We start from the raw sequence: 57,671 nt of genomic DNA, 5'->3' as shown, positions 1-57,671 counted from the left end.
ATTGGCGATCGCCTTGAACTTGTCGGTCCAGTCGAGCCCCTTGCGCGTGCACAGTACTGCTTCGCCATCCTCGACCCGCAACTGCACGCGGTAACCGTCAAACTTGATCTCGTGGCCCCAGCCCTCGCCACCCGGCGGCCGCTCGACCAGCGTGCAGAGCTGCGGCGCAACGAAATCCGGCATCGAAGCGATCTTCTTCGGCTTTGCCGCCGGCGCCGGTTTGTGGGTCCTCGTCTCAGGGGCGGCGCGCAACGCCGCGGTCTTCCTGTTCGCGCGCGCCTCGGCGGCATCGCCCCGGTTCGACTGCCAGACCGCGTCCGCCCTGGTCTTCGTTGCCAGCATGAACGGCTTTGGCGTCTTGCCCTTGCCTTGCGCGATCTGGTCCATCGTCCGCCCCGAGGCGACGGAACGATCTTCCTCCAGAACGTCGTTGGCCCCGCCCTCCTTCGCGAATTCGTCGCGGTGCTTGATCAGGAGCCAGTTGGTGCGCTTGCCGCCGTAGCGGTCGCCGCGCATCCGAACCAGCACCCAGCTTCCATGCAGCTTGTCGCCATGCAGCGTGAATTTCAGGTCGCCCTTCTTGAAGCCGCGCTCGGGGTCGTCGGCCTCCCAGTAGCCGCGGTCCCACAGCATCACGGTGCCGCCGCCATACTGGCTTTCGGGAATGGTGCCTTCGAAATCGCCGTAATCGAGCGGATGATCCTCGACCTCGACCGCGAGCCGCTTGTCATGCGGATCGAGCGAAGGGCCCCTGGTGACCGCCCACGATTTGAAGACGCCGTCGAATTCGAGCCGGAGATCATAGTGCAGGCGCGTGGCGTCATGCTTCTGGATCACGAAACGGCGCCGCGAAGCGGGGGCGACCTTGACGTCGCCAGAGGGTTCGGCCGTCTTGCCGAAGTTGCGCTTCTTCCGATAGGTGCTGAGCTTCTTCAACGCCACGGCAAACCTCGAGCCTTGCGGCCGCCCGCGGGCGGCATTCGGAAAGAAAACCCATACTAGCCGTTGAGGTTCCCGAACCCAACCCGTACCGGAGATCGTCAATGGCCCTCGCGCCTTCGCGTGTGTGAAGCGATGGATCGCTTCGCGGAACCTGTCATCGGCGGCGCTTCGCGCCGACCGGGTGGCTCGCAATGGCGAGGTTGCGGCCGCAGCGCCTTCCGAGCCATTCATCTTTCGACTGCATCCCGTCCCGCTTGCATTACCCGAAGTCCGAAGGCATTTTCCCCGGAAACCTGACGCCACCGACAATAACGGCGCCGGACCGGGGAGGATTTGATGGCATTGACGAAGTCGCACGTCGTGGGACCGAGCACGCCTGCGGTGCGGGAAATGACGTTCGGCGATCTCCTGCGCAAGGCGGCCGAAGCTGCGCCCGATCGTCTGGCCCTGATTGCCGGTGTCCCCGATCCGAAGCTGCGGCGGCAATGGACCTACGCGGAGTTCTACCGCGAAGCGGAGCGTACCGCACGCGCGCTGCTGTCGCGCTTCAAGCCCGGCGAACGCATCGCGGTGTGGGCGCAGAACATCCCGGAATGGATGATGCTGGAATTCGGCGCCGGCATGGCCGGCATGGTCCTGGTCACCGTCAACCCGGCGTTTCGCGCCCGCGAAGTTGAATATGTGCTGAAGCAGTCGCGCTCGGCCGGGGTCTTCGTCGTCAACGGATTTCGCGGCAACCCGATGCTGGAAACGGTCCGGGAGGTGAAGCCGAACTGCCCGGAGTTGCGCGAGATCATCTGCTTCGACGATTGGGATGCCTTCATCGCCGCGGGCGACGACGAGAAAATCAGGCTGCCGTCCGTCAGCCCCGACGATCCCGTCATGATCCAGTACACCTCCGGCACCACCGGCTTTCCCAAGGGCGCCCTGCTCCGTCATCGCGGGCTGCTCAACAACGGCGCCGATACCGCTGACCGCATGGGCGTCGGCCCCGGCGACGTCTTCGTCACCACGATGCCGCTGTTTCATACCGGCGGCTGCGTCTGCTGCGTGATCGGCGCAGTGTCGAAGGCGGCGACCACCGTGCTGATCGAAGCATTCGAGCCGGGCCTCGTGCTGGAAATGCTCGGGACCTATCGCGGCAACGCCATGCTCGGCGTTCCCACCATGCTGGTCGCAATGCTGGAGCACCCGGCATTCCCAACCACCGACCTGTCGTCGGTCAAGGCGATCTGTTCCGGCGGCTCGACAGTGCCGGCGGCGCTGGTGCGGCTGTTGGAAGAGAAGCTCGGCGCGCCCTTCACCATCGTGTTCGGCCAGACCGAATGCTCTCCCGTGGCGGCGCAGACCAGCACCACCGACAGCGTCGAGGACAAGGCCGACACGATCGGCCTGCCGCTGCCCAACATGGAAACCAGGATCATCGACCCCAACACCGGCGAGACGGTGCCGATCGGCGCGATCGGCGAGTTCTGCACCCGCGGCTACCATGTCATGATCGGCTACTTCGAAATGCCCGACGCAACCAGGGCCGCGATCGATGCCGATGGCTGGCTGCATACCGGCGATCTCTGCGCCATGGATGAGCGCGGCTATTGCACGGTGGAAGGCCGCCTCAAGGACATGATCATCCGCGGCGGCGAGAACATCTATCCGCGCGAGTTGGAGGAACTGCTGTTCAAGCATCCCAAGGTCGGCGAAATCGCTGTCATCGGCGTTCCCCACGAGAAGTGGGGCGAAGAGGTCGCGGCCTTCATCAGGCCCGCGCCGGGCGCCGTGATCGACAAGGAAGAACTGATCGCCTACATGCGCGCCTCGCTCGCCCCGCACAAGACGCCGAAACACTGGTACGTGGTGGACACATTCCCGCTGACCGGATCGGGCAAGATCCAGAAATTCAAGCTGCGGGAAGCCTGGACCAAGGGCGAAATGACGGCGATCCAGTGACTTGGCGTTTGCCGCTTACCCCTTGAAGGTCGGCTGCCGCGGGTGAATGCAATCCTTGAAGTCCGCAAACCCCTTCCACGACGGCTCCGGCACATCCTGGCCGGCGACGGGCACATAGATCGACGGCTCGATCGCACCCATCGTTGGGATATAGCGCGGGCAGTTCGGAAAGATCGCGCGCGCGGTGACGCGAACGATGAGCTGCGCGCCGACCGTTTCCGCGAGCAGCGGATCGTTCTCGCTCACCGTCGCGTGGCCATTGACCCGCAAGCGTTTCGGCTTGCCGTGCATGGCGATGAAGAGCAAGCCGACATCGGCATTGACGACAATGTTGCCCAGGCTCTTGAACATGCCGTTGCCGTCATAGTCGGGAAAAGCCAGTTCGGAAGGTCCGGTGACGCGGACAAAGCCCGGCGCTCCGCCCTTGAAGGAGCAATCCGGGCGCCCCTCGGCATCGGCGGTCGCGAGGAAAAAGTACGGCAGGCTTTCGATGTACTGTTTGTCGTCAGCCGTGAACTCCTTGCGCGTCAGCTTCTCTTCCAGCCGATCCGAAATCCGACGGCTGTCGAAGCGGTCCTGCAATTGCCTGTTGCCGTCGTGGTACATCACGCTCTCAGCCATGGCCGGACGTCCTCCTGTTCTGTTTCCCCCGGCTACGGAGCCCGGGTCAGATCCCAAGGCAAGAATAGCACTTTATGGGGGGACTGCATGCGGCGGGCTGCCCCGCCTTCGGATCGCGATAGCGATCGCTATCGCGAGCTATCGGAGCCAGTTCAAAGCCGGTAGATTACCCCGCCGCCATCCTGCCGGGAGCCCACCGATGCTGCAGCTTTATGGAAACCCAAGATCGCGAGCGATACGGTGCCTGTGGATGCTTGAGGAAGTCGGCAGACCATATCAGTTGGTGGAAAGAAGCACGCGCGCAGACGATCTGCAGACTGCAGAATATCTGCGACTGAACCCAAATGCCCGGATTCCGACGCTGGTCGACGGCGATGTCGTGCTCTGGGAGTCGATGGCGATCAATCTGTACCTCGCGCAGAAATATGACGGGCCGATGCACTGCACCAACCCGGAGGTACTCGGCCTCGCTGCGCAGTGGAGCTTCTGGGCGATGCTGGAGATCGAACATCTGCTGCTCCATCTTCTGGAGCACCGGGCGCTGCTGGCGGAGTTTGCCCGCGATCCATCGGCGATAGAGCGCAACGAATTGCTGCTGAAGAAGCCGCTCGGCGTGCTGAACGATGCGCTGGCCGGCCGCGACTACCTGGCCGGCACCAGCTTTACCGTCGCCGACCTCAACGTCGCGAGCATCCTGGTGTGGGCAAAAATGGCTCGGCTGGACTTGTCCGCCTACCCGGACCTGACGCGATGGCTGAACGGCTGCCTGGCTCGACCTGCCTATGCGCGCGTACGTGACCAAGCTCGCCGCAAATAGACGTCAGATCTGATCAATCCGGCGAGCGCAAGCGGCAGGCAAGTGACGTCCGCAACCGAAAATTCCTGCGAGAAGCGACCGCGCTCACTCTTTCACTTCGCCGTACAGCTTTGCCTTGGTACCATCGGTATTTTCAAAGGCAATTTCGACCTTGTTGCCATCGAAAGCGAGGATCCAGAGCTGCGTTTCGCTATGTCCGAGTATTCGGCGCTCCAATGCAAATCTACGTTCGTCCAGCCAACGTCCCTTGGATGCATTGATCCCGTAATTGACCGGTGGGCTTCTTCGAAAACTCCCGTCGAGGCCCAGAAGTCCTGAAAAGCGTCCCTCGGGCTGGTCCACCCGTCCGGCATTGGTCGTGATTTCCCAGAACGGGTCCGGACCGACGAGGTGCAGCGCGAATGTCTTTATTCTCAGCGTATTGCCGCTGACCTGATAGGTTTTTCCCGATATTTGTTGCGCCAGTTCGGGGGTCTTGCCGAGCGGCGACCGTCGCTCCGTGGCGGCGTCGCGAACCGATGCAGTGAGCAGGGATTGCGCGACGGCATCGGGCGGCAGCGGCTGGTCCGACTTGACCGCGTTGGCGATATCATCGATCAGCCTGATCGTTGGATAGAACTGGTCATCGCGCAGAATGCCGGTCATGACCGCAACGATATCCAGCTTCGGAAGAACGAGGATCAGTTGCGAATGGCGACCTCGCGCCATGTAGGCGCCCTTCTCGGGCAGCGACCACCACAGATTTGCGTAGCGAAATCCGAAAGTCGCCTGAACCTTTCCTTCCCTCGCCTGATCGACCCATGACGATGGGATGATCTGCGTTCCGTCCCACATCCCATTGCGAAGGTAGAGATAGCCAATTCGAGCCATGTCGTGCGGCGCGAGCGACAATCCCGCTTCGCCATCAATGACACCCTGGGCGTCGGGCCGGCCCCAGCGAGCGCTGGTAATGCCAAGCGGCCCGAACAGCTCTTTCTTCGCGAAATCCAGCGCGTTCTCACCGGTCTTCCTGTTGATTAGCGCGGACAGCACGTACGGATTGCCGCTGTTGTAATAGAATTTGGCGCCCGGAGCGTCCGACATCGGCTGGCTGAGCACGAAGGCGGTCCGATCGGGCGCCTGATACATCCGCATGATGGTCTCATCGGGCGTATAGGATTTTTCCTGCCACTCGAAGCCCGAGGTCATGTCCAGCAGATGCTGAACGGTAATCGCCTTCTTGGCTTCGTCGATATTGGGAATTTGCTTGTCCGCGAACAAATCCATCACCGGATGATCAACGCTGTCGAGCAGGCCTTGCTTGATTTCGATGGCCGTCAATGTGCTGACAATACTTTTCGTAACCGATCTCAAGTCGTGGGTAATGTTGGGCTGATAGGGAGCATAGTAGGCATCGAGCACGATCTTCCCGTGCCTGACGATCAGCAGGCTGTCCTGCTTGTAGCCCCCCACAGTCTCCACGAGCCGGGCCAGCGTACCGGATTGCATCCCCTGCTCTTCGGGGGTTGAGACCGGCCAGGCCTTCGTGGGCCATACGGCTTCCTGAACCTGATCATCCGCCGTACCGGCAATCAAGCCGGAGGCGGCGAGACACTGAAGCCCGGTGAAGAGCACCACGGCTGTCGCATGACGCAGACGCAGCATCGGCGATTCCCCTCATGATCCCTGTTATGCTTTCGAGCAGAAAAACCTTCCTCAGTAGAACGTTTCTTTTTACGCTACGCAAGATTGTTCCATGTAGAGATGGCATGATTCACTAATCCGGCGCCCTGAACCGATATCCGATGCCGGTTTCGGTCAGCACGAACTGCGGACGCTCGGGATCGGCCTCGATCTTCTGGCGGAGCTGGCGGACATAGACGCGCAGATATTGCGCATCCGTCAGTTCGTCCCACAGCTCCTTCAGCAGGAAGCGATGGGTCAGCACCTTGCCGGCATGCTGCACCAGCACGCGCAGCAATTCATACTCCTTCGGCGACAACTTCACCTCGCGCTCGCCGACCTTGACGATGCGGCGGACCAGGTCGACCGAGAGGTCGCCGGCGCGAAACACCGGCCGCTCGCCCTGCACCTGCAATTGATGGCGCAGCGCCGCGCGCATCCGCGCCAGCAGTTCGTCCATGCCGAACGGCTTGGTCAGATAATCGTCGGCGCCGAGGTCGAGCGCCTGCACCTTGCCGGCCTCGTCACCGCGGCTTGACAGCACCACGATCGGAACGCTCTCGTTACGGCCGCGGATCATGCGCAGGAGATCATGGCCCTGGATGTCGGGCAGCCCGAGATCGAGGATGATCAGCGCCGGGTTCTCGGCGAGCTTTTCCAGCGCCAGCTTGCCGTTCGAGGCTTCAAGGACGTCATAGCCCCGCGTGCTCAGCCCCATCCGGAGCAATTTGCGGATCGGCGGCTCGTCATCGATGACCAGGACCTTGATCGAGGCGGCGCTCATGCGGCGGTATCCAGCGTATCCGACGCCGCCGGGACCGACAGGCGGATGGTGATGACAGCGCCGGAACGATCGGCACGGTTGGCGGCCGAGATCGTGCCGTGCATCGCCTCGACGAAACCGCGGGAAATCGCCAGCCCAAGGCCGGTGCCGGGACGGACGTGATCGCCCTTCTGGGCGCGATAGAACTTGTCGAACACGTTTTCCAGCTCCGCCGGCGGGATGCCCCCACCCTCGTCGATGATCTGCAGCAGGACCTTCGCCTGATCGCGTATCCCCTTGATCGAGATCGTCGTGCCGGCGGGAGCATACTTCGCGGCATTGTCGAGCAGGTTGAACAGCACCTGCTCGAACAGGACGGCATCGATCTCCAGCATCGGCAGGTTGGGGTTAATCTCCAGCGACACCTTGTGATGGCTGAGAATCTTTCCGGCGCGCCGCAGCGCGCTGCCGACGATCTCGCCGATATCATGCGGCGTGGCATTCGGCATGACGGCGCCGGATTCCAGCCTGGTCATGTCGAGCAGGTTGGCGATGAAGCGGTTGAGCCGCTCGGATTCGTCGATCATGGTGCCGAGCAGTTCGTTCTTCTGGGCATCCGTCAGCCCGGCGCCGAGATCGCGCAAGGTCGAGGCCGCGCCGAGCACGGACGCCAGCGGCGTCTTCAGATCGTGCGAGATCGAGGTCAGGAGCGCGCCGCGCAACCGGTCGGATTCCACCGTGCGCTTGACGCGGTCCATGTCCTCGACCAGCAGCACACGCTCGATCGCAAGCGCGCCCTGGTCGACCAGCGCGTCGAGGAGACGGCGCTGATCCGGCGTCAGCAGCGGCCCGGTGCGGTCGTCGTCGATGCCGATGACGCCGATCGCGCCGCGGCCGGTGCGGGTTGGCAGGAACAGCCGCCTGGCGCCGGGCAGCGTATCCGAGCCGCGTCCGGCCGGACGATCATTGCTCCAGGCCCAGTTGGCGGCCGCGAGATCCGCCTGGTCGAGCTGGTCCTCCGGCGGATAGCCCGACTTCACGGTCAGCACGCCGTCCTCCGGCAACAGCAGCACCACGCGCACTTTCAGCATCAGTGCAATCTGGTAGGCCGTCGCCCACAGCACGTCATCCAGCGTCGCGGTGCCCGCGAGCTTCCGGCTGAACGCATAAAGCGATTCAGTGGTGCGCACCCGCCCGATCGCGGTATCGGCCTGCGACCGCACCCGCGCCGCGACATTCGAGACGAGCAGCGCGATCAGCATGAAGAAGAAGAACGCCGTCACATTGGTCGGATCGGTGATGGTGAAAGTAAAGACCGGCGGCAGGAAGAAGAAATTGTAGCAAAGCGACGCCGCAACGCTCGCCAGCAGCGACGGCCACAGCCCAAAGCGCGCCGCAACGCCAACGACAGCAGTGAGGAACACCAAATCGACGTTCTCGATGCCGCCAAACATCTGCCGGATCAACTGGGCTGCGGCGAGGCCCATTCCGACGAACAACAGCGCCATCAAATAAGGCCGCGGATTGAACGGCTCCTGTCGCGCCGCGGTCTGCACGGCCGCTTTCACCACGCCCTGATCATCGCCGGCAATGACGTGCACGCTGATATTGCCGGCGCGTCGCACTAGGTCGTGCACGACGGAACCCCGCGTCAGCTCGAACCACCAGGAGCGCGACGACTTGCCGATGATGATCTGGGTGACGTTGTTGGCATGCGCGAAATGGATGACGTCGTCGGCGATGCGGCGGCCGACGCCGGGAATGGTCAAGGCCTCGCCGCCAAGCGCTTCGGCAAGCCGCATGGTATCGGCAAGGCGATCGCGCTGCTCGTCGGTAAGGTGCAGGCTGCGCCGCGTCTCGATGCTGACGGCCGTCCAGGGCGCATGCAGCCGGTCCGCCAGCCGCTTGGTATAGCGCACGAGGCCTGCCGCGCGCGGATCTTCGCTGACGCAGACCAGGATGCGCTCGCCGGCGGCCCAGGGACCCGCGATGGCATTGGCCTGCATATGGTTGAGCAACTGCTCGTCGACGCGCTCGGCGGTGCGCCGCAGCGCCAGTTCGCGCAGCGCGGTCAGGTTGCCCGGCGAGAAATAGTGCTCCAGCGCCCGCTCGGCCTGCCTGGGAACGTAAACCTTGCCCTCCTTCAACCGCTGGATCAGGTCGTCGGGCGTGAGGTCGATCAGTTCGATCGCATCGGCGCGATCGAAGATGCTGTCAGGCACGGTCTCGCGCACCCGCACATGCGTGATCTGCGCGACCACGTCGTTCAGGCTCTCGATGTGCTGGATGTTGACCGCCGTATAGACGTCGATGCCGTGCGACAGCAGCTCCTCGACGTCGAGATAGCGCTTGGGATGGCGGCTGCCCGGCACGTTGGTATGGGCGAGTTCGTCGACAAGGGCAATCTGCGGCCGCCGGGCGATCAGCGCATCGAGATCCATCTCCTCGAGCGTCTGCTCCTTGTAGGCAAGCCGCCGGCGCGGCAGCACTTCGAGGCCGCTGAGCAGCGCTTCGGTCTCGGGCCGCCCGTGGGTTTCGACGATGCCGATGACGACGTCGGCGCCGGCCTTCTTCCGGGCGTGGGCGCTCTGCAGCATCTCATAGGTCTTGCCGACGCCGGGCGCGGCGCCGACGAATATCTTGAGTCGGCCCGCATGTCTCTCCTCGCGCCGGGCCGCTTCCAGGAGGGCTTCCGGCGAAGGACGCTGTTCGGGGTCACGGCGATTTTGGACCATGCGGCAATATAGTCCTCACGCGCCGATGGGCCTAGCCGCTCTCATTTGGAAGCCTCGTCCAATGCCAGATTCAGCGCCAGGACGTTAACTCTGGGCTCGCCCAGCAATCCCGCCATGCGGCCCTGGACGTGCTCGGCAACCAGTTCTCGGACGCGCGCCTCCGGCCGATTGCGCGCCTTGGCCACGCGCGGCACCTGAAACAACGCGCCCTCCGGCGAAATATCGGGATCGAGCCCGCTGCCTGACGTCGTGACGAGATCGACCGGCACGGCGGCGGAAGGATTTTCGGCCTTCAACATCTCGACATCTTGCTTGATCCGGCCTGCCAGCGCCCTGCTGGTCGGACCGAGGTTGGAGCCGCCGGAATTCGCCGCGTTGTAGGGCGCGGATACCGTTTTGGTGGAATCGTCCGGGTCCGGCGCCGAGGTCGCGGACGGCCGGCCGTGGAAATATTTGTCGTCCTTGAACTCCTGCCCGATCAGCGCCGAGCCGATCACCTTGCCATCTTTCTCGATCAGGCTGCCCTGCGCCTGTTTCGGAAAGATCACGCCGGCGATGGCGGTCATCGCGAGCGGATAGGCAAGTCCGGTGATCGCGGTGAGCAATAGCAGGATGAGGACAGCGGGGCGGATTTCTCTGAGCATTTTTGATCTCCGTTAGTTTCTCCATCATTGCGAGCGCAGCGAGGCAATCCATGGTGCCACGAGCGGATAGATGGATTGCTTCGTCGCTTCGCTCCTCGCAATGACGGTGAAGTTCAAGCCAATCCCAGGGCCGCGACGGCGAGGTCGATCGCCTTGATGCCGACGAAGGGAACGATGATGCCGCCGAGCCCGTAGATCAAAAGATTACGGCGGAGCAGCGCCCCTGCCCCGACGGCCCGATAAGCGACGCCTTTCAGCGCCAACGGAATCAACGCGATGATGATCAACGCATTGAAGATGATCGCGGACAGGATGGCGCTCTGCGGGCTTGCCAAATGCATGACGTTGAGCACTTCGAGCTGCGGATAGAACGCCAGGAACATCGCCGGAATGATCGCGAAATATTTGGCGACGTCGTTGGCGATCGAGAACGTCGTCAGAGCGCCGCGGGTCATCAATAGCTGCTTGCCGATCTCGACCACCTCGATCAGCTTGGTCGGGTTGGAATCGAGGTCGACCATATTGCCCGCCTCGCGGGCGGCCTGCGTACCAGTGTTCATGGCGACGCCGACATCGGCCTGCGCCAGCGCGGGCGCGTCATTGGTGCCATCGCCGCACATTGCCACCAGCTTGCCCCTGGCCTGCTCGTCGCGGATCAGCTTCAGCTTGTCCTCCGGCGTTGCCTGGGCGAGGAAATCGTCGACGCCAGCTTCGGCGGCGATGGCCGCGGCCGTCATCGGGTTGTCGCCGGTGATCATCACGGTGCGGATACCCATGCGGCGCAGCTCGGCAAAGCGCTCACGGATGCCGCCTTTGATGATGTCCTTCAGGTGCACGACGCCGAGCAGCTTGCCGTCGCGCGCGACCGCCAGCGGCGTGCCCCCGGCCCTGGCAATCTCATCGGAGATGACCTGCACCTCGCGGCCGGCTTCGCTCAAGGGAGGCTGCAGCGCGCGGACTATATTGCCGGTAGCCACCGTCTGCACACCGCCACCGACATGGCTGAGGATGGCGTCGACCGCGCCCTTGCGGACCGAGAGCGAGCCGGCGTCGATGCCGCTCATGCGCGTCTGCGCGGTGAAGGGAACGAAGGTGGCGTTGAGCTCCTTCATGTCCCGGCCACGGATGCCGTAATTCTCCTTCGCCAGCACGACGATCGAACGGCCCTCCGGCGTCTCGTCTGCGAGCGATGCGAGTTGCGCCGCGTCAGCCAGTTCCTGCTCGGTGACGCCGCGCACGGGACGGAACGCCGTCGCCTGGCGGTTTCCGAGCGTAATAGTGCCGGTCTTGTCGAGCAGCAGCGTATCGACATCGCCGGCGGCCTCGACCGCACGGCCGGACATCGCGAGCACGTTGAAGCGCACCAGACGGTCCATGCCGGCGATGCCAATCGCCGACAACAGCGCGCCAATGGTGGTCGGAATCAACGTGACGAACAGCGCGACCAGCACCACGACCGAGATCGAGCCGCCGGCATAGGCGGCATAGCTCGGGATCGTCACCGTGGCGAACACGAAGATGATGGTGAGGCCTGCGAGCAGGATGTTGAGCGCGATCTCGTTCGGCGTCTTCTGACGCTCGGCGCCCTCGACCAGCTTGATCATGCGATCGATGAAGGTCGAGCCCTGGGCGGCCGTGATGCGAACGCGGATCCAGTCGGACAGCACCTGCGTGCCGCCGGTCACCGCCGAACGGTCACCGCCGGATTCGCGGATCACGGGCGCGGATTCGCCGGTGATGGCCGCCTCGTTCACGGAAGCAACACCCTCGATCACCTCACCGTCGGACGGGATGTTGTCGCCGGCTTCGACCAGGACGATGTCGCCGACCTTGAGCGCGGTACCGGCGACGAGCCGATAGTCGCGGGTGGAACCCTCGAGCAATTTCGCCTGGCTCTCGGTGCGGGTCTTTTTCAGCGATTCCGCCTGCGCCTTGCCGCGGCCTTCCGCCACCGCCTCGGCAAAATTGGCGAACAGGACGGTGAACCACAGCCACAGGATGATCTGGAAGGTGAAGGCAAGACTTTCGCCGCCCGTCACCAGGTTGCGCAGGAAGATCACGGTCGTGAGGGTGGCTACGATCTCGACCACGAACATCACGGGGTTCTTGATCATCAGCCGCGGGTCGAGTTTCGCAAAGGCCGCCCTGATCGCGGGCACGACGATCTTCGGATCGAGCATTGCCGACTCCGTCGTCTTCTTCTGCAGTTTCATGGATTCCATGGCCGTAACTCCGAAAACGCCGCTCAGAACAGGGTGTTCGCGTTCATGGCGAGATGCTCGACGATCGGCCCGAGCGCCAGCGCCGGAAAGAAGGTGAGACCGCCGATGATCACGATCACGCCGACGACGAGACCGACGAACAGGCCGCCGGTGGTCGGCAGCGTGCCGGCCGAGGGCGGGATCGACTTCTTGGCGGCGAGCGAGCCCGCCATCGCCATTGCCGGCACGATCATGAAGAAGCGGCCGACGAACATCGAACTGGCGAGCGTCAGATTGTAGAATAAGGTGTTGCCGGTCAGCCCGCCGAAGGCCGAGCCGTTGTTGCCCGTGGCGGACGTGAAGGCATAGAGCACCTCGGTAAAGCCGTGCGGGCCGGCGTTGGCCATCGATGCCACCGCCGACGGCAGCACCACGGCGACAGCGGTCCAGCCGAGATACATCAGGGGCAGCACCAGGATCGCCAGCATCGCCATCTTGACTTCGCGCGCCTCGATCTTCTTGCCGACATATTCCGGCGTACGGCCGACCATCAGGCCGGCAACGAAGATCGCCAGCACGACGAACAGCAGCATACCGTATAGACCGGCTCCGACGCCGCCGACGATGATTTCACCAAGCTGCATGTTGATCAGCGGGATCATGCCGCCAAGCGCGGTGAAGCTATCGTGCATCGCGTTGACCGCACCGCACGAGGCCGCCGTGGTGATGACGGCGAAGAGCGAGGACGCGACGATGCCGAAGCGAACTTCCTTGCCTTCCATGTTGCCGCCAGTCAACCCGAACGAGGCAAGCGTCGAGGTGCCGCTGGCTTCGGCCCAATAGGTGACCGCAACACTCGACAGAAACAACACGCCCATCACCGCAAGGATCGCCCAGCCCTGCCGCTCGTCGCCGATCATGCGGCCGAACACGTTGGTCAGCGCCGCGCCGAGCGCGAAGATCGAGACCATCTGCACGAAATTCGACAACGCCGTTGGGTTCTCGAACGGGTGCGCCGCATTGGCGTTGAAGAACCCGCCGCCATTGGTGCCGAGCATCTTGATCGCGACCTGCGAGGCCACGGGGCCGACCGCGATGGTCTGCTTCGCGCCCTCCAGCGTCGTCGCCTCGACATAGGCGCCGACCGTCTGCGGCATGCCCTGCCAAACCAGGAACAACGCGTAGACGATGCAGATCGGCAACAGCACATAGAGTGTGCAGCGCGTCACGTCGACCCAGAAATTGCCGATCGTGCGCATCGAGGAGCGCGAAAAGCCGCGGATCAGCGCCACCGCCAGCGCAATGCCTGTTGCCGCCGACAGGAAGTTCTGATGCGTCAGCCCCACCATCTGGGTCAGATAGGACAGCGTGCTTTCGCCGCCGTAGTTCTGCCAGTTGGTGTTGGTGATGAAGGAAATCGCGGTGTTGAACGACAAGTCCGGCGCGACAGCGGATTGTTCAGCCGGATTGAGCGGCAACAGCGCCTGCAGGCGCATCAGGCCGTAGATGATCAGGAAGCCGCCAAGATGGAACAGCAGCATGGCGACTGCATAGGTCAGCCAATGCTGCTCGCGCTTCTCGTCGACACCGCCAATCCAGTATAGTCCCTTTTCAACCGGCTGCAGGATCGGCGAAAGGAACGTACGCTCACCGTTGAAGATACGCGTCATATACCAGCCGAGTGGTTTGACGAGCGCGACGATGATCGCGCAGTAGAGGACGATCTGCATCCAGCCGATGAGTGTCATGGCAAACCTTTCAGGATTTCGGTGCGGCCAGCAGCAGCTTGACGAGCACGACGAGCGGCGCCGCGGTCGCAACGAAGGCCAGCACGATGGCGGCGAGCGTGGTCATGACGGCTTCAGAACCGCTCCGGCCGCAGCAGCGCGCAGGTCAGGTACAACAGCAGGCCGAGCGAGACGAGACCGGCGAGCGAATAATCGAAGATCATGACGCCTCCCTACAGCCGCTCGCAGGCATAGGCGTAACCGACGCCCGCCACGAAGAAGCCGAGGGCGAGCGCCAGCATCAGAACGTCCAGCATGGTGAATGCTCCCGTGCGCGGTATCCGCGATGCCGGATGGCCCGTCACCGCAGTTGACGGGGCTGAGGTGCCATCAGGCGCATAGGTTTTCGAGACGGGAGGGATGCTGACGTTATAGGAATCTCATAAGGAGGCGGCTCTCCCCTTGCCCAGAAGGGCCGCCAGGCGCGGCGAATCAGTGCGCTCGGGGGGCCGGACAGGCGATGGCGCCGCACGAGGCCCCCGCGCCGCGGAAGCAGATCTGCAGCGGGGATTTCGTGCAAAGACTCGCGTTTTCCCGGTGCAAATCAGGTACCCTCCCTGCTTGAGACCGTATAAAGTACCGACCGGCCAGCGATCCGGCAGGCGGAGTGACTTTCATGACTGCCATATCGATTAACCGACTAATCCTTCCCCTGCTGGCGGCAGCTGTGACCGGCAGTGTCGGCTTCGCCATTCAATACGGTCTGCAGGAGCAGCCGGCCAGAAACATGGCTGTAACGACCGCGCCGGGGGGCTCAAGGCCTGGTTTTGATGCGCGGGAACAGAATGCGGCCTCGCTTGCGAAGGCAAAGTCGGAAGCAAGCGCCTTCGTGGATTCGCTGATCGGATCGCCCCCACCGCCTGAAAACAGCGACGGCGTTCCGACGTTCGACGTCGCCCGCATCGAGCCGTCGGGCGAGGCGGTCGTCGCCGGCCGGGCAACGCCGGGCGCGACGGTGGAACTGCTGCGCGATGGCGAAGTGCATGATCGGGTGGTCGCGGATGCATCCGGACAATTCGTCATGGTGCCGCCCAGGCTGCCTTCCGGCACCTACGACCTGACACTGCGCGCGAAACAGGCGGACGGCAAGCAGGCAACATCCAAGCAGCGCGTGACCGCAGTGCTGGAGCCGAAATCGACCGAACAGCCGGTCGTCGCACTGGTCACGCCCGACAAGCCTATCGTCGTGCTGTCGCAACCGGCGGCGCCGAAAGCCGTGACCGGCGCGGTGGTCGTCGAAACCGTCGAGATCGAGCGAGGCGGCAAGTTTCATGTGAGCGGCAAGGCAAACCCCGGCGCGACCTTGCGGCTTTATCTCAACGACAGTTTTGTCACATCGGTCACGGCCGGTGCGGAGGGGCGTTTCGCGGTTACCATCAATGAAGGGGTCGCACCGGGCAACTATCGCGTCAGGCTCGACGAGACGTCGGGTTCCGGCGCCGTCCGCGCCCGCGCCGAGGTGCCGTTCACTGCGCCCGACACAACGGCGTCGGTATCAGCACAGGCCGCGACGTCCAGCCGCCCGGGTACAGCCTCGCAACAGCCGCAGCTTGCAGCCGCAGATGGGACCGTCCTGCCGGGCAGCAGTTCGTCGCCTTCCACCGTGGTTGTTCCCAAGATCACGACCACCACGGTCTCGCGCGGCGACAGCCTCTGGCGCCTGAGCCAAAACTCATACGGCGCAGGAACGCGCTATGCGGTCATCTACAAGGCAAACAAGGAACAGATCCGCAATCCCAACCTGATCTACCCCGGCCAGGTGCTTGTGGTTCCCGCGCAGTGATGACGGAGGATCGCGGAAGCGCGCTACTCCGCCGCTGACTGAATCGCCACCTTTTCGGCCCGAACCGCGCAGAACTTGAATTCGGGAATCTTGCCGAACGGATCGAGCGCCGGGTTGGTCAGAAGATTAGCCGCCGCCTCCGCGTAGCAGAACGGCATGAACACCATGTTCTCGGGCACGTCGCGGTCGGAGCGCACCTTGACCTCGACCGCGCCACGGCGGGTCTGCAAGCGGATGAAATCGCCGGGCCAGACGTTGAGCTTGCGCATGTCCTTCGGCGACATGAACGCCACCGCCTCCGGCTCGATCTGGTCGAGCACGCTGGCGCGGCGGGTCATCGATCCCGTGTGCCAATGCTCGAGCACTCGGCCCGTGGACAGCACCATCGGATATTCGTCGTCAGGCACCTCGTCCGGCGCAATCACCTTGGCCGGCACGATCTTGCCGCGGCCGCTTTCGGTCGGGAATCCCGTGGTGAAGATGATCTCGTTGCCGGGCTTGTTCGGATCGTCGACCGGATAGGTCACCGCGCCCTCGCGCACCAGCCGCTCCCAGGTGATGTTCTTCAGCGACGGCATCACCTGCGTCATCTCGGTGAACACATCGGCCGGGCCGTTGTAATGCCACGGCAGGCCCATGCGCTTGCCGATCTCCTGGATGATCCAGAGATCCTGCCGCGCATCGCCCGGCGGCCGGATCACCTCGCGCGCGAGCTGCACGCGGCGGTCGGTGTTGGTGAAGGTGCCGCTCTTCTCCGCAAAGGCCGAGGCCGGCAGGATGACGTCGGCGTGGAAGGCGGTCTCGGTGACGAAAAGATCCTGCACCACCAGATGATCGAGCATGGCGAGCGCTCCGCGCGCGTGCTGCAGGTCAGGGTCCGACATCGCGGGGTTTTCGCCCTCGATGTACATGCCGTGGATCTGGCCGGCGTGGATCGCGTTCATGATCTCGACCACCGTCAGGCCGCGCACGGGATCGATATCCTGATCCCAGAGCTTCTCGAAGGGCTCGCGCAGATCGGTGCGGCCGACCGGCTGGTAGTCCGGCAGGAACATCGGAATCAGGCCGGCGTCGGAAGCGCCCTGCACGTTGTTCTGGCCGCGCAGCGGATGCAGGCCGGTGCCGGGACGTCCGACCTGGCCGGTGGTCAGCGCCAGCGCGATCAGGCAGCGCGCATTGTCGGTGCCGTGGATGTGCTGGCTGACGCCCATGCCCCAGAAGATGATCGAGGCGCGCGAACGCGCATAGGCCCGCGCCACTTCCTTCAGCGTGTCGGCCGGAATGCCGCAGATCGCTTCCATCTTCTCCGGCGGGAATTCCTTGATGCGCTCGGCGAGTTCGTCAAAGCCTTCGGTGTAGCCCGCGATGTACTGCTGGTCGGTCAGCCCTTCGGTGATGATGGTGTGCAGCATCGCGTTCAGCATCGCGACGTCGCTGCCGGGCTTGAAGGCGAGATGCTTGTACGCATGGCGCGACAGCGTCTGCTGGCGCGGGTCCATCACGATCAGCTTGGCGCCGCGCTTGGCCGCGTTCTTGATGTAGGTCGCCGCGACCGGATGGTTCACGGTCGGATTGGCGCCGATCACGATGATGACCTCGGCGTCCATCGCCGCGGCAAACGGCGCCGACACCGCACCGGAGTTCAGCCCCTCCATCAGCGCCGCCACCGATGAAGCGTGGCACAGCCGCGTGCAGTGATCGACATTGTTGGAGCCGAAGCCGGTGCGCACCAGCTTCTGGAACAGATAGGCCTCCTCGTTCGAGCCCTTGGCCGAGCCGAAGCCGGCGAGCGCCTTGACGCCCTTCTCGTCGCGAATCTGCACGAGGCCCCTGGCCGCGAGATCAAGCGCCTCTTCCCATGAGGCCTCGCGGAAATGCGTGAAGGGGTTGGCCGGATCGACCTGGTCGTTGGCGTCCTTCTTCGCGTTCGGCAGCCGCACCAGCGGCCTGGTCAGGCGATGCGGATGATGGATATAGTCGAAGCCGAAGCGGCCCTTGACGCAGAGACGGTTGTGGTTGGCGGGACCGTCGCGGCCCTCGGCGTAGATGACCTTGTCGTCCTTGACCTGATAGGTGACCTGACAGCCGACGCCGCAGAACGGGCACAGCGAGTCGACCTTCTTGTCGGCGTAAGTGACGCGGGTCTGCTTCTCGTCCAGCATCACCGACGGCATCAGCGCGCCGGTTGGGCAGGCCTGCACGCATTCGCCGCAGGCCACGCAGGTGGATTCACCCATGGGATCGTCGAAGTCGAACACGATCTTGGCGTCGGCATTGCGGTAGGCCATGCCGATGACGTCGTTGACCTGCACCTCGCGGCAGGCACGCACGCAGAGGCCGCACTGGATGCAGGCGTCGAGATTGACGCTCATCGCGGGATGGCTGGTGTCGCTCTGCCAGCGTTCAGCCGCCGGGAAGCGGCTCTCGGTGACCTCGACCTTCTCGGCCCAGTGCCAGAACTTCGAATCCGGATCGTGCGAGGTTTCGCGCGGAGGCTGGTCGGCGACCAGCAGTTCCATCACCATCTTCTGCGCGGCGACCGCGCGGGCGCTCTCGGTCTTCACCTTCATGCCGACGCTCGGCGTGCGCTTGCACGAGGCCGCCAGAACGCGCTCGCCTTCGATCTCGACCATGCAGGCGCGGCAGTTTCCGTCGGGCCGATAGTCGGGCGCCGGCGAATAGCAGAGATGCGGAATTTCCCTCTGGTGGCGCTTGGCGACCTGCCAGATGGTCTCGCCGGCATTGGCCTCGACCTGCTTTCCGTCGAGTTCGAACTGGATCCTGGTCATTCCGCGGCCTCTTTCGGCACGAATTCTTCCGGAAAATATTTGATGACTGATGTCAGCGGATTCGAGGCGGCCTGCCCAAGACCGCATATCGAGGCATCGCGCATCGCCTGGCTCAACTGGTCGAGCAGTTCGCGGTTCCAGACCGGCCGCTGCATCAACAGCGCCGCCTTCTGGGTGCCGACCCGGCACGGCGTGCACTGGCCGCAGCTTTCATCCTCGAAGAACTTCATCAGGTTCAGCGCCGCATCCTTCACACTGTCCTGCTCGGACATGATGACCACGGCCGCGGAACCGATGAAGCAGCCGTATTTCTCCAGCGTGCCGAAATCGAGCGGGATGTCGTCCATCGACGCCGGCAGGATGCCACCCGACGCGCCACCGGGAAGATAGGCATGGAAGGTGTGGCCGTCAGCCATGCCGCCGCAGAACTCGTCGATCAGTTCGCGCACCGTGAGGCCGGCCGGCGCGAGCTTCACGCCCGGATTCCTGACGCGGCCCGACACCGAATAGCTGCGCAGGCCGTGGCGACCATTGCGGCCATGCGAATTCCACCAGGACGGCCCCTTCTCGACGATATCGCGCACCCAGAACAGCGTCTCGATATTGTTGATCAGCGTCGGCAGTCCGAACAATCCGACCTGGAAGGGATAAGGCGGCTTGTGGCGTGGCAGGCCGCGCTTGCCCTCGATGCTCTCGAGCAGCGAGGATTCCTCGCCGCAGATGTAGGCTCCGGCGCCACGACGGATGTGGATCGTCGGGCCGCCGGGCGGCAGCTTGGCGAGTTCGAGAGGAAGCAGCTTGAGCGCCGCCGGGTATTCGTCGCGAAGATAGATATAGACGTCGGTCGCATCGACGATATGCGCGCCGATCAGCGTACCCTCGAGAAACCGATGCACGTCGCGCAGCAGATAGAAGCGATCCTTGAAGGTGCCGGGCTCGCCCTCGTCGCCATTGACCGCCATCAGACGCGGGCCGGGCTCGCCGAGCACCGCGCGCCATTTGCGTCCCGTCGGGAAGCCGGCGCCGCCCAGTCCGCGCAGGCTGGAATCGTCGAGCGCCTTCAGGATGTCTTCCTTGCTGACGCGGCCGGCGCGCAGGTCGCTCAACAGCTTGTAGCCGCCGTCCTTCACATAGGCATCGTAGTCGACGTATTTCGGAATGATCGGATGGGTGTCGCCGCGTTCCGCCGTCGCCAGCACTTCTGATGTCGTCGCACTGAAAACGTAGTGGTGACCGACCTCCGCCACCGGCGCCACGTCGCAGAGTCCGACGCACGGCGCGCGCACCACGCGAATGCCGGGGCCGGCCTTGTCCTGCAATTCATGCAGCAGCTTTTCCGCGCCCATCATCGCACAGGTCAGCGAGTCGCAGACGCGGATGGTCAGCGGCGGAATGTCCGCCTCGCCTTCCTTCACGATGTCGAAATGCGCGTAGAACGTCGCGGTCTCGAATACTTCCGCAAACGAGAGCTTCATCTCGTCGGCCAGCGCCGCGAGATGCGCCGCCGAGATCTGATGATATTTGTCCTGGATCAGGTGCAGGTGCTCGATCAGGAGATCGCGGCGCCGCGGCCGGTCACCAAGCAGCAGTTCGATCTCATGGGCGGCTGTGGGGTCGACCTGGCGGCCCTTCGGCGTCGCCTTGGCCCGCTTCCGTCCGGCACCCGGATGTTCGAACGAGCGGACCTCGTGCACGTTATGGACAGTCATCGATAGCGTCTCGTTCCCTGGACCTTGGATTAGATCGACTCTAATCTCTGGTATGCCAGATGCCAAGCCAATTGTGGCGTCTTGTTAAGGATTTAATCCGCCGGCTATGACGGCGCTTGGGCATTTGCGCCCTCGGCGACCTCAGCGCGGTCGCCCTGCCTGACGCGACATCAGACCCCGAAACGACGGCGTGATCAATAAAGCCAAACCATGCTGCGATAGCGAAGACTTATCGAGCAATGGTGACCTCAAATTGGCGAGACGCCGTGGGGAATTATCCCCACGGCGCCCAAACCATCAAAGGATCTTGACGGCGCTTTCCAGCGTCTTCCAGACGCCCCACAGCAGCGGAATGCCGACGAAGGCCCAGAACAGGGCGGCCCTGGCGTCGAGCCCGCCGAAGCCGATGCCATAGGAGCCCGACGGACCCGAGTTCCCGGCGCCGGCCGTCGCCGCCTGCAGCTTGGCAAGCTCGGCTTCGCTCATGTGCCACTTCTTGTCGACCGGCTTGACCAGATAGTTGCAGATCAGGCCCGCGATCAGCATCGCGCACAGGATATACATCGTGGTGTTGTAGAGCTGGTCGCGCGGGACGCCGGCCGCGAGCTGAAACTCGCGGATGTAGTTCACCACCACCGGACCGATGATGCCCGCGGTCGACCATGCCGTCAGCAGGCGGCCATGGATGGCGCCGACGAACTGGGTGCCGAACAGGTCAGCCAGATAGGCCGGCACGGTGGAGAAGCCGCCGCCATACATCGACAGGATGATGCCGAAGCCGAGCACGAACAAAAGCTTCGAACCCATCGCAGCGAACGTCGGCGCCAGCGCATACAGCACGATGCCGAGGATGAAGAACGTGTAGTAGGTGTTCTTGCGGCCGATCTTGTCCGACAGCGACGCCCAGAAGAACCGGCCGCCGATGTTGAACAGCGAGAGCAATCCGGCGAAGCCTGCCGCGATGCCGGCAATCGTCGCCTTCTGCGTTGCGTCGAGCTGGTTGAAGCCGACGTCGGGCAAGCCGATCAGCTTGCCGGCGAAGATCTCCTGCAGCATCGGCGAGGCCATGCCGATCACACCGATACCGGCCGAAACGTTCAGCGTCAGCACCCACCAGACCAGCCAGAATTGCGGCGTCTTGTGCGCATTGTCGAGATGGACGTTGGCCTGCGAAATCATCGCATTCGACTTCGACGGCGGGGTCCAGCCCTCCGGGCGCCAGCCGTCCGGCGGGATACGATAGCGGAACGCGCCGACCATCATGAAGACGAAATAGATCACGCCCATTGCGACGAAGGTTTCCCAGACGCCGACCGAGGTCGGGGTCTTGAAGTAGTTCATCAGGAGGTTGGCGAGCGGCGCGCCGATCATGGCGCCGCCACCGAAGCCCATGATGGCCATGCCGGTCGCCATGCCGCGGCGATCGGGAAACCATTTCACCAGTGTCGAGACCGGCGAGATGTAGCCGAGACCAAGGCCGATGCCACCGACAACGCCGGATCCGAGCCACATCAACCAAAGCTGATGGGTGTAGATGCCGATCGCACCGAGGAACAGCCCGCCACACCAGCACAGCGCAGCGACAAAGCCGGCCTTGCGCGGGCCCGCGCGCTCCAGCCAGCCGCCCCACGCCGCAGCCGAAACGCCAAGCACGACGAAGAAGAGGGTGTACATCCAGCCCATGCTGGCGACCTTCCAGTCGCAGGTGGTGGTGAAGAGTTCCTGGACCAGCGACATGTCGGGACACGCCTTCGGCGCATTTAGCCCGATCGCGCGCGACAGCGGCAGCCAGAACACACTGAAGCCATAGGCCATGCCAATGCAGAGATGAATGCAAAGCGCCGCCGGCGGCACCAGCCAGCGGTTGAAGCCCGCTGTCGCAATCGTTCGCTCCTTGTCGAGCAATCCCGTCCCACCACCGGGAATGGTCCCGGCGCTGCTAATCGATGTCATCGTTGTTTTCCCCTGCGGCCCGCCTTGGGCGCCTGTTTAGTGTTTTCGGTCCATCGTCTGTCACGCAGCGGAACAGCCCCATCCTGCCATTCCATGCGACTCCGGACGCGCGGAACCGACGCGCGCATCCGAAAGCATCCACCCCGATGATTTTCTGATTGCGACCGCAGCAATGCCAACGAATTGAGGTGAGATTTTGCCGGCGTGTATGCGGGCGACAACTAAACTGATCCGCGCACCGCGGTTGTCGTCCCTCCCTTTTCAGTTGTTGAAAAGGTGCCAGCAATCCGTGTGCCAAATCGCACGATGCGTGAAATCAATGGGTTGTCAGGTTCCAGCCTGCAACCCAGGACAAATTGTCCGGATACGCCGGACAAAATGTCCGAGAATCCCTGATCAATCGGCTTCGGGAAGCCAGACGCGGAACGTACTTCCGCGGCCCACTTCGCTTTCCACCACGATCTGGCCACGCTGGCGCTTGATCAGTGTCTGACTGATGGAAAGACCAAGGCCGGTGCCTTCCCGGCGCTTGGTGGTGAAGAACGGGTCGAAGACCTTTTCGACGACATCAGCGTCGATGCCGATTCCGGTATCGGCCACCTCGATGGTGATGCCTGATACGCCGTCGCGGTCGGCGTCGTATGAACGAAGCGTCAGTCGCCCGCCCTCCGGCATGGCGTGGATCGCGTTGACGATCAGGTTGATCAGCACCTGCTGCAGTTCGGTACGATTCATCAGGACCAGGCGGCTGGCACGGTCCTCTCTCTCCACACTGATATCAGTCTTGTTGAGGAGGTGCTGCACCAGGGGCAGGCAGTCCGCGACCACGGCTCCCGGCGCATGGCGCTCGACATAGCCGGCATATTCCTCGGGCCGGGCGAACTGCAAAAGCTTGGTGACGATCTGGCTGATGCGGTGGATCTGCTCGTCGACCAGGCGAAACTCGACCTTGGCCTTTTCGACCTCGTCGCCGATCACGCTTCTGATAACGTCGAGATTGCCCTGCATCACCGCGATCGGATTGTTGATCTCATGCGCGACTCCAGCGGTGATCTCGCCGATCGCCGCGAGCTTCTCCGACATGATGAGCTGCTTGGTGGTCGCCTCGAGCTTCAGATTGGCAAGCTCGAGGTCGCGGGTTCGCTCGCGCACCCGCGTGTTCAACTCCTCGTTCCATTCGCGCAGTTGGCGGTCGCGCTCCTGGATCTGGTCAAGCAGCGTGTCGAGATGGAACGCCACACGGCCGATCTCGTCACCCGACGCCCGCAATTTGGTGCGGGCGGAGAGATTGCCGCTCTCCACTTCGCCGATCGTCGCGGTAACGCGTTCGAGCGGCATGAAGATCGACTGTGCCCAGCGCAGGAAGATCGGCACGGTCGCTGCCGTGATCGCGATGAAGGCAAGCGCGATGATCAGCAGCGTCTCGAGCTTGGCGTCGTCGAACGGCTTCTGCAGAAAGCCGACATAGAGCATGCCGACGCGCTGGCCATAGGTATCGACGAGCGGCTCATAGGCCGAGATGTACCAGTCGTTGACGACGAAGGCGCTGTCGAGCCAGGTGTGCCCCTCGCCCAGGACCGCGGAGCGCACCGCCGCCGAAACCCGCGTCCCCAGCGCGCGTCGCCCCTCGAACAGACGGACATTGGTCGAGATCCGCACGTCGTCCAGGAACAGTGTAGCGGTTCCCTTGCTGCCTTCCGGCAGGCTGGCCGCCTGATAGACGAGGTCATTGATGGTATCGATGAATTCCAGATTCTGATTCAGCAGGATGCCGCCGACGAGGGCAGCCGGACCGCCTCCGGGCGCCGTTGCGCGGCTCGCCGCATGCACCACCATGCCGTGGGTTTCCGCGTTGCGGTCGGTCGGCACGGCATTGGGCGTCGGCACCAGATCGAGACGCGCACGCTCGGCCAGATCAGGCGAAATCGCCGCAAGCTCGGCATTGGTGAAGATGTCGATCCCGGTCGACGGAGACTGGCCCGACAACGCCGAGGTGATGATCGGCCAATCCGCCCTTGGCGTCCCCTTGAACGCCGGGGACGAGGCGATGACCTTTCCCCCGGCGTCCATCAGATAGAGGAAGTCGAGACCCATCTCCTTGCGGGATTGTTCAAGCAGGGTCTCGACCGTCGCGAGCGTTTCCTGCTCTTCGACCTCCCGAAAGCGGAACGAGAGGCTGAGGCCGCGAATCTGGACGCCGGTCTTTTCCAGAATGCGCGCCAGATATTGATGGGCAATGGTGAGATCGCCATTCACCTTCGAGATCAGCGTCGCATCGAACCGCGCATTCCAGCGATAGGCAGCCACGCCAAGCAGCAGCGGCAGGATGACCAGCATCGGCAACAGCGCGATAGCGAGCAGCCGGAAGCGGACAGATCGCCCGCGCAGCGGCCCATCGATGCTGTTTCGATCACCCATTCCACGATGCGAGTTTGCGGTCGATGGTCTTGCGCGAGATGCCGAGCCGCCGCGCCGCTTCCTCGCGATTGCCGCTGGCCTCCTTCAGCACCGACAGAATGTGCCGCTGTTCCATATCGGCCAGACTGCCGGCGGTGGCGGCTTGCCCGTCGCTCCGCGGTCCCGCGAAATCGTCGGGGAACGCACCGAGGATCAGGGTGCGCTCGATCAAATTGCGCAGCTCGCGCACATTGCCCGGCCAGTCGTAACTCGCCAGCGCGGTCCGCACGGCGCTGTCGATCGGAACCGGCGGCATGCCAAGCTGCATCGAGAGCTTGTTCATGAAGATCGCCGCGAGTTCCTGCACGTCGTCGTCGCGGTCCTTGAGCAGCGGCAGATGAATCTGCATGACGTTCAGGCGATAATAGAGATCGGCGCGGAAGCGTCCCTTTTCCACCGCCTTCTGCAGGTCGGCGTTGGTCGCAAAGATGAAGCGCAGATCGACCGGCACTTCGCGCTCGGAGCCGACCGGCCGGACGCGGCGATCCTCCAGCACACGCAGCAGCTTGCTCTGCATCGGCAGCGGCAGTTCGCCGATTTCATCGAGGAACAGCGTGCCGCCATGCGCATAGAGGAACAGCCCCTCGCGGCCGCTGTCGGCGCCGGTGAAGGCGCCCTTGATGTGCCCGAACAGTTCGCCCTCGATCATGTCAGGGGGAATCGCGGCGCAATTGACCGGTACGAAGGGCTTGTCGGCGCGATCGGACAACGAGTGGATCGAGCGCGCCGCGACTTCCTTGCCGGTGCCGGACTCGCCGGTGAGCAGGATCGATGTCGGCAGCGGAGCGACGCGCGCAACGGTTTCCCGCACGTTCCGTGCCGCCGGCGATTCCCCGATCAGATTATCACGCAGGAAGGTGCGATCCGATGACGCCCGCAAGGCATAGCGCAGCACATAATTCTCGCGCTGCAGCCTGACACGGTCGAGGCAGCGCGCCACTGCGTTCAGGATCTGGTTGGAGCGGAACGGTTTCAGCACGAAATCGACCGCGCCGGCGCGCAGCGCCTGAATGGCGGTGTCGAGATCGGCATAGGCTGTGATCAGGATGGCGTCGGCAAAGAACCCGACCGCGCGCTGCTCCGCCAGCCATTCGACGCCGTTCTTGCCCGGCATGATGTTGTCGAGAATGACGATATCGAAGCGGCTCTTGTCGAGCTTGCGCGAGGCTTCGTCGGTATCGGCCGCCTCCTCCACATGCTTGCAGCGCGGGCCCAGCGTTCGCATGAGGAAGTTGCGCATGCCGGGTTCGTCATCGATGATCAGGATCGAGGCATGCGCCAGCGCGCTGAACTCGGGGCCGCCGGCCGATTTGCCGGGTTTCCCCACCGGTTCGTTGACCGTGGCAGGGACTGCCGGTGCGCTCGCCTTCGATGTCGGGAGGTTCATACCGGGCTTTCTAGGACCGCATGTCGCACCCGGCAATCGTACGTTCTAATGACGCCGCGGTTCCACGCGAAAGTCACAGCAACCGGACGGATCAGACATTTGATTTTTCTATCGATCCATTTGCTTTTTCTATCAAGAAGACAATCCGCGCTTCCACGCGCTCGGTGATCTCGACCTTGTCGCCGGTCTCCCGGATCAGGTTGGGAATGTCGATGACCGACAATGGATCGGTGCAGTGCACTTCCAGAAAATCGCCCGGCGTGATCGCCTTCAGCGCCTTGCGGGTTTTCAGGGCCGGCAAGGGACATTTCAGGCCAGTGAGGTCGAGTTTCGTCGTCGTCATGGGCCGACCATGGCGAAGCGGTCCCGCATCGTCAACGGACATCAGTTGATGAGGCCCGCATAGGACAGAAAGCCCACCGTCTGGCCGGGCAAGACCTGCGTCACGTCTTCGCCAAGTTCGACCAGGCCGTCCGTATCCGCCAGCGAGGACAGAAGGCCGGCGCCTTCGCGCGGAAACTTCACGGCCTCGAGCGCGCCATCGGCGGCCTTGCACAGGCTGACGCGGACATATTCACGGCGCGAAATCTTCTTCTTGTAGCTGAACGCGGCACGAACCGGCATCGGCGTCAGCGGCTCCGGCGCCGCGCCTGACAGCGCCAGGATCGTTGGCCGCACCACATGGACGAAGGTGACAAAGCTCGCCACCGGATTGCCGGGCAGGCCGATGAACGGCGTGCCGCCGATGATGCCCATCGCAACCGGGCGTCCCGGCTTGATCGCCATTCGCCATAGCACCAGCCGGCCGACGCTCTCGACGCTCGCCTTGACGTGATCCTCCTCGCCGGTCGAAACGCCGCCGGTGGTGAGGATCAGATCGTGCACGGCAGCCACATCCTGCAGAGCACGCGCGAGCGCGGCGCGGTCGTCTCCGAGAATGCCGAGGTCGCTGACCTCGCAGCCGAGCCGCGCCAGCATCGCCATCAGCATGACGCGGTTGGAATCGAACAATTGCGCCGCGGTGCGCGTCGTGCCTGGCGAAGCCAGCTCATTGCCGGTAGAGAACACAGCGACGCGAAGGCGCCTGACGACCTCGAGGCCGGTCAAGCCGAACGCAGCGGCGAGCGCGACATCCTGCGGCCGCAGCCGCTGGCCGGCCCTCAACGCCGCAAAGCCCAACGGAATGTCTTCGCCCGCGGGGCGCACATTGGCGCCCGGCTTGAGGCCCGCCGGCAGCACCACCTTGTCGCCGTCGACGCGAACGTCTTCCTGCATGAAGACCGTATCGGCGCCTTCCGGCATCGGCGCACCGGTAAATATGCGCGTCGCCTGCCCCGGCTTGAGCGGCGCCGCTGCGGCGCTGCCGGCCTGGACGCGGCCGATCACCGGAAAGGCCTGCTCGTCCTGCTGCGGCAGATCGCGGCTCGACACCGCATAGCCGTCGACGGCGGAATTGGTGAACGGCGGCAGCGGCAGCGGCGCCAGAACGTCGTGCGCGAGAATGCGGCCATCGGCTTGCGCGAGCGTCGTCACCTCGACGTCCACCACCGGCGTCACGCGCGCCGCAATGAGGCCCACGGCCTCATCGACCGACATCATCGGGCCGCCAAAGGCAAAGCAATCGTCGGACAATTGCGCCATGTACCTGATCAGCCCTCAGCTTCGCATTTGGCCAATACGTCTTCGAGCGAGATCGCCGATTTCAGCATCATCGACGCCACCGCCGCGATATCGTCGAGATGGGCTGTCGGCAGCGTGGTTTCAACCGCCGTATCGGTCGCAATCCCGACGATGCCGGGGTCGTCGGGGAACAGCAGCGGCTTGCCATTGGCGGCACGATGGACCTCGATCTTGCGATGCGGCTCGCGCTTGAAGCCCTCGACCACGACGAGATCGACCTGCGACATTTTCGCCAGCAGTTCCGGAAGTCGCGGCTCGCTGGCGCCGCGCAGTTCGCGCATCAGCGCCCAGCGCTGGCTGGAGGACACCAGCACCTCTGCCGCGCCGGCCTCGCGGTGCCGCCAGGAATCCTTGCCGGGCACATCGACATCGAAGGCGTGATGGGCGTGCTTGATCACGGAGACGCGAAGGCCCTGCTTTGCGAATTGCGGGATCGCCCGCGTCAGCAAGGTGGTCTTGCCGGCGCCGCTCCATCCCGCGAGGCCTATTACCTTCATCATGCTCTCCGAGCCCGCATTTCCCTGCAGGATCGTCATGCCCGGGCTTGACCCGGGCATCCACGTCTCGCCTTGTCGCAGCAAGAAGCGCGTGGATGGCCGGGACAAGCCCGGCCATGACGGAGTAAACCGTGACTTGTTAACTCCGGTGCTTATATCAGCCGACAGGTAATGTCATGCTAACCTGCGTCCTATGATGAAGATGGAAAAAGCCCCAGCCCCCCTGATCGTGCCGAATCCGGAGGATCCGCGGCTGACCGAGCGTGTTGCCGGCACCGACCAGACCGGTGCTTTCGTCGAGATCCGGGTGCCGGTGGAGCGGCCGCTGACGCTGTACCTGAACGCGCAGGAGATCGTCACCATGATGACGATCGGCGACTATCCGGAATATCTGGCGCTCGGCTACCTCCTCAACCAGAACATGCTGAAATACGACGACATCGTCACCGAGGTCGAGTACGACGACGATTTGCAAGTCGTCGTGGTGCGCACCGAGCACCACACCAATTTCGAGGCAAAGCTGAGGAAGCGGACGCAGACCTCCGGCTGCGCGCAGGGCACGGCGTTCGGTGATTTGCTTGAAGCGGTGGAAAGCGTGGCGCTGCCGAAGGCTGAACTGCGCACCTCCTGGCTCTACGAGATGACGCGCGCGATCAACACCATGCCGTCGCTCTACCTGGAAGCCGGCGCGATCCATGGCTGCGTACTCTGCAAGGAAGGCACGCCGGTCTGCTACACCGAGGACGTCGGCCGTCACAACGCGGTCGACAAGATCGCGGGCTGGATCTATCGCCACGGCGTCGATCCCACCGACAAGATCCTCTACACCACCGGCCGCCTCACCTCGGAGATGGTGATCAAGACGGTGCGGATGGGCATTCCCATTCTCGTCTCGCGCTCAGGTTTCACCGCATGGGGCGTCGAGCTGGCGCGGCAGGTCGGGCTGACGCTGGTAGGGCGCACGCGAGGCAAGCGCTTCATTGCGCTATCGGGGCATGAGCGGATCGTGTTCGACCAGAACCTCGACTATGTCGAGGAAGAATCCGCGCGCCACAAGCGCAAGGGCGAAGAGCGTGACGAATAATATTCCCGGCGTTCTCCTGGCAGGCGGCCTCGCACGGCGAATGGGCGGCGGCGACAAGCCGATGCGCACCATCGGCGGCCGCACCATTCTCGACCGCGTGATCGCGCGGCTTGCGCCGCAGTGCGACGGATTGATCCTCAATGCCAACGGCGATCCCGCCCGCTTTGCGGCGTTCGGCCTGCCGGTCATTGCCGATGGTGTCGCTGATTTTCCTGGTCCACTCGCGGGCATCCTGGCAGCGCTCGATTGGGCCGCGGCCAACCGGCCGAACCTGAAATTCGTACTCAGCGCCGCCGCGGATTGTCCGTTCCTGCCACGCGATCTGGTGTCGCGGCTCTATGATGCACTCGAAGCTGACAATGCCGAACTCGCGGTGGCGGCTTCCGACGGCCAGTCACATCCGGTGATCGGGCTTTGGAACGTCGGCTTGCGCGAACAGCTTCGCCACGCACTCGTCGTCGAAGATGTCAGGAAGATCGACCGCTGGACCGCGCGCTACAGGTTGGCCACCGTGACATGGCCGGTTGCGCCACTGGACCCGTTCTTCAACGCCAACACCATGGACGATATCGCGGAGGCGGAACGGCTGGCCATCCTGGATGGGGGTTAGGCGGCCAGCGGCACGGACCAGGCGTCGTAGCCGTAAACCCAGTCGGTATCGGTTTTTCCGCTGAGCCAGGTATTGGCGCGCGAGGTATCCTGGATGCGCGACGTCCGCGGCTTTCGCGTTTCCTCGAAACGGCGGAAAGCATGCGCAACGCCTTCCCGTTCCACGCCGTCGAGACAGCGCGACAGCACGGCAGCATCCTCGATCGCCATCGCGGCGCCCTGCGCCATGTACGGCGTCATCGGATGGCAGGCGTCGCCGAGCAACGTCACATTGCGATCCGTCCAGCGCTCCAGCGAATTGCGGTCGACGATCGCCCATTTGTGGACGTCGGGGCATGCGCCCAGCACCTGCTCGACCTGCTGGTGGAAGCCGGCGAACGCCTTCCGCAACTCCCTGACGTCGCCCTTCGCCGACCATGACTCGATCCGGAAATCCGGCTCCGGCTGGCTGGTGACGAGATAGATCTCGCTGCGGTCCGGCTTCACGTAATAAATGACGATGTGGCGATCCTCGCCCCACCATTTGGTGCAATCGTCGATCTGTTCGCCGCCGAGCAGCGCGGCGGGATAGGTGGTGCGGTAGGCGATCCGCCCGGTGAAATTCACCGGCGAGGTGCCGAACAGGATATCTCTCACGATCGAGTGGACACCGTCTGCGCCGATCACGGCGTCGGCAACGACGTTCGCGCCATTGGCAAAGGCCAATCGGACACCCTCGCCGCTTTCCTCCAGCCCGACCAGTTTGTAATTGAGCCTGACGCATGCATCGGGAACGGCGCTGGCGAGCGCGGCATGCAGATCGCCGCGGTGCGCCAAAAGATAGGGCGCGCCAAATTTCTGCTCGGCGCTCTCGCCGAAGATCATGTCGAACTTGATGTCGCCGGTGCGCCAGTCGCGGTTGTTCCAGGAACGCGGATAGAAGGATTGGCCGCGCAGCCTTGTCTCCAGCCCGAGTCCGCGCAGCACCTGCATGGCATTGCAGCCGATCTGGATGCCGGCGCCGATCCGCGCGAATTGCGTCGCCTGCTCATAGACGGTGGCGTCGATGCCGACCCGCCCCAGCGCCGCGGCGGTCGCGAGCCCACCCATGCCGGCGCCAATGATCGCAATCGATAGCGGTCTTGCCATTCCCATCCCCCGCCCGAGCCCGAGCCGTTTCTGTTGACGGCTTCTTCAGTCCGCGTCCGCTTCAGGCCGGCCGAAAACCTGCCTGCGTCAGCACCGCGCGTCGCTCCTCCGACGCCAGCGCTTCGAGAAAGGCCTGCACGGCCGGCCTCTGCTTGCGCGCCTTTACCAGCGCGAAGTCATAATGCTCTTCGGCAAAGGGAATGAAACCCAGGTTTGACGCATGCGCGACCGGCGCAATGGTCATGCCCCAGTCGGCGCGGTGCTGCGCGACGGCCGCAGCCACGGCATTGTGCGAGCGCGGCTGATTCCAGTAGCCGTCCGGGCGCGCGCCGCCGAGCAGGCGATCGATCAGGATGCGGGTGCCGGCCCCCTGGTTGCGGTTGACCATGATGCAGGCGGGATCGGCAAGGGCCACGCGCACCGCCTCTTCCGCGCTCAAACCCTCGAAGCGCCGGTCGCCCTTGCGAAACACGATGCCCTGCATGCGGCGCCAGCCCGGCACCAGTTCGAGGTCGTCGCTGAGATAGGGCGTGTTGTAGGTCTCGCTCTTCTCGTCGAACAGATGGATCGGGGCAAAATCGCACTCGCCGCGCCTGGCGGCCGAGAGCCCGCCGAGGCTGCCGACGGCGATCGAGCGCACCACGAGCCCGCCATGCGCCAGCGGCGCGGTGACGAGATCGAGCCCGGTGCAATGGCTGCCAACGATGACGAGATCCGGAACCCGCACATGCGGCGTGAACAGCGTGACTTCGGTCTCGCTTCCTGCCGGCATCTGGTCTGCCAGCGCATCGATGCGCAGGAAGCCGTCGGCCTGCGCAAAGGACGTGATGGCGCCGGAGCCTTTCCCCGTGGGGTACGCGATCAAGCCGTCGGCTCCTTCGACCAGCGACACCATGACGAACTCGGTGCGGCCCAACTCGGAAGCGATCCGCACCGGCACGCGCGCACTGACCTTGGCGTCCGAACGCGGCGGCAAGCCGGCCATCCGCCGCAACACCGGCACGATCATGTCGTGGAAGGTGAACATCGCCGAGGTCGGAAAGCCCGGCAGGATGATCACGGGCTTGCCGTCGCAGACTGCAAGGCACAGCGGCTTGCCGGGTTTCAGCGCGACGCCGTGCGCGATGATGCCGGGCTTGCCGAGCCGTCCGATGATGCGGTGGGAGACATCGCCCGCGCCTTTGGAAGTGCCGCCTGACAGCACCAGCATGTCACTGGTTGCGAGCGCCTTGCGCATCGCGTCTTCGAGCTGCGCTTCGTCGTCGGGGATTGCGCCGAGAAAGCGGGCCTCGCCGCCGTTCTCCGATATCGCCGCGGTGACGATCGCGCCGTTGGTGTCGTAGATCGCAGCCGGCCGCAACGGTTGTCCGGGCTGCACCAGTTCGTCGCCGGTGGAAATGACGGCAACGCGCGGCCGTCGCGCGACCGGAACCTGCGCGATGCCGCAGGCTGCCAGCATGCCGATCTCGCGCGAGCCGACGATCGTGCCGCCGCGCAGCAGCGCCTCGCCGCGCGCGATATCGGAACCGGCATAAGAGACGAACTGGCCAGGCGAAGCGGCGCGGCGGATTTCGATCGCGCGAGGTCCCGCCGGCTGCGTATGCTCGACCATCACGATGGCGTCCGCCCCGCGCGGCACCGGACCGCCGGTCGCGATCGGCGTCGCCGTTCCCGACAATACCGGCCGCGTCGGCGCGGTGCCGCAGGCGATCACCTCGTCGTTCAGCATCACGCGGAGCGGCGAAGCCTCGCCGGCCGACACAAGATCGGCCGAGCGCACCGCAAAGCCGTCGACATTGGAGCGGTCGAACGGCGGCACATCGATCGGCGCCACCACGTCTTCGGCGAGCGCGCAGCCGAGCGCATCAGCAAGCGGGCGCATCTCCGTCGGAACGGCGCGCGGGAACAGCGCCGCTTCGAACCGTGCCAGCGCGTCCTCGCGCGACAGGATCGTCAGGAACTGATCCTGCTCGCTGGTATCGCGGTCTCTCGGCGAGGGCGTATTGGTCATTCCAGAGCTCATATCACTCCCGCAACACATAGGCATCGACAGTGCTGCCTGCCGCAAATCCTTCCGAGCCGCCTGATACCACAAGCCAGGCCTCGGCGCGGCCGATCGCATCCAGCGACAAATCGCCCACCGCCAGCGTGTTCCACATATCCTCGTTGCGTTCCACAAGCACGATCTCGGCGAGCCCGATCTGAGATGCAATCTTGCGCGCCAGCGGCAAATTGACCGTCCGCCGTCGCGCTCGAGCGGCGAGACGATCGAGCAGAGGCAACGCCAGCGTCCACCATGCCGCCAGCGCCTGGTCCGGCGCGCCGGGCAACACCACGACGGGCGTCTTGCCGATGCGCCCGACGGCCGCGGTGCGCCCGGGCTGCAGGGCAATGCCGTGAGCGAGAACCGCGCCACGCGCAGCGAGTGCCGTCACCGCAGCGTCGGTGCGGCCCACGCCGGAGCCACCGACAATCAGGAGCAAATCGCAGGCACCGGTATCAAGCGCCGCGCCGATCGATACGGCATCGCGGGAGGCAGCGGTGACGTGGATGATATCGGCGGATTCAGCGCGCGCGCTTTCCGCGATCAAAGCCGCCGTTGCACTGCCGCCGGGGACATTGACGATGCGCAGGCGCGGACGGCGGATTTTTATGCGCTCCAATCCGGCGGCGCGCGCCATTACAAGATGGCGCGGCAGCACACGCTGCCCAGCCCGGACCACGAGACTGCCCGCGGCAAACTCGCTGCCAGCCCGGCGCACGCCCTGCCCCGGTATGGCCTCCGCCAACACCTGCGGCATCGGACCGGAGATGTCGACGGAATCCGCATCCAGCACACAGTCGCAACCATGCGGCATGACTTCGCCGGCCTCGACCCAGGCGGGCGCGGCCAGCAGTGGCAGCGGCGAATAGGACGACGCGCCGACGAGATCGCGCGCGGAAAAGGCGTAGCCGTCCACCACCGCGATGTCGCGCAAAGGATGAACTGGGAGCGGCGGCATTTCAGCAGCGGTGCATCCCACCGTCTCCGCGAGCACCGCTTCGACCGGAGCGATCGGTTCCACATCATCAAGCAGCACTGCAAGTGCGGCGTCGAGTGGCGTCAGGGAAGTCGGCAGGCGCTGGAGCGACGTCATCGCCCGGCTATGCCCTGAATCGGGTTGGAAATAAACAGAGCCCGTTACCGCTAACAGTTCTCCCTGCTCCTTTCGGCCGATTGACGCAGGTCCGGAATAGTTGCAAATGAGACCAATTGGCGGAGCCAACCGCCGATCAAATGATCCGGCCAATCAAGCCGATGGGAGAGAAACGGATGTTCGCCAGGAACCTTTCCAGGCTGGGAGTACTCGCGGCTGCGCTGCTGGGATCGACCGCCGCGCTCGCGCAAATTTCAGACGATGTGGTCAAGATCGGCGTCCTCACCGACATGACCGGCCCGGCGTCGACGCCGACCGGCGAGGGATCGGTGACGGCGGCGCAAATGGCGGTCGACGATTTCGGTGGCAAAGTGCTGGGCAAGCCGATCAGCATTGTCGTCGGCGATCATCAGCTCAAGCCCGACATTGGCGGCGGCATCGCGCGGCGCTGGTACGACGTCGATCAGGTCGACCTGATCGTCGACGTGCCGGTCTCGGCCGTTGGCCTTGCCGTGCAGAACATCGCCAACGAGAAGAAGAAGCTATTGATCGTGCACTCGACCGGCACGGCGGATTTCCACGGCAAATTCTGTTCGCCATACGCGATGCAATGGGTGTTCGACACCAGGGCGCTTGCGGTCGGCACCGCGCAGGCGGTGGTGAAGCGCGGCGGCGATAGCTGGTTTTTCATCACCGACGACTATGCCTTTGGCCATTCGCTGGAACGCGATGCTTCCACCGTCATTGCCGCCAATGGCGGCAAGGTGCTCGGCTCGGTGCGGCCGCCGCTCGCCACGCCCGATCTCTCGTCCTTCGTGCTGCAGGCGCAGGCGTCCAAAGCCAAGATCATCGGCATCGCCGCCGGTCCGCCGAACAACATGAACGAGATCAAGACCGGCGCCGAGTTCGGCGTGTTCAAGGGCGGCCAGCAGATGGCGGCGCTGCTGGCACTGATCACCGACATCCATTCGCTCGGACTGCCGGCGGCGCAGGGTCTGCTGCTGACGACGTCGTTCTACTGGGACATGGACGACAAGACCCGCGAATGGTCGAAGCGCTATTTCGCCAAGATGAACCGGATGCCGACGATGTGGCAGGCCGGCGTCTATTCCTCCGTCATGAGCTATCTCAGCGCCATCAAGGAAACCGGCACCGACGAGCCGTTGAAAGTGGCGGCGAAGATGCGCGAGAAGCCGATCGAGGATTTCTTCTCGCGCAACGGCAAGCTGCGCGAGGATAATCTGATGGTGCACGACCTCTGGCTGGTGCAGGTCAAGAAGCCCGAGGAATCGAAATATCCGTGGGACTATTATCAGATCCTCGCCAAGATCCCTGGCGATGAAGCGTTCGGCCCGCCCGATCCGGCGTGTGCGTTGGGGAAGAAATGACTGCGTAGCAGTCATTCCGGGGCGCGCAAGCGAACCCGGAATCTCGAGATTCCGGGTCTGGTCCTGACGGACCATCCCGGAATGACTAACGCCTATAGAAGCGCAGCTTCTTACTTCACCACCCCCGCTTCCTTCAGGAACTTCATCACCCCGGGATGAATCAGCGCCGCATTCGGCACGGCCGCGACCGTGTTCGCAGCCGTGGTCTCGCAGGCCTGCGGCAGCTTCCTGCAGAGCGCGGCCTCCGAACCGTGCAGCGTGCGCGCCAGCCGATAGGCGACGTCGTCGGGCAGGCTTTCGCGCGCGAGCACGAAGCTCCAGGAGCCGATGGAATCGATCGCGGCAGGCTGGTTCGGATAGCTGTTGGCCGGCACGGTCAGCGGCTTGAGAAAGGTGTGCCTGGCGCGGACGCGCGCGATCTCGCCGGCGTCAGGCGCGATGAAGCGCGCGCCGCCCGGCGCCTGCGCCATCGCGGCAAAGCCGGGCCAGCCGATGCCCGCGCCCCACAGCGCGGCGGCGCGGCCATCCTGCACCATGGCCGGGCCGTCGCCGGCGCGGTCGAGATAGATCGACTTGAAGTCCTCGTCCTGCTTCAGCCCGATGCCGTCGAGGATATAGCGCGACAGGATCGGCAGGCCCGATCCCTTGGCGCCGAATGCCACGGGCTGGCCGACCAGATCCTTGATCGTCTTGTAGGGGCTGTCCGCCCGCACCACGAACATGCCGGGGCTGGAATACATCGCGGTGAGGATCTTCAGCTTTGTCGGTTTCCGGCCGATGCCCATGAACGCTTCGTAAGCCGGCTCTCCCGCCACCAGCGCAATATCGAGTTGGTCGGCTTCCAGGAGCGGGATATTCTCGTTGGAGCCCTTGGTGTTGCGCGGCTCGATCGACAGCGCCGGATCGGCCGCATTCATGATTTCCGCGAACGCGTTGCCGTAAACCGGAAAGCCACCGCCTGGCGTCGCAGTACCGAGACTGATCGTGGTCCTGGTAATAGCCTTGCCTCCATCCTGTGCCGTGGCGCCGCTTGCAAGCAGCAGGCCAGTGCAGGCAATCCAAGCGAGTTTCATGTTGGCCTCAAGCGTTCGATGACGAATGATGCAACGGAGGTTGTAGGCAAGCCTGAGTGTTTGCGAAAGCGCGTTTTCGGCCCAAAACCCGGCATTGCCGGATCGCGATCTCCCCTGTAAACGATGGCGGCACCGTTGCCGGCCGCCCAATTCCCGCGGCCGCTCCGCGGCGGGGCCTGTAGCTCAACGGTTAGAGCCGGCCGCTCATAACGGTCTGGTTGCAGGTTCGAGTCCTGCCGGGCCCACCAATGAAATCAACAACTTATTCCGTTCAATTTCGCCGCAGGGGGATTACCGCGCCAGATACGTGCGCTTTTCGTTCGTGGGTAGGTTCGCGCATCGCGATCTTTTCGACGGCATCTGACAAATGATCTGGATGATGGTGGCCGTAGGTGTTGAGCAGAACCCCAAGCGACATGCCGAGCTAACCGGCTGCTTGCCATGGATCTGCGCCTCTTTGCATAAGCCAGGTTGCCGCGGTGTCAGCTATTCCCTGCGGTCATGAACATCGATCTCGCGGCCCTGCCGGATGATGTGGAGACGTTACAAGGGCTGGTGCGATCGCTCGCAGCCGAGCGCACCAGCCTCAGCGAGGCGCAGGCCGAGATCGAACGGCTCCATCTCATCATCAAGAAGCTACGGCGTAGCCAGTTTGTCCGACGGGCCGAACGCCCCGATGACGACCAATTGCACCTCGGCCTTGAGGGCATCGAAGTCGAGTTGGCGCGAATCGAGGCCAGGCTTCCTGCCGTCAACACCAAGGCCGCCAGACCGGCGGAGCGACCGAACCTGCCGGCCCATCTGGCCCGCGAGGACGTCCGGTCCGATGTTGAGAGCCAGGCCTGCCCTTGCTGCGGCGGAGCGCTGCATCTGATCGGTGAGACAATCGGTGAGATGCTCGACCATGTGCAGGCCCGCATGCGGGTCATCCGCATCTGCCGGCCCCGCTACGGCTGCCGCGCCTGCGGCACCGTCCACCAGGCGCCTGCGCCAGAACGGCCGATCGCCAAGGGCCTCGCGACGATGTGTTCCACTTGTGCGTCCGAATGCAACAAGCGTGGTTAAGCAAGCCAATTAGACTCAGATGACGATTATTTAATGGCTGGTTGCGCTCGCGGCATATCGGCTGCCCGCAACCTCTCCCCATATACTAGTCTGGAACGCTTCTGACAAAGCGAAGACCCATCGGTCCCTCAGTCTTGGAGGCCATCGTTATGAAAAACAAGATCGATCAGGAAACCTCCCCTCAAATATCGGATCAACTCCATCCGTTCGTCCATGTCGCCCTCGCTGGGCTCTCATTCTGTCTGGTGTTGTCAGCGTGGACCCTCTTTTCGCAGGGAGGATATTTGGAGCTCAATCTCGGGGTCATTAGCGCGCTCTTCTTCATGATCACCGCGATTCCGACGGTGTTGTATCTTCTCGGACGCAAGCCCGTCGATAGAGCGGGCAGCGCCGCTCGTTCGTGGCGTGCGTGGATATCCGGCGACTTCGACACGAGGCAAGGTCGACGCACGGCCCTCAGCGCGTCCGTGGAAATTCTCTTGCCGATGACAGCGGCGGTAATTGGCGGCATCGGGATCGGCATCGTGTTCCACCTGACCGAGGTCGGCAGCTCCTGGCTCTAAATCGACAGAACAATCCGTCGCGGCTTTGTACGCGCAGATTTCCCGCTCCGCGCAGATGTGTTCCGCCGCGCGCGAGCTGACCCGCCAGCGCGCTTTGAACGGCCCCCGCTCGATGCGTCGGGCACTCTTGCGCGCTCTCCATCGCCCCCGAACAAATTGGATTTCGCGGCGCAGGCCGGCCTCCAGAGTGCCGGCCTGCAGGCGCTGCACAATGACGATCCATATCGGGTTGAGGAGATCGCTGTGACGATGTCCAGCGAAGAGGCCGCGACAAAGCGCACTCGGCGAAGATGGCTTTCTCAAATTTAATACTGGTCCGGCCAGGCTTCCACGCACCCTCTGCGTTTCTACACTATCTGTTGAATCAAAATGATTAGGGACGGGAACGATGAAGCGCGGAATTGCGGTCTTGTTGTGCCTTTGCGCCGTCGCCGTCGCAGCTCATTTTGCGATCAGCAAGTGGGGCATTCGGCACGAGACGCTGAATCTGTTCGACACCGTACGGCAGCGGCCGATCGCCGTCGACCTTGCCGTACGCTGGGACTACGAGATGAAGGCGGATGACGGATACTGGAAGCTTCCGGTCGCCATCATCAGCAACGGCAATACCGTCAAGAACACCGAGTATTCGTTTCTGGCCGACGTGTTCGCCGCCAGGGGATACCTGGTGGCCAGCGTTCAGCAGGATCTGCCGACTGATCCGCCCCTGCCGACCAAGGTCGGCCTGCCCTATGTCGGCCGGCGCGGAGTCTACGAAAAAGGCGAAGCCAACATTCTGTTCGTGATCCAGCAACTAAAGAAACTGCAGCCGAGTGCCGACTACGGTCATTTGACGCTGGTCGGACACTCGAACGGCGGTGACACCGCCATGTACTTCGCCAAGCTGCACCCCGACCTGGTTTCGAAAGTAATCACGCTCGATAATCTGCGAGTTCCCTTCGTACTTCGTAAAACGCTGAAGATTCTTTCATTCCGCTCAACGGATCCGAAATTCGTAACCGATCCTGGCGTGCTGCCATCCCCCCAGCAAGCCAAGGCGGACGGTATTGACATTGTCCACACCCGCTTTCAGCACACCTGGATGAGCGACCGCGGTCCCATTTTCGCGAAGCAAAAGATCCAAGCCATGCTCGACGAGTTTCTCGACAACGGCAGCGCCAGCGAACTCGGGCCGGCCAATACCGATGACCTAATCGTTTCCAAGGCAAGCGCGCCGCGTTCCTAGCGCCGGTAGCGGGCCTTGGCACCAGAGTGTATACGAACCGACGTCGATTTCAGACCGTGCTTACTGCATCGCCCGACGGCGGGATTTGAGAGGCACCTCGCTCTACCTCGCGGGAATGGTCGGTTGCGATCAACAGATAGACCGCCGGGACCACGAACAACGTAAACAGCGTACCAATCGAAAGCCCGCTCGCGATCACGAGCCCCATGTTAAACCGCGAAACCGCACCGGCGCCACTTGCGGCGATCAGCGGAACCACACCGAGCACCATCGCCGCGGTCGTCATCAGAATCGGACGAAGCCTGATGCCGGCAGCCTGTTCGATGGCCTCACGCCTGGAGATGCCGTTGCGCTGCAATTCGTTGGCGAACTCGACGATCAGAATCGCATGTTTGCTGATCAGGCCCATCAGGGTCACCAGACCGACTTCGGTGTAGATGTTCAGCGATGCGCCACCGATACCGAGACTCACGAAAACCAGCGCGCCCGCAATCGACATGGGCACGGAGACCAGGATGATGCACGGGTCCCGGAAGCTTTCGAACAACGCCGCCAGCGACAGGAAAATGATGATGAGCGCAAACCCGAAGGTAAGGAGGAAGCCGGAGGATTCCTGGATATACTGACGGGACAATCCGCCGTAGTCGACGGTGTAGCCCTGGGGCAGCATCTTGGCCGCCAGGTTGTTGAGGAAATCCAGCGCGTCGGCCTGAGCGATACCGGGGGCCGCAACTCCCTGGATGATGGCGCTATTGAGCTGCTGGAAATGATTGAGTGTCTCCGGCACCGTCTTGGTAGTGACGTGCGCGACCGTCGATAGGGATACCGGTACGCCGGAGACGTTCGCGATGTAGTAGTTGAGCAACTGGTCCGTATTCAGACGAAACTGCCGCTGAACCTGCGGAATCACCTTGTAGGAGCGCTGATCGAGGCTGAAGTAATTGACGTATCCGCCGCCCAGCATCGTCGCCATGGCGTTGCCAACATCGCTCATTTTGAGCCCGAGTTGCGCGGCCTTGTCGCGATCGATCTCGACCATGGCTTCCGGGTTATCGATCTTGAGGTCCGTATCGAGAAAGATGAACATTCCACTGTCGAGCGCAGCCTTGAGAAATCGCTGGGTGGCATCATTGAGCCGTTCGAACGAGTCGGTCGTCTTGATTGCAAACTGTATCGGTAACCCCCGACTGCCTGGCAACGGAGGCAATTGAAACGCGGCGATGCGCGCGCCAGCGACCTGGTCGAGCTTCCTCTGAACGATCGGCTGGAGTTGATTGCTCGTTCGGTCACGCTCGTCCCATGGCTTCAGCACCATGCCGGCGACCACGGTGGCGGGAGAGTTGATCTGGAAGACGTGATCGGCCTCCGGAAATTGCTTCATGATCCGATAGACCTGCCGCGCATATAGTACCTTCTGTTGCAGCGTGGCGTTCGGCGCGAGCGTCGACGATGCGATCACGACACCTTGGTCTTCCTGCGGGGCGAGTTCCCTCTTGGCGCCCGCATAGAGAAAATAAATGCTGGACAGCACCAGCAATGCAAAGACCATCGTCACGGGGACATGGTTGAGACTGCCGTGCAGCCATCTCAGGTAGAAGCGTCGCAAGGCATCGAAGCGGCGATCGACGAAAGCCACAAAGCGCTCCTGCCGGCCTTGCGTGGTGCCGCTGGCTTTCAGGAGTCGCGAACTCATCATCGGCGATAGAGTAAGCGCAACGACGGCTGATATCGTCACGGTTCCGACAAGGGTAAATGCGAATTCGGTGAACAACGCGCCAGTCAAGCCGCCCTGGAATGCGATTGGGACGTAGACCGCGACCAGGACCGCCGTCATTGCGATGATCGGGCGGCCTAGCTCCCGTGCCGCCTCGATTGCCGCGACGACTCGTGTCTTGCCTTCCTCCAGATGGCGATTGACGTTTTCGACGACGATGATCGCGTCATCCACAACGAGCCCGATGGCGAGCACCAACGCGAGCAAGGTCAGAAGATTGATCGAGAATCCGAGCGCCAGCATCATCGTGAAAGCGCCGACCAATGACAGCGGAATCGCAACCATCGGGATGAAGACCGAACGAACGGACCCCAGAAACAGGAACACGATCAGGTTGACGATCAACAGCGCTTCGACCAGGGTCCGCGCCACGTCGCGGATGGCGGCATTCACGAAATTCGTCGAATCGTACACGATCCGGCCCTGCAGGCCGTTCGGCAATGCCGCGTGGATCGCCGGAAAGATCTTGTGCACGCCGGCGATGACGTCGAGTAGATTGGCTGTCGGCGCCACCTGGATGCCGATATAGACCGCCGGCTTGCCGTCGAACGCGACCTCAGTTTCATAACTGTCCGCGCCGAGCGTAACATTGGCGACATCCTTCAACCGCACGATGGCGCCACCCGCCTGTTTGACGATCAGGTTGGCAAATTCACTTTCGGTGTGCAGGCCGGTCGACGCGGTCAGATTGACTTCCACCATCTGTCCCTTGGTGGCGCCGAGTCCCGAGATGTAATTGTTTTGCGCCAACGCCGCCGAAACGTCGGTAGCCGTCAAGCCGTACGCGGCGAGCTTCTTGGGCTTGAGCCAGGCGCGCAGTGCAAAATTCTGCGCGCCCAGTATCTCCGCAGTCTGCACGCCGGGCACCGCCTGCAGCTTCGGCTGCACGGCCCGGGCGAGATAATCGGTGATCTGGTTGCGCGCCAGTACTTCGCTGTCGAAGCCAAGATACATGGCGTCCACGGTCTGGCCGATCTGCACCGTCAGGACCGGCTGCTGCGATCCCGAGGGAAGCTGGTTCAGGACCGAGTTAACCTTGGTGTTGATTTCGGTCAGCGCCTTGTCGGCATCAAAGTTCAGGCGGAGGTTGACGGTTATCGTGCTGACACCGCTCGCGCTATTCGAACTCATGTAGTCGATGCCGTTCGCTTGCGCGATCGCATTCTCGAGGGGGGTCGTTATAAATCCGGCGATCACGTCGGGATCGGCGCCGTAGTAGGTCGTAGTGACGGTTACGACGGCGTTCTGGGTGCGTGGATACTGCAGCACCGGCAACGAACCCATGGCACGCAAACCCAGCGCGAGGATCATCAGATTTACGACGGTGGCGAGAACCGGCCGGCGAATGAAAAGGTCCGTGAAGCTCATCGCATGCCCTTCATTCTTCAGAGACCTGCGGATTCGCGCTGAACGCTGTCGGCACCTCGTTGTTGATCCGGACCGGCGACCCGTTGTGGAGCTTGCTCTGCCCTGCCGTCACCACGACATCGCCTGGCTTGATTCCATTGAGCACCGCGACTTGGTCGCCGCGCGTCTGGCCGGTCTTCACGAATATCTGCTGCGCAACCTCATGCTGTTGTCCGTCCGCGCCTTTTTTCGATTTTTCGATCACGTAGACGATGTCGCCATAGGAATTATAGTGGATCGCGGTCTTCGGCAGCGTCACATAGCTTTTCGGAGCGCCGACCTCGATGTCGACGGTTGCGAACATTCCCGGCAGGAGCTTCTCGTCCGAATTCTTGAACGTCGCGCGGACCTGGACGTTCCGGCTCGCCGTGTTGACCAGCGGGTTGATCGCCAGAACCTTGCCGGTGAATTCCAGGTCAGGATAGGTATCGACCCCGGCCGTGACGGCTTGCCCGACCTTGATCTTGGCCAGCGACTGCTGCGGCAGGTAAAAATCGATGAATATCGGGTCGAGTTGCTGCAGCGTCACGATCGGCGCGCCCGGCGCAATATACTGGCCAAGATCGACCTGCCGGATGCCGAGCCGGCCGGAAAAGGGAGCCCTGATCGATTTGTAGCTTACCAGCGCCCGCTGCTGCGCGACCTGCGCCCGGGCGTTCTTAAGCGTCGACAAATCGGTATCGACGGTCTCCTGGCTAACGGCGTCGGTCTTGAGCAACTGGCTGGCTCGGTCATAATTGAGTTGCGCCAGCGCGGCTGTCGCCTCGAGCGCCTGCAGTTGGGCAATATCGTCGGCGTCCTCCAGTTCGACCAGCATGGCTCCCTGTTCGACTTTCTCGCCGGATTGGAAATGGATCGCTTTCACGATGCCGGAAACCTGCGGGCTAAGGTCAGCCCCCTTCTCTGCCCGGGTGCTGCCTACGGCCTCCAGCCGATCCTGCCAATCTTGCGTGCCGGCCGTGATCGTGGAAACCGTCTGCTGTGGGTTCCTCAGGCTCACGATCGCGTTCTGGATCATCCTGGCCCTGAAAGCCTCAAACCCGAAGATCGCCGCGAAAACCAGGCCGACAGCGACCAGCATGATGGCCATACGTTGAGGCATGCGGGAGTTCCAACTTGCACTGAGTACACTTGCATAACGCCTGCACCCGCCTTGCGCGCCACCGGATCTGGCTCCTCAAGGAGCGGATCGCAGAACTGTGATCGCAAATTGCAGGCCTTTTCCAGACGGCAACGCCGCCCCGGCCGTCGAACTCCGGTTGGGATTTTCGATCGTCCTCGTGATCTCGCGCTCTTCATCATCGCCGTTCGGTCCCATCGATCGCGTCCGATCACTCGGTATCGAAAAGCTGCTGCGCCTCGACCGGGCGGATCTACCGGGATGCGGCTTTCACAAGCCCGCACGTACCTTTCTCGTCGGCGAGCGGGCGGAACGCCTGGTCGGCCGGAATGGTGGCGAGCACCTTGAAATAGTCATAGGGGCCCTTCGATTCCGTCGGCTTCTTGACCTCGACCAGGTACAGGGCATGGATCGCCCGGCCGTCCTGGCGAACTACGGTGTCACCGAATAGTGGATCCTCGTAGCGGGTTGCCTTCATGGCTTCGACAACCTTCGTGCCGTCCGTGGGAGAGCCAACCCTGGCAACCGCCTCGAGATAATGAAGCACCGAGGAATACACTCCCGCCTGAACCATTGTCGGATACTTGCCGCCGTCGCGGGCAGCGAAGCGTTTCGCGAATGCCCGGGTCTTGTCGTTGAGGTCCCAATAGAATGCGGTGGTCAGCGTCAAGCCCTGCGCGGTCTGCAACCCGAGAGCGTGAACATCGGACAGGAATACGAGAAGTCCCGCGAGCCGCTGTCCACCCTGGACGATCCTGAACTCGGCGGCCTGCTTGACCGCGTTAATCGTGTCGCCACCGGCATTGGCGAGCCCGATCACTTGCGCTTTCGAGCCCTGGGCCTGCAGCAGAAAGGAGGAAAAGTCGGACGTGTTCAAGGGGTGGCGTACAGCGCCGAGCACCTTGCCGCCGGCCGCCTTGACAACGGCCGCGGTATCTCGCTCGAGCGCATGGCCGAACGCATAGTCCGCCGTAAGGAAGAACCAGGTCTTGCCACCCTGCCGCACGATGGCTTCTCCGGTGCCGTGCGCGAGACCCCAGGTATCGTAGGTCCAGTGCACGGTGTTCGGCGAGCACTGCTTGTCGGTAAGATCGGAATCCGCCGCTCCCGAGATGAGAAACACCCGGTTCTTTTCTCGCGTTACATTGCTTACGGCGAGCGCTACGCCGGAATTGGGTACGTCCGCGACCGCGTTGACCTGATCGACATCAAACCAGCGGCGGGCAATTGCCGATCCGATGTCAGGCTTGTTCTGATGATCGGCGGAGACGATCTCGACCTTCATGCCATGACTGGCGGGATTAAAGTCCTCGACCGCCATGTTGGCCGCAGCTACCGATCCCGGCCCGCCAACGTCCGCGTAAAGGCCGGACATGTCGCTGAGAACGCCTATTTTGACGGTTAACGGTGTTTCGCCTGTTTGTTGCGCTTGAGCGGGAACATCGCAGAGCGCAATGGTCAGAAGTATTGCCCACAGGATTGATACTCGCATGTTGAGTGGGTCCTTCGGCCCGACTGTTCACGATTGCGGGGCCGGCCCTCGCGGCCGCGTCGACACCAGGCAGGTTAGCCGAACGTGGCTCCAGTTCTTTGATCCTCGACATAAATCTGGATCAATCACATTGGCCGCGGGAGTAGAACGGCGGCACCCCGTCCGATCGCGAAACGTTCGAGACGTTACGGGGTTGTCTTTCCGCGTCGATGCAGTCCATCGATCCTGGCGGAACGCTCTGCATCTCGCAGGGTTCGGACGGCGTCGCCCAAATAAGAGTTTTCGAAATCCGACAACAGTGACAGGGCTTCAAAATCGAGGATCGTGACAAACCGCCCATCCATCGCAATGAGCTTATCCTCGCGCAGAGCACGCAATGTGCGATTGACGTGAACCGTGGTCAAGCCCAGTGCATCGGCAATAAGTTCCTGCGTCAAGGGAATGGAAAACGTCATTTCATCGGTCAATTTGACTCGGTTCAATCTTACAAACAATTCCAGGAGCAGGTGGCTCACTCGTTCATATGCCGATCGGCGGGCGGTATCGATGAGATGCTCGCCCAGGATGGCGCCTTCGTAGGCAGCCGACGAGAATAGAGCCTTTGCCAGAACGATATCTCGCTCGAAAACGTTGTCGACCATGTCAAATGGAATGGTCGAGAGCGAGGTCTCCGTGATCGTGACGACTGAGTAAAGGGCGCGTTTGAAAAGGCAGGCCTGCAGCCCAAAGACCTGGCCCGGCAAGATGAAGTCCAAGATCTGACGAGAGCCGTTGTGCAGGATCTTGTAGCGAGCAAGCCAGCCGTCGTGATTCAGATAGACGCAATCGTAGTGATTACCGCTGATTACAACGTCCTTGTTCTTGCGGACCTTCGCGGTTCTGACGCCGCGCCCGTGCTCGCTCGACAGGCTGTCACTGGTCAATTCGTCTAGATGGGGGAGCACGAGAGCCGCACGCGCACAGGGTGTGTTGGCCTCACTGGACGCAGGCCTGCGGGCAAAAGCCGCCTTTTTCGGCGCAGGCATGAACGCTCTCCGGCCAAGAGGTGGCGCGCTACTGCGTGCGAATTGATCCATGTTAACGAAACTCGTTAATGCACGCCAACATTTATGACTCATACCATGGATCGAAGTTCCCAACGAATTCCAGCATCGCGTCTTGCCACGGACGGCGCGGCACGGAGCGGGCGGAAATCGCCGAGAGCGGCCCTGATGGATAGACAAAAGTACCTCATCGTTGGCGGAGGTCGCGCGGCCGAATCGGCTGTTCGGGCCATTCGCGAAACCGGCGAGACGGGTCTGATCTTGGTCGTGTCGGAGGAACCCGAGCCGCCGTACGACCGACCGCCCCTTTCAAGGGGCCTCTGGAGGGGCCAGGCTGTGGACACCATCTGGCGGCCGCTCGATGAAACTGTCGAGCTTCGCCTCGGCACGCAAATTGTCGCACTCGATCCGATCCGCAAGATGGTGACGAGTGCCGCCGGGGACGTCTTTGCGTATGACAAGCTTCTGCTGGCGACCGGCGGATCGCCGCGCCGGCTGAACGGCAGTGATCCCTCCGTCATTTACTTTCGGCGACTTTCCGACTTCAGGCATGTCCGCGATCTGGCAAACCGGAGCGCCGAGTTTGCTGTCATCGGCGGCGGCTTCATCGGTTCGGAGATGGCAGCCTCCCTTACAATGAGCGGTTGCAAGGTCTCATTGGTCTTTGCAGGTCCCAGCATCGGAAATCGACTTTTTCCACGCCCGCTCGCCAACTTCCTGAACGTCTATTTCCGCAAGCATGGCGTCGATGTTCGATTTTGCGAGCGCGTTAGCAGTGTCGAGAGGCAGGGCGACAGGTTCGTCGTTCATACCGGAAGCGACGGCGCCGGCCTTGTGGTCGACGCGGTCGTCGCCGGTATCGGGACCGATCCGAATGTCGCTCTCGCGAAGAGCGCCGGACTTGATGTAGCAGGAGGGGTCGTTGTCGACGAGCTGCTGCGCACCAGCGCTCCCGATATCTTTGCCGCCGGCGACGTCGCCAATTTTCCATGCTCTGCGTTGGAGCAACGGATCCGCTGCGAGCACGAGGACAATGCGGCCGTCATGGGACGCACGGCCGGCCACAACATGACTGGCAGTTCCGAGCCCTACCGGCATCTTCCGTTTTTCTGTTCCGACCTGTTCGACCTCGGCTATGAAGCGGTCGGCGAGATCGACAGCCGTCTGGAGATCGTCGAGGACTGGGATGAGAAGTTCCGCGAGGGCCTGATCTACTATTTGAAGGACGGCTATGTGAGAGGTGTTCTGCTATGGAATAAGTTCGGCCTTGTGGATGCCGCACGAGAGTTGATCATGTCGCGACGGCAGATAAGGACGCGGGATCTCGTTGGGCAACTTCAACGGGTCGGGTAGCCATCACTCCAGGCGACCATCATGAGCGTCGTCACCGTCGATCACATCCCGGCACAAAACGTCGCCGCGCGCGGCCGCCGAAGTCTCGGCCGGATCCGGTCACGATCTATTCGGATGGAACGGCTCCGGCGGTGCGCATCTCTATCGCAAATTTCTTGTCGAAGTGACAAGCCTCGTCGAGGCAACCGAAGCACCGGCTTCCGGCCCGGCGCTGCAAGCAATAATTGGTTACAATTATTGAACCAAATTGAAGGACCCGCGTTGTCCGCCAAGGGGCGTCTCACCTCACCTTCCCTTTCCGAAGGCGAAACAACGAGGAGTAGAACGATGCGCCCTGCATTCTGGCGAGCCGCAACGGTGTCGGCTGTCGCCCTCATGGTCACAGCGGGATCCGCGCTGGCGGCTAACCAATACGACCCCGGTGCCACCAATACCGAAATCAAGATCGGGAATATCATGCCTTATAGCGGTCCCGCGTCCGCCTATGGCGTGATTGGCCGCGTCGAGGCGGCCTATTTCCGCAAGGTCAACGACGAAGGCGGCGTCAATGGCCGCAAGATCGACTTCATCTCCTACGATGACGGATATAGTCCACCCAAGACATTCGCGCGGGCCCGCAAGCTTGTCGAAGACGATCAGGTGCTGCTGATCTTCAACTCCCTGGGCACGCCGACAAACACGGCCATTCGTCCTTACATGAACGAGAAGAAGGTACCGCAATTGTTCGTGGCAACCGGCGCAACCAAATGGAATGATTCGAAAAGCTTTCCATGGACGATGGGATGGCAACCCAACTATCACGCCGAAGCCGGCATTTACGCCAGATATATCCTGAAGAACAAGCCGAACGCGAAGATTGGCGTCCTCTACCAGAACGACGATTACGGCAAGGACTACCTCATGGGCCTGATCGATGGTCTCGGCGACAAGGCGAAGGGTATGATCGTCTCGGAACAGGCCTACGACGTATCGGAGCCGACAATCGACTCGGAAATCGTCAACCTGAAGGCGTCAGGGGCTGACGTATTTGTCGACTTTTCGACCCCGAAGTTCGCCGCGCAGTCAATCCGGAAGGCGAGCGAAATCGGTTGGCATCCGATGTTCTTCCTGAACAATGTCAGCGCCTCCGTCGGAAGCGTCCTGAAGCCAGCCGGCTTTGACGCTGCGCAAGGAATCATCTCGGCCGCTTACCTGAAGGATGCAACCGATCCCGAATGGAAGAGCGACAAGGACATGAAGCAGTGGAACGCTTTCATGAACAAATATGCGCCCGATGTAGACAAATCCGACGCAGCAACCGTCTATGGATATGCCGTGGCTCGGACAATGGTTCAGGTGCTCAAGCAATGCGGCAACGATCTGACGCGTGCAAACGTCATGAAACAGGCCGCAAATCTGAAGAATTTTGACCCCGGCATGCTGCTTCCCGGGATCACCATCAACACCAGCGTGAACAACTTCGCCCCGATCAGGCAGCTTCAGTTGATCCGATTCAAGGACGAAACCTGGCAGCGGTTCGGGCCCATCATCGGTGGCGAAACCAGCGGTGCCTGAGGCATCTCGGACAGTCCGGCGAGGCGATCCTCGCAGTGGCTGGCACGAGCGTCGGCAAAGCAGCTGACCTTCGCAACGCCCTTGCGGAATTCAGGGTCCGACGGCAGGCACGATGTCTTGATGCGGGTCAAGACGTCGCGTTGCCGTGCAGATCTGCTAGACACGGTGTCAGGCCTGCCGCCGCGCGTTCTCCAGGCGCGCCGGCAGGGCTCGATTGGATTTCGCGTCCGATTTTTCCGGAGCGAGCCGGACCTGTATCAGGGGCCCACGAGATGCACTCGAATACAAAGATCAACATCTGGTACATGGTCGCGGCCTTCGTGGCGTTCTCGCTTCTGCAGGGCTTTTACCAGGCGAACAAGCAATACACGGTCATTCCCTACAGCCAGTTTCAAACCTTGCTCGACGCGAACAAGATCGACAAGGTCTGGGTCGCGCAGGACAAAATCAGGGGAGTGCTCAAGCAGCCGGAAAAGAACGGGATCAAGCAATTCGCCACGACACGCGTCGACCCGGCATTGGCGGGCGAACTCGACAAGCACAAGGTAACCTATTTCGGCGAGGCGCCGAGCACCTGGCTGCCGGACATTCTTTCCTGGATACTTCCGACGCTATTGTTCTTCGGCGTCTGGATGTTCGTGGTGCGGCGCTTCGCAAAGCAGGATGGCGGCCTGATGGCGATCGGAAAGAGCCGCGCCAAGATCTACGTCGAGAAGGACACCAAGGTAACCTTCGCCGACGTCGCGGGCGTCGATGAGGCCAAGGAGGAATTGAAGGAGATTGTCGACTTCCTGCGCGATCCCAACGCCTATGGAAGGCTGGGAGCACGAGTGCCGAAGGGCGTGCTGCTGGTAGGGCCGCCAGGGACGGGCAAGACATTGCTGGCGCGCGCGGTCGCGGGAGAGGCGGGCGTCAAGTTCTTTTCGATTTCCGGTTCCGAATTCATCGAAATGTTCGTCGGTGTCGGCGCGGCCAGGGTACGCGATCTCTTCGAGCAAGCCCGCAAGGAAGCGCCGGCGATCATCTTCATCGACGAACTCGACGCGCTTGGCGGGGTACGCGGCGCTTACCCGTTCGGCGGTCACGCCGAGAAGGAGCAGACGTTGAATCAACTCCTGGTGGAACTGGACGGCTTCGATCCGACGACAGGCGTCATTCTGATTGCTGCAACGAACAGGCCGGAGATTCTCGATCCCGCCCTGCTGCGCGCCGGACGCTTTGACCGCCAGGTCCTGGTCGACCGTCCGGACAAGAAGGGCCGCATCGCGATATTGAAAGTGCACCTCAAGAAGGCCGTGCTTGCAGCCAATGTCGATCCTGAAACGATTGCCGAACTGACCCCTGGCTTTACCGGGGCCGACCTCGCCAATCTTGTCAACGAAGCCGCTTTGCTTGCTACGCGGCGAGGCGGCGAAAGCGTCGAACTTCGCGACTTCACCGCCGCGGTAGAGCGCATCGTCGCCGGCCTGGAGAAAAAGAACCGTCTCCTGATCCCGAAGGAGCGGCGGATAGTGGCCTACCACGAACTCGGTCATGCCATCGTCGCGATGAGCCTGCCCGGCGAGGATCCGGTCCACAAGATATCGATCATTCCTCGCGGAATTGCGGCGCTCGGTTACACGATCCAGCGCCCCACCGAGGACCGCTTCCTGATGACGCGGGAGGAACTCGATAACCGCATGGCCGTCCTGCTGGGCGGCCGCGCCGCTGAACTGGTGTTCTTCCATCATCTTTCGACAGGCGCTGCCAATGATCTCGTCAAAGCCACGGACACGGCGCGGAGCATGGTATTGCGCTACGGAATGGATGAGAAACTGGGCCACGTCGCCTATGAACGCGAGCGTCCTTCGATGTTCGCAATCCAGGATCCCCGCGGCGCCCACGGGCGCGAATTCAGCGACGAGACGGAGCGGCTGATCGACCACGCCGTTCGTGGCCTGGTGGGACACGCGCTGGAGCGCGCCGTTGCCATCATCACCACGCATCGCACGGTTCACGAAAGAACGGCGCAATTGTTGCTGCAGAAGGAGACGCTCGAGGAAGAGGATATCGAAGCGCTCCGCTCGCAGGTTGTCTCAGGTCATTCGAGTCGAACGCAGAAAAGTGATGACCGGACGCAGGATGGTGAGATCGGCCACCAGCGCCAATATCATGGCAAGGGTCGCCAACCCTCCAAACAGCCGCAATGACGGCAGGCTCGAAAAGACCGTCACTACCATCCCGCAAGCAAGCACGATCGACGTCAGGATAAGTGCCGGCCCCATCAGGACGGTCGCACGCCGAACTGCGATGTCGATCGTTTCGCCAAACCGCTCCTCAAGCCTCAGCCGGTTCAGGAAGTGAATGGTCGCACTCATCCCGAGCCCGAACGAAACGGTTAGCGCCACCACGCTCGCGAACTGCAATCCATCGCCGAGCATCCAAAGCAGTGCTCCCGTCGCCACGATCGGAAATATCGCCGGCAGGAGGCTGGCGGCCATCACGCGCCACGAGCGAAATGCGAGGCCGACGAACGCGGCAACGAAGACCACCTCGACCGTCAGACCATGATTGAGCTGCTCAATCATGGTCGCGCTATTGCGGGCGGCGATGGCGGACAGGCTGGTAACGGATATCGTGAAGCCCGGGTTCTGCGCGCGTATCGGTCCAAGCGCCTTGTCGAGCGAGCGAACGATCGGACGTATCCTGCTGGCGTCAAGATCCGGAACCCGGCCCGCAACGATGACGGCGTGTTGATCGGCGGAGATGAAGCGCCTGACCAGATATTGCGGCAGCATGTCAACGTATTGCTTCAGGGTTGCGACGTCGCTTTTTCCAGTCTTCTCGGCGAGCCAGCGCCGCAGGGTCTCAAGTGACCACACATTCCCGACTCCCGATTCGCTCTCCATCAGGTGATGCACCTCCGCGATCAACTGCAAGGATTGAGGCGCATAGAGGGAGGCGTCCGAAGGAAGCTGAATCATGACATTGATGGGATTTGCGCCGGTCAGTTCTGCATCCAGACGGTCGCTTGCGGCAACGGCCTGCCCCTGATCCGGCACCTGATCCGCCAGCCGGTAGCGCGGTTGCAATTGGGCATAAACGGCGCCAAGGCCGCCGACCACCAGCAGCCCGACCAGGCTGTAGATCGCGGGGCGACTCACCATGCGGGCGGCGACCCAGCCACAGAAAGTCCGCAGGAATTCCACTCCGCGATCGGATTTTCTGGCGCGCGCAGCAAGCTCTCCTTCGTGCCTGACAAGAAGAAGCCCGAATAGCGGCACAAGAGTCAGCACCGTCACAAGGGCGATCGCCGTACAGATGAGGCCCGCCGCGCCAAAGCTGCGGATCAGATCGGATTGCGAAAATTGCAACGCGATGAAGGACAGCGCCGCCGTACCATGCGTAAGCACGCATGCGGGTCCGACTATCAGGATCGCATCGCGAAAGGCCGTTCGACGGTCGGCACCGGCGATCAGCCTGTCTCGCGCTGCGAAGGTGAGCTGCATGCTATCGGAGAAGCTGATCACCATGATCAGCGGCGTCATGACATTCAGAAACAGGTTGAGCTCGAAGCCCAGCCACCCAAGCGTTCCCAGGCCCAACAAGATCGCAAGCAGCGGGGGCGCGGCGGCGACGATCATAAACGACACGCGTCGGAAGAAAGCCATCGCGATCAGGCAACCTGCTGCGAAGCCGAATGCATTGTAGATGATCCGATCGCGCTCCAGCGCATTCCGGATCTCGAGTTGCATGACCGGGACACCGGTCAAGCTTGCCGTCAGGTTCGTGCCGGTGAGGTCATTATGAGCCGTTTGCCGTATCTGGTCGACGACGCCGGAGAGCTTCGTGCTCTGCACGGCATCGGGGTCCAGCGCAAGGACGATCAGGGTCAGGGTACCGTCGCTGGAGAGCAGTTTGTTACGAACAATCTCGTTCGATCTAAATCGCTGGACCAGTTGCTCATAGTCCGTCCCCTGCGGCAGTTCGTTGGGGATCAAAGGTCCAGACAGCTTTCCGGCCGCCGGCGGCTGGCGGGCGGAAAACAAGGAGATTATGCCACGGGTGCCATCGATCAGTTGCAAGTCGATGACGAGATTTCGCAGCTTCGCGATCGACGCGCGCTGCAGCAGCGTCTTGCCCTGAACGACGACGAGTACGTCGAATTCGCTGGAAGGGAATCTCCGCGTCTCCTGCTGATACAGCCTGAACTCGGGCGTATCCGCATGGAAGAGCTGGCTGAGGGAATCGTCAATCTTGATCCGGGTGATGCCAAATCCACAGAACACCGCCAGTACCAGCGCCAGCAATCCGACCGCCCGTGGAAAGCGCAGCGATGCGAGTCCGACCCGCTCGATGCCGAGGGCCAGATCGCTCCCGTGACGCTTCCACCACTTCCAGAGAAACCGATGCCGCCTAACTCGCCATTTCTGTGGGAACACGGAGTACCTCTGTAAACGATGTGCGGCCATCGCCGCACCGAACATCCCTGCCCTCAATTTCGTGGTCTTGAGATATGCCGCCTTCCAGCAATCGCCAGAAGCTCGCTCAACGCTCACAGTATTGTTTCGGACGGCCGAGGATGAAGACGGAAGGCGGCTTCTGCTGGAACCTTTTCACGCCAGATTCGTTCCGATGACGGGGGCGATGTTGCTAGTCATCGGATCGCCCGTGATCCTCAGTCGAAGAGACGTTCTTCGGGTAACTGTTCTTTCCGCTTTCACGCCCCTTCTGGAGGCAGGACAGCAGCCCGCGCAGGTGAAGGCTTCCCAAGCTCTTCCCTGGAAACACGGCGTATGCCTGCTGGGCGGCGTGCCCGACTATTGGGCAAACGAGGTCCCCGTCAACGTCGCTGCCAACAATTTTCCGGAGTTACAGTTCGACTACTTCAATTACTGGGGCTCGCATGCAGCAAGCCAGCGTGGCTCGCGCAATCTGATCGGCATCAGGGATCCCGCGGTCGACGCGCTTATCGAACGTATCGTCTTCGCGGATACGAGGGATGAACTCGTCGCAGCGACCCCGGCGCTCGATCGGGTGTTGCTGTGGAATCATTTTGTCGTGCCGCAATGGATGCTTTCCAACGATCGTACCGCGCGCTGGGACCGGTTTGATCATCCCGAGCATATGCCGAAGTACGGCCAGGCGGCCTTCCCCGCACTCTGGTGGTGGAAGGAGGAGCATCCCAGCGTCCAGCGACAGGCCCGCACCGAAAGGTAAGAGGATCACATGAAGAGATCACATCTACGCGCTTTGGCAATTGCGTCCGCGGCATCAGCCGCAATCGCTTGCCTCGGGTTTGCTTCCGCGATTGCGACCGGCATCTCGAAAACCGACGTGGAACTCCTCGCCGGCGTGATGCAGGTCGTTCAGCGGGATTATGTGCATCCAATCGATTCAAGCAAGCTCACCGACGGTGCCCTGAAGGGAATGCTTTCCCGCCTCGATCCGCATTCCTCCTACATGACCGAGCCGGAATTCCGCGAGTCCGTGGAAGACATGAACGGAAAATTCGGCGGCGTCGGTCTGAAGATCGCGGATCACAATGGGGTACCAACCGTGATCTCGCCAATCGATGGCACGCCGGCCGCCCATGCAGGCGTGCAACCAGGCGACGCCATCGTCGCAGTCGATGGCCAAAGCACCCGTGGCGCGGATCTGATGAAGGTCGTCAGGCAGATTCGCGGCAATCCGCGAACGACGGTCAAATTGACGGTTGTGCGCGGTGACAAGCCGCCGTTCGAGATGCCTTTCACCCGACAAGTCATCGCAGTCCCTAGTGTCAAGTCAAAGTTGGAGCCTGATCGCATCGGCTACATCCGGATCGGCGAGTTCGGCCAGGACACGCCAAGCGAACTCCGGCAGGCGATCTCGAGGCTGAAGCGGGACGCCGGCGGCAAGCTGGCAGGCCTCGTCCTGGACCTGAGAAATGACCCGGGCGGCCTTCTCTCGTCCGCGGTCGACGTGTCCGGCGATTTCCTGAACGGCGGAACCATCGTCTCCATCCACGGGCGTAACCGCAGCGACGATCGATCGTTCAAGGCCTCCGCAACGGGTGCGTTATTGCCGGATATCCCAATGGTGGTTCTCGTTAACGGCGCGTCGGCTTCGGCGTCCGAAATCGTCGCGGGTGCATTGCAGGACCGCCGCCGCGCGACTGTGATGGGGACCCAGAGTTTCGGCAAGGGATCGGTTCAGTCCATCATCACGATCAAGGGTCATGGCGCCCTGCGGCTGACGACCGCCCTCTACTACACGCCGTCGGGGCGGTCCATTCAGGACGATGGGATCACGCCCGACATCGTCGTCCATGTGCCCAAGGATGAACAGGTCGCAAATTCCCTGGTCTGGCGCGAAGGCCGGCTCCAAGGTGCTTTCGCCAATCCCGGGCCGCTCACCAAATCCAAGGATGGGTCAAATGGCAAGCATGCGTCGGCCGAAACAGCGTCGCCGCCCATTAAGCCGCAACTCATCGGAACCAATCGAGATGCCCAACTCACTGCTGCGCTGAACCTCCTCGAGCGGCCGAGCACACCCAATTCCGGGGTCATTAGCGCGAGCGCATCGTGATCATCATGCGTTGGCAGGCCTGTGGTCATACAGCATGCACCGTCTATGTTCTTGCAGGAGTCACGCCCATGACCACTGAATATCCCGTCACCAAATCCGGAACAGGAAGAAGTTCGAGGAATTGTCCGCGCTGATACGAATTTATTCGCGCGCCCTGGCCGGTTGGGCTTGCCTGATCATAGCGGCGCTGATCGCCTTCCAGCTGACTGAGTCAACGCGGTATCATCAACTCGCGGCAGGAATTTTGATGTCGTCGTCGACGCTGTTCATTCTAATGGCGTTGTCCGAATGTCTTTGGCGGATGTTCGTCGAGCTAGACCCTTGAGACGACAGGGTGAGCCGGTGCAGCCCGGTCACGCCTTTCGCGCTTCCAAAGGAGCGGCTCATTTGCGGCCGCAACCACGCGGAGGCCAGGCGCGCGGTCTCAACGCGCAGCATCAAAATGCGCGGGTACTACTACCAAGCGCACCGAGTCGGTTCGTATCAAATCAAGTATCCTTCAAATATTTAACCTTTTGCGCAAGTTGCAACGCGTGCCGCACATCTTAAATGCTCGAGTGTGGGTATCAAACAACGCCTTGCAACGGCACGGCCAATGCCCTCAATGAGGTTTCCGCGGGATGAAGCCCGGCCCCTCGCCGTTCCCCTACCGATGCGAGCCGGGCCTTCATTGTGCCTGAGGCCAGCCCTTTCGGCAACGCGTGCCCCTCATGACGCGTGCCCCTCATGAGCCCACGTCGTTTCTAAGATCGGGCAATCAAATGGACCGCCGCCTTCGCTGCGTCGCTCCCACGATCGTCTCGACCGATCCCGGCAAATCTGCAGTACAGCAACGCATCAAGGCAGACGCGGCCTTGCACCGTCTCGGCACAAACACCAATTGAATAAGGTAAAGAGGCACAATTGCTCCAGGAGTGAGAGCATGGCCAGCAGCAGAAGAGTGGTCCAAGATCTCCCCGTGATCGCGCGCTTCGAGGTCCGCCGGCGCGCTTACCTCGCGCCAGACGGCTCGATAGCCCGACCGCTCCCCGCCTTCGCCTCCGATGCCGACCTGCTCATCGCACTCTACCGGGCCATGGTGCTGCTGCGCCTCTTTGACAAAAAGGCCGTTGCATTGCAGCGCACCGGGCGGCTTGGGACATATGCCGTTTCACTCGGCCAGGAGGCGGTGTCCGTTGGAATAGCCAGTGCGATGCGGGCGGAAGACGTCCTGTTGCCTTCCTATCGCGACAATGGCGCGCTGCTTTGGCGCGGCGTCAAGCTTGAAGAGATCCTGCTGTTTTGGGGCGGGGACGAACGAGGCAATTGCTTCTCCGGACCGCCTCACGATTTTCCGTTCTGTGTTCCGGTGGGATCCCAGGCGCCTCATGCCGCCGGTGTCGCCTACGCCTTGAAGCTGCGCAAGGAACCGCGTGTCGCCGTGTGCCTGTTCGGCGATGGCGCCACCTCGAAAGGCGATGTCTACGAAGCGATGAATTTTGCCGGCGTGCGCAAACTGCCCGTCGTGTTCGTCGCCGCCAACAATCAATGGGCCATATCGGTGCCATTGCGACTGCAGACCGCTTCCGAGACGCTGGCGCAGAAGGCGATCGCTGCGGGATTCACCGGCGAGCAGGTCGATGGCAGCGACGTGGTGGCGATGCGCGCCGCTGCGGAAGAGGCCATCGCCGCTGCCCGTGACGGCAAAGGCCCTCGTTTCATCGAGGCGGTCACTTACCGACTCGGCGACCATA

General features: G+C 62.6%; 42 protein-coding genes, 1 tRNA gene and 2 pseudogenes (2 of these 45 running past the window's edge). 17 read left to right on the top strand and 28 right to left on the bottom strand.

The annotated features are described in order from the left end of the window. Window positions 1–942, bottom strand: partial view of a DNA ligase D gene (gene ligD, locus V7E26_RS00750; RefSeq protein ID WP_324412408.1) — the beginning only. It extends 1,734 nt beyond the left edge of the window; only the first 942 of its 2,676 coding nucleotides appear in the window; the start codon lies at window positions 940–942; its stop codon lies beyond the left edge, outside the window. Window positions 943–1,278: 336 nt separating this feature from the next. Here ligD and V7E26_RS00745 point away from each other — a divergent pair, with 336 nt between their 5' ends. After that, a complete protein-coding gene (locus V7E26_RS00745; RefSeq protein WP_324412406.1) occupies window positions 1,279–2,889 on the top strand; it encodes an AMP-binding protein in 1,611 nt (536 codons plus the stop codon). 15 nt (window positions 2,890–2,904) lie between these two features. On the opposite strand, the gene V7E26_RS00740 is transcribed toward V7E26_RS00745, so the two are convergent. After that, entirely contained in the window at window positions 2,905–3,510 is a 606-nt protein-coding gene (locus tag V7E26_RS00740) for a pyridoxamine 5'-phosphate oxidase family protein (RefSeq protein ID WP_324412404.1), read from the bottom strand. Between the two features lie 199 nt (window positions 3,511–3,709). On the opposite strand from V7E26_RS00740, the gene V7E26_RS00735 reads away from it, so the two are divergent. Further along, entirely contained in the window at window positions 3,710–4,327 is a 618-nt protein-coding gene (locus tag V7E26_RS00735; RefSeq protein ID WP_324412402.1) for a glutathione S-transferase family protein, read from the top strand. A gap of 84 nt (window positions 4,328–4,411) precedes the next feature. On the opposite strand, the gene V7E26_RS00730 is transcribed toward V7E26_RS00735, so the two are convergent. The 8 genes from V7E26_RS00730 to V7E26_RS00695 form a co-directional block, all read right to left on the bottom strand. Next, window positions 4,412–5,971 carry a serine hydrolase domain-containing protein gene (locus tag V7E26_RS00730; protein WP_324412400.1) on the bottom strand — a complete coding sequence of 520 codons (1,560 nt, stop codon included), beginning with the start codon at window positions 5,969–5,971 and terminating at the stop codon, window positions 4,412–4,414. A 112-nt stretch (window positions 5,972–6,083) separates the two neighbouring features. Continuing rightward, entirely contained in the window at window positions 6,084–6,773 is a 690-nt protein-coding gene (locus tag V7E26_RS00725) for a response regulator transcription factor (protein WP_324412398.1), read from the bottom strand. Continuing rightward, a complete protein-coding gene (locus tag V7E26_RS00720) occupies window positions 6,770–9,487 on the bottom strand; it encodes a sensor histidine kinase KdpD (RefSeq protein ID WP_324412396.1) in 2,718 nt (905 codons plus the stop codon). The genes V7E26_RS00725 and V7E26_RS00720 overlap by 4 nt, the downstream gene beginning before the upstream one ends. A 41-nt stretch (window positions 9,488–9,528) precedes the next feature. Then, window positions 9,529–10,131 carry a K(+)-transporting ATPase subunit C gene (locus V7E26_RS00715; RefSeq protein ID WP_324412394.1) on the bottom strand — a complete coding sequence of 201 codons (603 nt, stop codon included), beginning with the start codon at window positions 10,129–10,131 and terminating at the stop codon, window positions 9,529–9,531. Window positions 10,132–10,244: 113 nt separating this feature from the next. Then, a complete protein-coding gene (gene kdpB / locus V7E26_RS00710) occupies window positions 10,245–12,353 on the bottom strand; it encodes a potassium-transporting ATPase subunit KdpB (protein WP_324412392.1) in 2,109 nt (702 codons plus the stop codon). A 23-nt stretch (window positions 12,354–12,376) separates the two neighbouring features. Next, a complete protein-coding gene (gene kdpA, locus V7E26_RS00705) occupies window positions 12,377–14,080 on the bottom strand; it encodes a potassium-transporting ATPase subunit KdpA (RefSeq protein ID WP_324412390.1) in 1,704 nt (567 codons plus the stop codon). A 113-nt stretch (window positions 14,081–14,193) separates the two neighbouring features. Next, window positions 14,194–14,283 (bottom strand): K(+)-transporting ATPase subunit F, encoded by a 90-nt coding sequence (locus tag V7E26_RS00700; RefSeq protein ID WP_324412388.1) that lies wholly within the window; start codon window positions 14,281–14,283, stop codon window positions 14,194–14,196. Between the two features lie 9 nt (window positions 14,284–14,292). Beyond that, window positions 14,293–14,424, bottom strand: a complete 132-nt coding sequence (locus V7E26_RS00695; protein WP_324412386.1) for a hypothetical protein — start codon at window positions 14,422–14,424, stop codon at window positions 14,293–14,295. A 311-nt stretch (window positions 14,425–14,735) separates the two neighbouring features. On the opposite strand from V7E26_RS00695, the gene V7E26_RS00690 reads away from it, so the two are divergent. Further along, window positions 14,736–15,902: a LysM peptidoglycan-binding domain-containing protein gene (locus V7E26_RS00690; RefSeq protein ID WP_324412384.1), complete on the top strand. Its 1,167-nt coding sequence runs from the start codon at window positions 14,736–14,738 to the stop codon at window positions 15,900–15,902. A 23-nt stretch (window positions 15,903–15,925) separates the two neighbouring features. On the opposite strand, the gene fdhF is transcribed toward V7E26_RS00690, so the two are convergent. From fdhF to mobB, 8 genes are all read right to left on the bottom strand, one after another. Next, window positions 15,926–18,691 carry a formate dehydrogenase subunit alpha gene (gene fdhF / locus V7E26_RS00685; RefSeq protein WP_324412382.1) on the bottom strand — a complete coding sequence of 922 codons (2,766 nt, stop codon included), beginning with the start codon at window positions 18,689–18,691 and terminating at the stop codon, window positions 15,926–15,928. After that, entirely contained in the window at window positions 18,688–20,400 is a 1,713-nt protein-coding gene (locus V7E26_RS00680) for an NADH-ubiquinone oxidoreductase-F iron-sulfur binding region domain-containing protein (protein ID WP_324412380.1), read from the bottom strand. The genes fdhF and V7E26_RS00680 overlap by 4 nt, the downstream gene beginning before the upstream one ends. A 297-nt stretch (window positions 20,401–20,697) precedes the next feature. Beyond that, window positions 20,698–22,353, bottom strand: a complete 1,656-nt coding sequence (locus tag V7E26_RS00675) for an OFA family MFS transporter (protein WP_324412378.1) — start codon at window positions 22,351–22,353, stop codon at window positions 20,698–20,700. Between the two features lie 396 nt (window positions 22,354–22,749). Then, window positions 22,750–24,771, bottom strand: coding sequence for a sensor histidine kinase (locus tag V7E26_RS00670; RefSeq protein ID WP_324412376.1), 2,022 nt, complete (start codon window positions 24,769–24,771; stop codon window positions 22,750–22,752). Next, on the bottom strand, window positions 24,764–26,197 hold the full coding sequence (locus V7E26_RS00665; RefSeq protein ID WP_324412374.1) for a sigma-54-dependent transcriptional regulator: 1,434 nt from the start codon (window positions 26,195–26,197) through the stop codon (window positions 24,764–24,766). Before V7E26_RS00665 ends, V7E26_RS00670 begins: the two co-directional genes overlap by 8 nt. 91 nt (window positions 26,198–26,288) lie before the next feature. Next, the gene (locus V7E26_RS00660; RefSeq protein ID WP_324412372.1) at window positions 26,289–26,540 is read right to left on the bottom strand and encodes a sulfurtransferase TusA family protein; all 252 of its coding nucleotides are present in this window, start codon (window positions 26,538–26,540) and stop codon (window positions 26,289–26,291) included. A gap of 41 nt (window positions 26,541–26,581) precedes the next feature. After that, entirely contained in the window at window positions 26,582–27,838 is a 1,257-nt protein-coding gene (locus tag V7E26_RS00655) for a molybdopterin molybdotransferase MoeA (protein WP_324412370.1), read from the bottom strand. Between the two features lie 8 nt (window positions 27,839–27,846). After that, on the bottom strand, window positions 27,847–28,374 hold the full coding sequence (mobB, locus tag V7E26_RS00650) for a molybdopterin-guanine dinucleotide biosynthesis protein B (RefSeq protein ID WP_324412466.1): 528 nt from the start codon (window positions 28,372–28,374) through the stop codon (window positions 27,847–27,849). A 193-nt stretch (window positions 28,375–28,567) separates the two neighbouring features. Here mobB and fdhD point away from each other — a divergent pair, with 193 nt between their 5' ends. Together fdhD and mobA are read left to right on the top strand one after the other, a co-directional pair. Then, window positions 28,568–29,458 carry a formate dehydrogenase accessory sulfurtransferase FdhD gene (fdhD, locus tag V7E26_RS00645; protein WP_324412367.1) on the top strand — a complete coding sequence of 297 codons (891 nt, stop codon included), beginning with the start codon at window positions 28,568–28,570 and terminating at the stop codon, window positions 29,456–29,458. Further along, entirely contained in the window at window positions 29,403–30,068 is a 666-nt protein-coding gene (gene mobA / locus V7E26_RS00640; protein ID WP_324412365.1) for a molybdenum cofactor guanylyltransferase MobA, read from the top strand. Before fdhD ends, mobA begins: the two co-directional genes overlap by 56 nt. Here the strand turns inward: mobA and V7E26_RS00635 are convergent. The 3 genes from V7E26_RS00635 to V7E26_RS00625 all read right to left on the bottom strand — a co-directional run bounded on the left by V7E26_RS00635 (window position 30,065) and on the right by V7E26_RS00625 (window position 34,332). Next, window positions 30,065–31,195 carry an FAD-dependent monooxygenase gene (locus tag V7E26_RS00635; protein WP_324412363.1) on the bottom strand — a complete coding sequence of 377 codons (1,131 nt, stop codon included), beginning with the start codon at window positions 31,193–31,195 and terminating at the stop codon, window positions 30,065–30,067. The two genes, mobA and V7E26_RS00635, sit on opposite strands and share 4 nt — an antisense overlap. Before the next feature lie 61 nt (window positions 31,196–31,256). After that, on the bottom strand, window positions 31,257–33,218 hold the full coding sequence (locus V7E26_RS00630; RefSeq protein ID WP_442893334.1) for a molybdopterin biosynthesis protein: 1,962 nt from the start codon (window positions 33,216–33,218) through the stop codon (window positions 31,257–31,259). Between the two features lies 1 nt (window position 33,219). Continuing rightward, complete coding sequence (locus tag V7E26_RS00625; RefSeq protein WP_324412464.1) at window positions 33,220–34,332, bottom strand: molybdopterin-binding protein; 1,113 nt, start codon at window positions 34,330–34,332, stop codon at window positions 33,220–33,222. Between the two features lie 176 nt (window positions 34,333–34,508). On the opposite strand from V7E26_RS00625, the gene V7E26_RS00620 reads away from it, so the two are divergent. After that, window positions 34,509–35,720: an ABC transporter substrate-binding protein gene (locus V7E26_RS00620; protein WP_324412359.1), complete on the top strand. Its 1,212-nt coding sequence runs from the start codon at window positions 34,509–34,511 to the stop codon at window positions 35,718–35,720. Window positions 35,721–35,830: 110 nt separating this feature from the next. Here V7E26_RS00620 and V7E26_RS00615 read toward each other — a convergent pair whose 3' ends face one another. Further along, entirely contained in the window at window positions 35,831–36,793 is a 963-nt protein-coding gene (locus tag V7E26_RS00615) for a TAXI family TRAP transporter solute-binding subunit (protein WP_324412357.1), read from the bottom strand. A gap of 172 nt (window positions 36,794–36,965) precedes the next feature. Between V7E26_RS00615 and V7E26_RS00610 the strand changes: the two genes are divergently transcribed. Continuing rightward, window positions 36,966–37,041, top strand: a tRNA-Ile gene (locus V7E26_RS00610). Between the two features lie 23 nt (window positions 37,042–37,064). On the opposite strand, the pseudogene V7E26_RS00605 reads toward V7E26_RS00610, so the two are convergent. Then, window positions 37,065–37,292, bottom strand: a pseudogene (locus V7E26_RS00605) (site-specific integrase); the annotation flags it as partial. Between the two features lie 2 nt (window positions 37,293–37,294). On the opposite strand from V7E26_RS00605, the pseudogene V7E26_RS00600 reads away from it, so the two are divergent. The 3 genes and pseudogenes from V7E26_RS00600 to V7E26_RS00590 form a co-directional block, all read left to right on the top strand. Next, window positions 37,295–37,816: pseudogene (locus tag V7E26_RS00600) on the top strand (IS66 family transposase zinc-finger binding domain-containing protein); the annotation flags it as partial. 191 nt (window positions 37,817–38,007) lie between these two features. Then, on the top strand, window positions 38,008–38,421 hold the full coding sequence (locus V7E26_RS00595) for a hypothetical protein (protein WP_324412352.1): 414 nt from the start codon (window positions 38,008–38,010) through the stop codon (window positions 38,419–38,421). A 388-nt stretch (window positions 38,422–38,809) separates the two neighbouring features. After that, window positions 38,810–39,646: an alpha/beta fold hydrolase gene (locus V7E26_RS00590; RefSeq protein WP_324412350.1), complete on the top strand. Its 837-nt coding sequence runs from the start codon at window positions 38,810–38,812 to the stop codon at window positions 39,644–39,646. A gap of 49 nt (window positions 39,647–39,695) precedes the next feature. Here the strand turns inward: V7E26_RS00590 and V7E26_RS00585 are convergent, their stop codons facing one another. The 4 genes from V7E26_RS00585 to V7E26_RS00570 form a co-directional block, all read right to left on the bottom strand. Then, window positions 39,696–42,788, bottom strand: coding sequence for an efflux RND transporter permease subunit (locus tag V7E26_RS00585; protein WP_324412348.1), 3,093 nt, complete (start codon window positions 42,786–42,788; stop codon window positions 39,696–39,698). 10 nt (window positions 42,789–42,798) lie between these two features. Next, window positions 42,799–43,929, bottom strand: a complete 1,131-nt coding sequence (locus tag V7E26_RS00580) for an efflux RND transporter periplasmic adaptor subunit (RefSeq protein ID WP_324412346.1) — start codon at window positions 43,927–43,929, stop codon at window positions 42,799–42,801. 271 nt (window positions 43,930–44,200) lie between these two features. Further along, complete coding sequence (locus tag V7E26_RS00575) at window positions 44,201–45,439, bottom strand: ABC transporter substrate-binding protein (RefSeq protein ID WP_324412344.1); 1,239 nt, start codon at window positions 45,437–45,439, stop codon at window positions 44,201–44,203. Window positions 45,440–45,624: 185 nt separating this feature from the next. After that, entirely contained in the window at window positions 45,625–46,464 is an 840-nt protein-coding gene (locus V7E26_RS00570; protein ID WP_324412342.1) for a Crp/Fnr family transcriptional regulator, read from the bottom strand. A gap of 84 nt (window positions 46,465–46,548) precedes the next feature. On the opposite strand from V7E26_RS00570, the gene V7E26_RS00565 reads away from it, so the two are divergent. The 3 genes from V7E26_RS00565 (at window position 46,549) to ftsH (ending at window position 51,578) form a co-directional block, all read left to right on the top strand. After that, the gene (locus V7E26_RS00565; RefSeq protein ID WP_324412340.1) at window positions 46,549–47,835 is read left to right on the top strand and encodes an NAD(P)/FAD-dependent oxidoreductase; all 1,287 of its coding nucleotides are present in this window, start codon (window positions 46,549–46,551) and stop codon (window positions 47,833–47,835) included. Window positions 47,836–48,162: 327 nt separating this feature from the next. Continuing rightward, complete coding sequence (locus V7E26_RS00560; RefSeq protein WP_324412462.1) at window positions 48,163–49,389, top strand: ABC transporter substrate-binding protein; 1,227 nt, start codon at window positions 48,163–48,165, stop codon at window positions 49,387–49,389. A 272-nt stretch (window positions 49,390–49,661) separates the two neighbouring features. Next, entirely contained in the window at window positions 49,662–51,578 is a 1,917-nt protein-coding gene (ftsH, locus tag V7E26_RS00555) for an ATP-dependent zinc metalloprotease FtsH (RefSeq protein ID WP_324412338.1), read from the top strand. Here ftsH and V7E26_RS00550 read toward each other — a convergent pair. Then, on the bottom strand, window positions 51,465–53,738 hold the full coding sequence (locus V7E26_RS00550; RefSeq protein ID WP_324412460.1) for an efflux RND transporter permease subunit: 2,274 nt from the start codon (window positions 53,736–53,738) through the stop codon (window positions 51,465–51,467). The genes ftsH and V7E26_RS00550 overlap by 114 nt on opposite strands. Before the next feature lie 139 nt (window positions 53,739–53,877). Here V7E26_RS00550 and V7E26_RS29955 point away from each other — a divergent pair, with 139 nt between their 5' ends. The 4 genes from V7E26_RS29955 to pdhA all read left to right on the top strand — a co-directional run. Next, window positions 53,878–54,588 carry a hypothetical protein gene (locus tag V7E26_RS29955; RefSeq protein ID WP_442893333.1) on the top strand — a complete coding sequence of 237 codons (711 nt, stop codon included), beginning with the start codon at window positions 53,878–53,880 and terminating at the stop codon, window positions 54,586–54,588. 9 nt (window positions 54,589–54,597) lie between these two features. Further along, a complete protein-coding gene (locus V7E26_RS00540; protein WP_324412336.1) occupies window positions 54,598–55,938 on the top strand; it encodes a S41 family peptidase in 1,341 nt (446 codons plus the stop codon). Between the two features lie 121 nt (window positions 55,939–56,059). Then, window positions 56,060–56,263, top strand: a complete 204-nt coding sequence (locus V7E26_RS00535) for a hypothetical protein (protein ID WP_324412334.1) — start codon at window positions 56,060–56,062, stop codon at window positions 56,261–56,263. A gap of 597 nt (window positions 56,264–56,860) precedes the next feature. After that, on the top strand, window positions 56,861–57,671 hold the 5' portion of the coding sequence (gene pdhA, locus V7E26_RS00530) for a pyruvate dehydrogenase (acetyl-transferring) E1 component subunit alpha (RefSeq protein ID WP_324412332.1). Its footprint extends 290 nt past the window's final position; only the first 811 of its 1,101 coding nucleotides appear in the window; the start codon lies at window positions 56,861–56,863; its stop codon lies off the right edge, out of view.

Origin of the sequence: Bradyrhizobium sp. (genome assembly GCF_036735945.1) — a bacterium.
GTDB lineage: Bacteria > Pseudomonadota > Alphaproteobacteria > Rhizobiales > Xanthobacteraceae > Bradyrhizobium.
Note: the sequence above shows the minus strand (reverse complement) of the source record. Positions and strands in the feature narration are given on the sequence as shown.

What these genes read in the sequence shown, in the direction of transcription:
- V7E26_RS00690 (WP_324412384.1), top strand. Translation starts at nt 14,736, where the DNA reads ATGACTGCCATATCGATTAACCGACTAATCCTTCCCCTGCTGGCGGCA.
- V7E26_RS00560 (WP_324412462.1), top strand. Translation starts at nt 48,163, where the DNA reads ATGCGCCCTGCATTCTGGCGAGCCGCAACGGTGTCGGCTGTCGCCCTC.
- mobB (WP_324412466.1), bottom strand. Translation starts at nt 28,374, where the DNA reads ATGAAGGTAATAGGCCTCGCGGGATGGAGCGGCGCCGGCAAGACCACC.
- V7E26_RS00720 (WP_324412396.1), bottom strand. Translation starts at nt 9,487, where the DNA reads ATGGTCCAAAATCGCCGTGACCCCGAACAGCGTCCTTCGCCGGAAGCC.
- V7E26_RS00630 (WP_442893334.1), bottom strand. Translation starts at nt 33,218, where the DNA reads ATGAGCTCTGGAATGACCAATACGCCCTCGCCGAGAGACCGCGATACC.
- V7E26_RS00680 (WP_324412380.1), bottom strand. Translation starts at nt 20,400, where the DNA reads ATGACTGTCCATAACGTGCACGAGGTCCGCTCGTTCGAACATCCGGGT.
- V7E26_RS00700 (WP_324412388.1), bottom strand. Translation starts at nt 14,283, where the DNA reads ATGATCTTCGATTATTCGCTCGCCGGTCTCGTCTCGCTCGGCCTGCTG.
- kdpB (WP_324412392.1), bottom strand. Translation starts at nt 12,353, where the DNA reads ATGGAATCCATGAAACTGCAGAAGAAGACGACGGAGTCGGCAATGCTC.
- V7E26_RS00665 (WP_324412374.1), bottom strand. Translation starts at nt 26,197, where the DNA reads ATGAACCTCCCGACATCGAAGGCGAGCGCACCGGCAGTCCCTGCCACG.
- fdhF (WP_324412382.1), bottom strand. Translation starts at nt 18,691, where the DNA reads ATGACCAGGATCCAGTTCGAACTCGACGGAAAGCAGGTCGAGGCCAAT.
- V7E26_RS00725 (WP_324412398.1), bottom strand. Translation starts at nt 6,773, where the DNA reads ATGAGCGCCGCCTCGATCAAGGTCCTGGTCATCGATGACGAGCCGCCG.
- mobA (WP_324412365.1), top strand. Translation starts at nt 29,403, where the DNA reads ATGTCGAGGAAGAATCCGCGCGCCACAAGCGCAAGGGCGAAGAGCGTG.
- V7E26_RS00670 (WP_324412376.1), bottom strand. Translation starts at nt 24,771, where the DNA reads ATGGGTGATCGAAACAGCATCGATGGGCCGCTGCGCGGGCGATCTGTC.
- V7E26_RS00580 (WP_324412346.1), bottom strand. Translation starts at nt 43,929, where the DNA reads ATGCCTCAACGTATGGCCATCATGCTGGTCGCTGTCGGCCTGGTTTTC.
- V7E26_RS00635 (WP_324412363.1), bottom strand. Translation starts at nt 31,195, where the DNA reads ATGGCAAGACCGCTATCGATTGCGATCATTGGCGCCGGCATGGGTGGG.
- V7E26_RS00715 (WP_324412394.1), bottom strand. Translation starts at nt 10,131, where the DNA reads ATGCTCAGAGAAATCCGCCCCGCTGTCCTCATCCTGCTATTGCTCACC.
- V7E26_RS00660 (WP_324412372.1), bottom strand. Translation starts at nt 26,540, where the DNA reads ATGACGACGACGAAACTCGACCTCACTGGCCTGAAATGTCCCTTGCCG.
- V7E26_RS00740 (WP_324412404.1), bottom strand. Translation starts at nt 3,510, where the DNA reads ATGGCTGAGAGCGTGATGTACCACGACGGCAACAGGCAATTGCAGGAC.
- V7E26_RS00575 (WP_324412344.1), bottom strand. Translation starts at nt 45,439, where the DNA reads ATGCGAGTATCAATCCTGTGGGCAATACTTCTGACCATTGCGCTCTGC.
- V7E26_RS00730 (WP_324412400.1), bottom strand. Translation starts at nt 5,971, where the DNA reads ATGCTGCGTCTGCGTCATGCGACAGCCGTGGTGCTCTTCACCGGGCTT.
- V7E26_RS00540 (WP_324412336.1), top strand. Translation starts at nt 54,598, where the DNA reads ATGAAGAGATCACATCTACGCGCTTTGGCAATTGCGTCCGCGGCATCA.
- V7E26_RS00615 (WP_324412357.1), bottom strand. Translation starts at nt 36,793, where the DNA reads ATGAAACTCGCTTGGATTGCCTGCACTGGCCTGCTGCTTGCAAGCGGC.
- V7E26_RS00570 (WP_324412342.1), bottom strand. Translation starts at nt 46,464, where the DNA reads ATGCCTGCGCCGAAAAAGGCGGCTTTTGCCCGCAGGCCTGCGTCCAGT.
- V7E26_RS00620 (WP_324412359.1), top strand. Translation starts at nt 34,509, where the DNA reads ATGTTCGCCAGGAACCTTTCCAGGCTGGGAGTACTCGCGGCTGCGCTG.
- kdpA (WP_324412390.1), bottom strand. Translation starts at nt 14,080, where the DNA reads ATGACACTCATCGGCTGGATGCAGATCGTCCTCTACTGCGCGATCATC.
- V7E26_RS00590 (WP_324412350.1), top strand. Translation starts at nt 38,810, where the DNA reads ATGAAGCGCGGAATTGCGGTCTTGTTGTGCCTTTGCGCCGTCGCCGTC.
- fdhD (WP_324412367.1), top strand. Translation starts at nt 28,568, where the DNA reads ATGATGAAGATGGAAAAAGCCCCAGCCCCCCTGATCGTGCCGAATCCG.
- V7E26_RS00565 (WP_324412340.1), top strand. Translation starts at nt 46,549, where the DNA reads ATGACTCATACCATGGATCGAAGTTCCCAACGAATTCCAGCATCGCGT.
- V7E26_RS00745 (WP_324412406.1), top strand. Translation starts at nt 1,279, where the DNA reads ATGGCATTGACGAAGTCGCACGTCGTGGGACCGAGCACGCCTGCGGTG.
- V7E26_RS00655 (WP_324412370.1), bottom strand. Translation starts at nt 27,838, where the DNA reads ATGGCGCAATTGTCCGACGATTGCTTTGCCTTTGGCGGCCCGATGATG.
- V7E26_RS00595 (WP_324412352.1), top strand. Translation starts at nt 38,008, where the DNA reads ATGAAAAACAAGATCGATCAGGAAACCTCCCCTCAAATATCGGATCAA.
- V7E26_RS00585 (WP_324412348.1), bottom strand. Translation starts at nt 42,788, where the DNA reads ATGAGCTTCACGGACCTTTTCATTCGCCGGCCGGTTCTCGCCACCGTC.
- V7E26_RS00675 (WP_324412378.1), bottom strand. Translation starts at nt 22,353, where the DNA reads ATGACATCGATTAGCAGCGCCGGGACCATTCCCGGTGGTGGGACGGGA.
- V7E26_RS00625 (WP_324412464.1), bottom strand. Translation starts at nt 34,332, where the DNA reads ATGACGTCGCTCCAGCGCCTGCCGACTTCCCTGACGCCACTCGACGCC.
- V7E26_RS00735 (WP_324412402.1), top strand. Translation starts at nt 3,710, where the DNA reads ATGCTGCAGCTTTATGGAAACCCAAGATCGCGAGCGATACGGTGCCTG.
- ftsH (WP_324412338.1), top strand. Translation starts at nt 49,662, where the DNA reads ATGCACTCGAATACAAAGATCAACATCTGGTACATGGTCGCGGCCTTC.